Genomic DNA, 57,671 nt, shown 5'->3' on the forward strand with positions numbered 1-57,671 from the left:
TTCCAAAAGCAACTAAACCCAATAGAATGATCGCAATAATCTTCTTCATCCAGTACACCTCCAAATCAGTCAACTTCCTTTTTACCTTCTCGATTCACCGTTGCTAATGCTCGTCTTCTTCAGGTATCTTCCACATACAATGCACCCCCTCGGTCAAGTGTTTGAGCAATAATGCGTACATTAACTGCTTTAATTCTCAGATACTTAGTTCTCACATCGTCAAGAATCAGTTGAAAAGAATAAGTCACTCGATGATCCATGGATCTAGAAACTTTCCATCAACTTAAGATTACAAGTCTATTGTAGATCACGTTCAGCTGATTTCTAAAACTTATCAAGAGAAAGCATAGAGATGATAATCGATATTGACGGTCTGTAAATGGTTATAATTGCAGATTCTCAAGATCTAATCGTGTAATCATACGCCTGAAGTATTATATAGTTTTAATCAATATATTCATTTTAATCTTCTTAATTATTCAAGTGGAGTCGTCGCTAGATCAGGAAGAAATTGATCAAATTACTCATGCGAATGAAAAATTCGATGTTTGCAATCAAAAGAATGAAGTTTTTCTTGACTCTATTGCACATGTGTGGCTCAGAAGCCAAATAATATAAGGTTTATAGGGGAAGGAACAAGCTCATGATTACTCCCATCAAACCCGTTCCGAGAACAATCCAGATAACTGAAGGTTTAAACTTATAGAGGATGTAAAAAGCAGCAATGCCAAGAATGAGTGCAAAAATACTATTGATAGATTCAATCCCAATTCTGAAAGTCGCCGAAAGAATCAGCGCGATTATGCCCAAACGTAGTGCATTGAATACTTCGACTGTATCGATCCACTTAGACACAAATTTCAGGATTTTCAATATCAAGAAGATCCAGAACACACTTGGAAGAACTACTCCAACTGTAGAGAATATCGATCCTGGTATTCCGGCAATTTGATATCCAATGAAGGTAGCAGAATTGATTGCTATCGGCCCCGGGGTCATCTGAGAGATAGAAATAAGAGTGAGAAATTCATCAAGTTCAATCCATTTGTTTATGTTAACTATTTGATCCTGAATGAGGCTGAGAGCACCGTAACCACCCCCGAAGGCAAGAAGACCGATTTTGAAGAAGGCCCAGAACAGGTTTATTAGGATCATTGCGTCCTCCGCTTGTCTATGAAGTAGATCAGCATAGAGCAGACTAGCAGGACCCAGATCGAAGATAAATTGAGAAGGACAATTGCAATTGTCCCCGCGGTAATAACCGCCAGTATCATATATCTCTTGAGACTTCTCCTCAGCAACTGGAAAGAAAGATTGGCCAATATGACGGTAACTCCGACCCTTGCTCCTGCAAAGAAGCCCTTGAAAACAGGTAGATCAACGAAATCAGTGAAGAAGCTTGCGATAACCAGTATTATTATGAATGGAGTTAACGAAGCTCCAAGAACCGCGAAAAATGCACCCCAGAATCCGGACAGTCTGCTCCCCAGTATCATCGCGGTGTTGATTGCAATTACACCGGGTACTGTCTGGGCAGTAACAATAACATCAAGAAATTCATCGTTTTGCATAATCTTGTACTTATCAACAATGAATTCTTTGATGACGGGGATCATCGCGTATCCACCACCTATGGTGAACGTGCTAACTTTGACGAATATCCAGAAAAGCCTAAGTGGGCTCATATAGCGCATTGTCCATCATATCCAAATCGGAGAGACGAACTTCCTCCTCTCGGTTTTGATTATTCCTTCAGCGAAGTGCTTTGACCAGTATCAGTATTTCTCTCTATCCTTGACCATTCAGCTCCTATATTTTACAACTCGTTCCAGTTTTCTGCAGTCATATAACCAATTGTCTTTGTGGTAGAGCATACCCTACGTGATAAACTTGTTTTAAGGGGGTGAACCTATGGAAAACAGAATTAGATGGGGTGCAAAAGCCATTTCTTCCGATGGAAAAGATCTCGGAAAAGTCATCCGGGTTGTTATTCATCCCAAGAACAATGAAGTCACTCATGTCGTAATAGAGAAAGGTATCTTCAACAGAGTGGCAAAGCTCGTGCCGATAACGACTGTCTTTTTTGCGGCTCCCGATGAGGTTAGGTTGAAAATTGAATCGAAGGATGTTGAAACTCTGCAGGATTACGAGGAGACATTCTTTGTGACCGGAGAGGAGATTGATAACTTGGAAAGCGGGGTTACTCCGGTATACTGGCTCAGACCGGTAGGTGATTATGCAGAGCTTTATCCTCTTCCGCCTCTCAATACTTCGATAAACGTTCCCAAAGATACTAAGTCACTCGAACCAGGTTGTGATATAGTTAGTGCTGAGGAAAAGATGATTGGAAGGTTAAGAAGCTTCGTTCTGAATGACGAAGGGAAGATAACTCATTTAGTTTGCGAATATGGTAGTTTTGGCTCCAAGTCGAAAAAGCTCATACCGATAGACTGGGTTGAGGAGATTGACGAATGTAAAGTAAGGGTCTCCGCGTCCTCAGTGATGGTGGAGAAACTGCCGGAAATGGATTGATGAAAAAGTTGACGGTTTACTATTTGGTAGCTACTGCAATTCTTTTTATACTCAATTTCGCCGAGGGCACTTATACGCAGCCCATTTTTTTCTTTCTTCCGCTAGTAATCGTTTTCGACTACTTGATTATAATGGGAGTACCGGGGGGTGGTCGCTCCAAGAAGATCTCTGCCTTTCTAGAAGATGTTCACAGTGTACTAACTCTTACCGATACCTTTAACGAAAGTACGAAAGGCAAGATAATCGATTCCGAGAATCTGAAGAAGCTTAAAGAAGTTGTGCTTTCTCTCGAAGAGAAGCTAAGAAAACCATCAGAGCTACAGAGAAAGCTGTACATATTCTCTGCCTATGCCGCACCGCTTTTTCCTCTTGCAGTAATGCTTTCATCGGTACTGGTTCAGAGGAGGACAGAAGTTGCGGCCGGTATATTCTCCTACTGTGCTTCAGGGATAATTGTTGCTTTATCTAGAAAGGCCTTTTCAAGTCTTGAGAAGACAATACAGAAGCTCAATAATGAGATAAGGAAAGCTGTGGACGATATTACTTTGTAGAAACTATCTTTCGCTTACTGAAAGGAGGTTCGAAATGGCGTTTGTTGAAGTTAGAAACGTTAGTAAAACTTATAGGTCAGGTGAGATTTCGGTTGAGGCTTTGAAGGGTGTATCCTTCGATATCTACGAGGGGGAGATACTGTCGATTCTCGGACCATCTGGTTGTGGAAAGAGTACGCTTCTGAACTGCCTTTCAGGAATTGATACCCCGACTGAAGGGAAAGTCATGATTAGAGGTGTGGATCTTCATTCTTTGAAGGACGACGAAAAGACTCGATTCAGGGCAATGAATATGGGATTTGTTTTTCAGTTCTACAATCTTATACCAGTACTGAATGCGGTCGAGAACGTTGAGCTTGCCATGCTTACAATGGGAAGCAACCAAAAAAAGGCTCGAGAAGCCGCTATGGAGATTCTCGCAAAAGTGAATCTCAAGGAGCGAGAGTATTATCTGCCTTCTCGACTAAGCGGTGGTGAGCGACAGAGAGTTTCCATTGCAAGAGCACTTGTTCATAAACCTGCAATCGTGTGGGCCGACGAACCCACCGGAGCCCTCGACACGAAAACCAGCGGCGACCTTATGAATCTTATAACTGAGCTGAACCAAACTCTTAATCAGACTTTCGTTATTGTAACCCACGATGAAAGAGTCTCCGATTATTCCAACAGGATTCTCCATATGGACAGCGGTCACATTCTGAAGATTGAAGAGAATAGAGAATTGAAGGTGGAAGAGTGCTAATACAGATAGTGAGTCTTTTTACGGGGATTGCTGTAATTGCAACCATTGTCTCCATGATAATGAATCCAATAATCTTCAAAATAGGTTACAGGAACGTCTACAGAAGAAAGTCCGATACTTTCCTCGTAATAATGGGATCATTGATAGGAACGGCACTGATAATGGGCTCCATGGCCATGAACGATTCCTTTCAGAAGTTTTTGTTTAGTCAGATTGAGAGAACTCATGGTGAGATAGATGAATTGGTCTACATTCCTTCAGATAATCAGAACGTCGCAAAAGAGTTCATCCCAAACTTCAAGATAGAAGCTCTTGTCGATTCACTGTCCAGAAATGAACAGGTTGACGGTGTTCTTCCCATTCTCAGCAGGACTGTTTCAGTGGGTCTCCCGGGTAACGCAAGAAGTCAAACCGGTCAGAGTATGCAGGTCACCATCATAGGAGTCTTGTTCGATCATTTGTCAAAGTGGCCCGACGCTTCCGGTATCGATCTAGCCATTCCTCCCCCAACGGATGGTGTACCCGGCGTCATAATAAACCGAGAGCTCGCTGATTCATTAAGCGTGTCGGTTGGAGACGAGATCGAAATCCTTGCGGATCCTGGACAGAGGTTGCTCTTCTGGATTCCTCTTCCACAAGTGAAAATTATTGACATTGTTGAAGGTAACGGTGTTTTTAATTATCAGATAGAGAATCAACGGCCAAACGCATTCACTATGCTTATGGATGTTGAAGTTGCGAGAGAGGTTTTGAAAATCGGTGTGGATGATTATTTCAACGCTTTGCTTGTATCCAATCGCGGTGATTTCTTAAAGGGGGAGAGGCTTACTGATGATGTTTTGGTAGCGATAAGAGAGGTGGCCGGCGAAGAGTTTGCTGTTAGAGAGGTAAAGAGGGATTCTATCAGGATGGTTGATCAAGGCAATATCGGTCTTCTATTCCTTATGTTAAGCGTTTTCGCAATATTCGCAGGAGCGCTTCTTCTGACAAATATATATTTGATGCTAGCACAAGAGAGAAGAACCGAGCTTGGAACTCTCAGAGCGATAGGCTATTCGAGAAAAAGGGTCTCAAGAACCATTTTCTATGAAGGATTCTTCTACTCGATAATATCTTCAGCAATTGGTGTGCTCGCTGGTTTGGCTATCGCAAGGTTGACTCTGGGAAGTTTTGTGAGTCTTTCCGAAGATATCGTAACGCTTATTCCCATTGAAGGAGCGAACATCGCATTTGATTCCATGCAGAGCTCGTTTGCCTTTTTTGTGCGTACCGATTCGATTGCTTATGGGTTTCTCCTTGGATTGATCATTCCATTGGTAATAATTCTATATACGGGAAGGAAAATTTCACGAACAAATATAGTTACCGCCGTAAGGAATATTCCCGAAGAACTGGACGAGCGCAAAAGACTCTTATTGAATATCATAGCTTCAGTTGGAGTTCTCTTGTCAATAGTAGTTGCATATAGCGCCTACTCTATAGGTAATGCAAACGGCTTTTTTACGGGTGTCGTATTGACAGGTCTGCTAATACCGATTGCTATTCCAGCGAGAAACAAGAGGTTAATCGAGTCGCTCTTCTCCATTGCGGTCATAGCGTTTACAATGGTCAGTAACTCTTTTTCATTAATAGCTTCCAGCGGTTCTTCCATCTATCTAACGGTTGCAAAAGGGGCTGCGATTCTTTTCGCCGGTCTTTTCCTGATTGTCTATAATCTAAAGACTTTCGAGTTTCTCCTTAATAAGTTGTTCCAAAAGGCGAGAGCTGCCGCACCAGTATTCAAGATTTCGATAGCCTTTTCTTCCAGGAATCGCATGAGGACAGGTCTTACCATTGCCATGTTTGCGGTTGTGATTTTCGTGATTACGCTTATCTCTGTAATACCTTACTCGATGGAGCAAATGCTTATAAGAAGCAGGGACGCGGTTTTCACTGGTTTTGATGCTGGCGCCTTCTCGCTTACAGGAGAGAGAACCATCTCCTTCACTGAACTTCAGTCACAGCCTGAAGTGAGAGAGATCTCGACCGTAGCGAGTTTGAACGTAGCTGTGAGAGAAGAGGATAGCTTTGGACTTGAACAGATATATCTAGTTGACGACCTTTTCATAGACAATAGCAGATTGACCGATATTCTTTATGATGAGCACCTAGACATATCAAGCGGTGAAGAGCTTTGGGATTACTTGCGTAGTAATCCCGGTACTGTAATAGTGTCTAATAGCGTTTTGCCGGATGTTGCTCCTGGAGATACTCTGGAACTCAGAGGGATAGTCGATCAGGGAGATTCCGGTCAAGGTATTGGCGGGTTGTTGAGAAGAGGGGTTTCGTCAGAGTCGATTGACACCAGTCCTGTTTATTTGGAAGTAATCGCTACAATTCCGGAAAATACTATCTCCTTCCTCAATGGACTCCTAATCTATGCAGGAAATGTTCCTAGCGAGTTAGCAGGAAGTGCTGCAGAGAGATACTTACTTTTCAACCTTGCAGGCACTTCTCCGGATCAGAAGAAAGAGAACTTTGACATCCTGCAGAGTAAGATCGAATCTAGGAGCCTCTTCCTCCTTTATGTTGACGACATAATCAATTTAACATCCTCTATGCTGCAAGGAACAGTCAACATTCTCAGATCTTTCCTTTACTTCGGGATGCTAGTCGGGATCGTAGGAATCGCGATCATTATGTTCAAGGCTCTTCACGAAAGAAAGCGAATAATCGGAATGCTTAAGGCAATTGGATTTACGAAGAAGATGGTGTTCTCCTCCTTTCTCTTGGAAAGTTCATTTATCGCGATTGTTGGTATTGTTCTCGGAATTGTAACCGGCACTCTTACAAGTATAGAGATCTACGCTTCTCCATTGATGGAAGGCATGAAACTGTATATTCCGTGGGATCAGCTTGCTGCCATGACCCTGATATTCTATTTTGCTTCACTTGTGTCTACGATTATTCCCAGTTATTCGGCCTCAAGAATAGAACCTGCTGAAGCTCTGCGGTATTTTGAATAGGAGTGGTGAGGTGAGCAGGATATTGGTGGTGGATGACGACAGTTCGGTTAGAGTGCTTCTAAAATCAATACTTGTCAGGGATAGACACGATGTGATCGAAAGCCCCGATGGTGAGTCTGCGTTGTCTTCACTGTCAAGAGACAAGCCTGATATGATTTTGCTGGATCTTATGCTGCCCGACTACAATGGACTGGATATTCTGACTGAGCTCAAGTCTAGTGAAGAGCTGCGGTCTATTCCAGTAATCGTACTTACCGGTTCTTCAGACAGGCAGAGCAAACTTACTGCTCTCAGTTCGGGGGCCGTTGATTTCATCTCAAAACCCTTTCTTCCCGAAGAGGTTTTACTTAGAGTGAATACTCAGTTGAAGTTACACGAGTTGATAAAGTCTCTGAGAATAGCTGTAGACAATCTTGAGAGTGATGTTCTTGCGGCGGGAAAGATACAAAACGCGCTTGTACCGAAAAGCGATCCACAAGGACTTGCTGTCAGATGGATCTACGAACCTTCCTACAGAGTTGGCGGGGATATATTCGATGTGTTTAGGTTGAACGAAAACCGTTTCTTCGTTTATTTGGCGGATATGTCCGGACATGGAGTAAATGCTGCAATGCTATCGGTTATGGTGCACCGGTTCATTGAAGATTTCAGATCCGGTATTAACGACATAGATTTCGACCTGAGCAGCTTCATGAAAGAGCTCGACAAGAACTTCGTGTTTGAGAGGTTCAATCTATTCTTTACTATTATCGCCGTAGTTGTTGATCTAGAAGGCTTTGCTCTTCTGGCAAATGCGGGGCACCCCTCGCCGATGATTCTTAGAAAGGGCTCTGTTGAACTGCTTGATGATAGGAGAGAAAGCCTGATTGGTATGAACATGGTTCGCGGAGAAGTGTCGAGAGTGCCGTTATTAAAGGGAGATCGTCTTCTGTTGTATACAGACGGATTGATTGAGTTGCTGAACGAAAAAGGTGAGATGTATGGTGAGAGCAGACTAAGAGATCTCTTTGAGAGTTGTGCGAATATAGACATTGAGGAAACGTCTGAGCGTCTTAAGACCTCATTTGATAGCTTCAAAGGAAGTGTGTTGGCTGAAGATGATATTACGGCGCTGCTCATAGAGTTCTAGTAAGAACGTCATATGGTCCGGAAATCTATGAAAACTAGGAGCGAGAGTAAGATGTTTGAATTGAAGATGATGGAGAATAAGATCGGAGTAATTTCCCTCTTGGAAAGAGCGAGAATCACAGGAGAGACATCGGCGAGGTTCAGAAAATGGCAAGAGACAGTCGATCTCAAAAGCTGTTCGTCAGTGATCGTCGATGGGACCAACATCGAATTCATTGACTCTATGGGCATTGCCGCTTTGATAAGCATCTACAAGACAGTTGCTGCTGAAGATAGTGATCTCGTCTTGATAAATTTGTCTGATGAGATAAAGAAGCTGCTTAATACTCTGAGGCTCGATAGGCTCTTTGTTGTAAAGGATTGTAGCCTTGAAGAAGTCATCAAGAATTCGTGTTGAGAGATGGGTGAGAAGAAGTACAATTTCAAGGTTAGACCCGAAATGGGCAAAATCGATGCTTTCTCGGCTAAAGTCTCGGAGATAGTAAGAAGGTGCATGGACAATGAAACCGGTTTCAGAGCTGGCTTGATAGTAATTGAGGCTTGCTCTAATATCGTTAAGCACGGCCAGCTTACTGAAGAAGATCTCATATCAGTCAGTCTCGCTATCGGGGAAAATGAAGTAGTAATTACAATCGAAGACACTTCAAGAGAGTTCAATCCACTTGAGGTGGATGATCCAAATCTTGAGAACATCGAGCTTCTGCAGCAAGGTGGAATGGGTATCTACTTAATAAAGAGGTTTTCCAAGAAAGCTGAATACTCCTATGTTGACGGCAGAAACATTCTGAAGATCATAATCTAACTAGAACTTGCTTTTGCTTTCCATCGCTGTGCAGGTTCACAATCAAACTAAACCGTAGTACTTGTTGGTAGTGCATCATGCTCAACTCGATAATGAGTTTGACTTGGCCTTGATCTATGTGTTATAAATTACTGATCGCAAACCAGTAGGTGCTGAAATGAAGAATAGACTTCTTTAATCTACAAAACTGAATACTTCCTCAAAAAACATCGAAAGACTTCAATCCTATTTAGCCGTTCAATTCAAATAACTTTGAGCTTCTAGCCTTACTGGAGGTGATCAATTTGCTTCAAATACACAATCTTTCAGTTTCCTTTGGAAGCGTAGACGTTCTTAAGAAAGTCAGTCTCGATCTTGCTGCAGGAGAGATTTTGGCTGTCACCGGGGCAAACGGTGCCGGCAAGTCGACTCTCCTGAAATCCATCAAAGGTGAAATCACTCCCTCGGAAGGAAAAATAACTATTGAGCAAGGTATCGACCCGCTTCTTGTTAACCAGGAGATTGCAGACTTTTATGGGACAGTGAAGGAGTATCTACTGGGGGCGAAAAAAGAGCTCTTCGACATCTACGAGAAATTGGGCAGCTCTGTAAATGATCCTATGACCTATGCGGAACTCATAAATGAATTTCATAATGTTGGGGGATTCGAGTTCGAAGCAAAGATTTCTTCATCTCTAAATGAGTTTGGCATCAATGTTGACAATCTGGATTTCCCGTACATGAATTTCTCCCATGGGCAGAAGAGAATTCTCTCCCTTGTCAGGGGAGTTCTCTCCGGTTCGAATCTTTTCTTGCTGGACGAGCCGACAAACCATCTCGACATAGAAATGACCTTAAGACTTGAAGAGATCATAACCTCACTAAGCGAGAGGGGTGTTGGAGTTATTGTTGTAAGTCATGACAGGAGATTCATCGACAGAGTCGCTCACAAGACGATCTATCTGAAAAGAGGAGAGGCAATAGGAGTTCGAGGTGGCTATTCTGAGATGCTGGCGCATCTGAAAAGTGATTTCCTATCAAGGAAGAAGAAAAGTGAAGAGATAAGTAAGAAGATACGTCAACTGGAACTCGATGCGACCAGGAGGAAGAGCTGGTCAGATTCAAGAGAGGCTTCAAAGAGATTCGCAAGCGATAAAGGCCATGAAGGACATATGGCGGCCAAACTAGCCAGACGTGCGCTAGCTGTACAGAAAAGGACCGAAAGACTGATCGGTGAACTGGAGTGCGAAAAACCGTTTGTTGAGAAGCCTGTTACTGTCAGGATTCCTAAATATGGAGTTCCGAACAGAAAAATGGTCATGGTGGAGGGCCTCTCGTTCTCTTACGAAGAAAATGAAGTCATAAGGGAGGCCTCTGTTAACATGGATACTTCCGATAGAGTTGGTCTCATAGGGCCGAATGGTTCGGGGAAAACAACTCTGATGAAATGCCTGGTAGGGATTCTGGAACCATCGAGTGGCAGAATGTACAGAAACGAGAGTGTAAACTGGATGTACATTCCACAGAATGTCGCAGAACTCTTCGAAAGAGGAACTCCCTATGAAGAAATCGCCGACCTTGGACTGGAAGTGACCGCCGTCAGAAGTCACCTGGCCAATATCGGTCTCAAGGGAGAGAAGGCCTTCTCGGAGATTAAAAAGATGAGCTACGGAGAGTTGATGAGGCTTGCCTTACTGAAATCTCTTCTTTCAAAGGTTGAGTTCATCTTTATGGACGAGCCAACCAATCATTTGGATATTGAATCTCTAGAAGTACTTGACAGACTTCTCAACGACTTCGCAGGAGGGTTTTTCTTCATTAGTCACGACAGGCAGTTCATTGCAGAACACGGGGAAAAGATTCTCACCATTGAAGAAGGTATGCTTAAAAGCTTCGAGTATTCAGAGGAGATTGATATCGACTCCTTTGATTGTACAAAAGAGATTCTTGCGGACTCCTACGATGAGTCGAACTTCAGGAGAAGCACAAAAACCTTCCTTCATAATTCTGAGGAGGAAGATTGAGAGCTCGGCACCGATGGGGATATTCTAGCAGCTGGAGAACCCAGAGAATAACGAGAAATGCCTCATCCGCATTGGAAACTTTTTTATGAGCCTATTTGATATATAATATTCCTAACTCAATCCAGGAGAAGGAGCGAACCCACATGCTAGAAGTTATTCAGGCTTACAGAAGAGCTATTTTGGGCGGATTTTTGGATTCCGTGGGTGAATGCTATCTCGTCGAGCCTGGATTGCTCTGAATTTTTACTGTAAATCAAGAGGCCGTGACGGGTGTCACGGCCTCTTTCTTTTGGGAGAAATCGTTATGAATAATATGGTTGAGCGCATGAAAAGCAACATAAAGAAGAATTACCTATTCTCTTTTCTTATGAACATGAGACTGTCTAGCGGTCTCTGGATGATCTACATGGCCTCCAAGGGAATGAGCTTGACGCAGATCGGTTTCCTTGAAGGAATATTCCACGTGACCTCTTTGACGATGGAGGTCCCTACAGGGTCTGTAGCAGACTTGTTCGGAAGAAAGCTCAGCAGAACCATGGGGAGGTGTCTATCTCTTGTAAGCATTCTAGTATTGATCGGCTCTAGGAACTTCCTTCATTTCGCACTATTCATGGTACTCGCTGCACTTTCGTATAACCTGGAATCTGGTTCTGGAGAGGCTCTTGTTTATGACTCTCTCAAATATCTGAAAAAAGAAGACAATTTCATATCGGTTCTTGGGAGGCAGGAGGCTATATTTCAAGTGTCTTCAGTTACGGCGCTTCTAATCGGCGGGTTCCTGGGAACGTACAACTATCACTATGCATTTTGGGTTTCCGCTGGGATCATCACATTTTCGGCGGTCTATTCTCTTTCGTTTACAGAACCACCAATCCTCGAATCGGTGAGCCGTAACTCAAAGACCTTCCGGGGCTTCTTGAAGCAGATTGTTGATAGCTTCTCAATAATCGCTAGAGATAAAAAGGTTGCATTTCTTATCTTTTTTGTTCAGACTATATTGGCATTCAGCGCCTGCATATTCTTTTACATTCAAAACTACTGGAAAGGACTTGGCCGCACGGAGTTTCAGATTGGCATATACCTCGCAGCCGGGTCGTTTCTTGCCGGTTTAGTGGCCATGAAGGTTCAGAGGTTATCTCATCTGCTGAAGGAGAAGAAAGTCCTGATCATACTGCCTCTTGTTTCTGTCGCATCCATGTGGGGTGTGGCTCTTTGCTCGAACAAGTTACCTTTCTTCATGGTTGTAACTATGATTGAAGCCATGCTGTTCGTAGCAGGTAACGACTACATAAATAAGCTGATTCCATCCAGGAGCAGGGCAACGATAATATCCTTTGCAAGTATGATGTATAGCTTAGTAATGATAATTTTCTTCCCAATTTTCGGAAGAATCGCTGACACAATCTCGTTTGGAGTTGCTTTTGTCTCACTGGCTGTGATGGCAAGCTGTCTTTATGTGTTCAGTATGTATTTACTCAAGAAGATCGGATGAAAGAATTGATTCGCGCTCCTTAAGGCAATGTCGGTCAAAAACCGCCTCGGGTTACAGTATTAGGAGAGTGGAACGCTCAGTAAAGGTGACAGCTTACAAAATGATCTTTCGTTACCTCGGTCATTTGCGGCTTCACACTCGAACAAATCGCCATTCTCCTGAAACATCTGGGGTGAAAGAAGCATCCAGTTGGTGGGTTCAAGGGACTGGGAGCATCACCTTCAAGTATTATTCTTTCGAGCTTATGATCGGTTTCACCGGGAATCGCCGAAAGGAGGGACTGAGTATATGGGTGAAGCGGTGATCTGTAGAGTTCTTCAGATTCGGAGAGCTCAACGATTTCGCCAAGATACATGACGGCTATTCTGTCGCAGAAGTAATGAACAACGTTTAAATCATGGGAAATGAAGAGATAGGTCAGAGAAAGCCTCTCCTGAAGATCGTTCATAAGGTTAAGCATCTGTGCCTGGATAGAGACATCGAGCGAAGAAACCGGCTCATCGGCTATTACGACTTCTGGATTAAGAATTAACGCATTCATGATTCCTACGCGCTGCTTTTGACCTCCAGAAAGCTCGTGAGGGAATCTTCCCAACAGATCCTTGTCAAGTCCCACAAGGTTCATGCTCTCCAAAATCAGCTCTTTGATCTCTCTCTTTTGCATTCCCATCGCTCTCAAAGGTTCTCTCAGTATCCACTCGACTGTTCCTTTTGGATTCAAGGATCCTGAAGTGTCTTGAAAGATTAGCTGAACCTTCTTTCTGAATTCACGTTTTTGATCTCTCTTCAGCGAAGTAACGTCGTCGCCTTTGAAGAGGATCCTCCCCTCCGTCGGTTTTAGAAGCCCCACGATTGTATAGGCGGCTGTTGATTTTCCACAGCCGGACTCACCTACAAGTCCGAAAGATTCTCCTTCAGAAATACTTAAGGAAACTCCGTTCAGTGCCTTGATCATCCCCGGCTTCTTCAGCAATCGGGTTCTTCTCAGTATGTAATGTTTTTTAAGGTTATGAATCTCCAGAATACCTCTCTTCATCAAATCTCTCCAGCAAGGAAGCATCTCGCTTCGTGATCATTGTCCATCTTTTTGAAGCCGGGGAACTCTTTCTTACATTTTTCGACAGCGTAGTCACATCTTGGCTCAAATGGGCAACCGTAAATCATGTCTGCTATTGACGGCACCCGGCCTCGAATGTCGAAGAGCTCTTTGCCTTTTGAGTCTCTCTTAGGCATGGCTTTTATGAGGCCCATTGTGTAGGGGTGGGCCGGATCTGTGAAGAGCTTATCGACAGGTGCTTTCTCAACGATGTGCCCGGCATACATAACGTAAACCATCGAGCAGATCTCCCGAACTACTCCTAGATTATGCGAAATAAAAATCATTGAGGAGTTTCTCTCACGATTTATCTCTCTTAACAGCTCCAGTATCTGTGCCTGTATTGTTACGTCCAAAGAAGTAGTCGGCTCATCTGCGATTATCAGTTTTGGATTGCAGACTATGGCTATGGCTATAGCTATTCTCTGCCTCATACCGCCCGACAGTTCGTGAGGGTACTTGCCATATGTCCTTTCTGGATCAGGAAGACCGACACCTTTGATGATCTCAAGAACCCTTGAGAATCGCTCTTCCTTGTCAAGAGAAGTGTGCATCTTAAGGTTCTCCTCAATTTGCCACCCGACCTTCAGTAGAGGATTGAGCGATGAAAGTGTCTCCTGAAAGATCATCGAGATATCTTTGCCACGTATTCGCCTGATTTTCTCCTCATTTAGAGAGAGCAGATCGGTTCCTGAGAAGAAGAGACTTCCTGTCACGTGCGAATTGCCTGGAAGCAACCTCATTATCGAAAGAGCTGTCACTGTCTTTCCGCATCCAGATTCTCCAACGATCCCGATTATCTCCTTCTCCAGCACCTCCAGAGATATGCCCTTCACTGCGTAGAGCATCCCTTCTGTAGAATCGAAGGCGATTTTGAGATCTTTGATATCTAACAGAGGCTCTATTTCAGTTCGCATATGTTCTCACCTATTTTCTCTTCTCTCTCATGTCCCGAATCCCATCTCCGAGAAAATTGAAGCCCAGCACAAGTAGGGTAATAAAGATTCCGGGTGCTATCGCGTACCAGGGGCTGACGGTTATGAAGACCTGAGACTCACTCAGCATTCTTCCCCAGCTGGGATTGGGTGGCTGGATTCCAAGTCCAAGATAACTGAGCGCCGCTTCGGCCAGAACTGCATTTGAAAAACCCATAGATGCTGCCACAACAATTGGGGAAAGTACATTAGGCAAAATGTGTCTTAACATAATACGGAGGTTTGAAACTCCTCTTACCTTTGCACTTCTTACGTAATCCAGCTCTTTATACTGAACGAAGCCACTCCTTGTGATCCTGGCAAACGAAGGAATCGACATGATACCTATTGCGACGATCGTGTTTCTCAAACCTACCCCAAAGACTGAAACAAACATCAATGCAAGGAGAATGCTGGGGAAGGCCATCATTGCATCGATGAATCTCATAATTATCTCATCGACAATTCCTCCGAAGTAACCAGACACGGCACCGATCGTTACTCCAAAGAGAGTTCCGATAGAAACGGCAACCAATCCTACAAAAAAGGCAGTTTGAGAAGCTTTCATGATCCTGCTAAGCACATCTCTTCCGAAATTGTCTGTACCCAGAAGATGGCGGACTGACGGAGGTGAAAAACGCTCTTCCCTGTTGATTTCCGTTACTGAAAACGGAGTGTAAAACAAACTCACAATCATCATTGAGAACAAAAGAGATATCAATACAATTCCAATTCTGAGATTTATGCTTCTCTTGTCCATACTATCCTCATGCGCCCAATCTGATTCGAGGGTCGATTACGGTATAGACAATGTCGATCAGGAAGTTGATAATCACAATTATAAACGCAATGTACAGTACCATCCCCTGGACGAGAGGTAGGTCACGGGTTGAGATCGCATTGATCAACAGTCTTCCAAGACCTGGGAGCGTGAAAACCTGTTCGATCACTATCGAGCCTCCAAGAATGTTTGCCGCTATCATACCGAGGACTGTAACGATCGGAATTAGAGAGTTCTTCAGCACATGCTTGTACAACACTGAGTTTATGTTCAAACCCTTTGACAGGGCCAGCTGCACATAGTCGCTCTTCATCTGATCCATTACGGAATTTCTCGTATACCTGATAATCGAGGCAATTGACGGAAGGGCTATTGCGATGGCGGGGAGCAGTAAAGACTTGAAAGCTCCTACGGCATCCTCGCTCCACGGGACGTATCCTCCAGGCGAAACCCAACGGAGAACGATTCCAAATATGTACATCAAGATTATCCCGCTCCAGAAAGAAGGAATGGCCATTCCAATTTGTGAGATCATAGAAATCAAAATGTCGGGAAGTCTGTGACCATATTTTGCACTGACTATTCCAAGAGGAATTCCCACTAGAGTAATGAACATCATGGCCATAAGCGCCAGCGAAAGAGTTACCGGTATCCTGTCTAGAATCAGATCAGACACTGGGACTGAGTATCTCATAGAAGTGCCGAGGTCTCCCGTCAAAAGACCCTTAAACCACCTCGAAAGTCTCTCGCCGAGAGGATCGTTTAGTCCCAATTCGGCTGAAAGAGCTTCGAATTGCGATTCTTCAGCGTCTACGCCGAGTCTCGACAGTGCAGGATTCCCGGGGATCACCTCGAAAGCCACAAAAGCTATGAGCGAAACCAGAAGCACTGTCAGAATCATTGCAAAGAGTTTCTTCAGATATACATACACAGATGACGCTCCTCCCTAACGGTAATAAAGAGTTGACATATCCTGTACGTACAGTGGATAGACCTTGTACCCAAATAGATTAGGAGCAAGTGCCACAAAGAAGTTGGGATCCATTATGTAAACTGCCGCAGCGTCTTCTGTGAGGATTATCTGTGCCTGCTTAAATAGAGAGGCCTTCTCTTCAATGTCCGTTTTTTCAATGGCCATTTTGACCACTCGATCGTATTCGATGTTGAAGTAGTTGTAAAAGTTTCTCGGATAATCGGAAACGTATCGCCTCAAAATATCGTATGCGCTTAGTTTCCCAGTGAGACCAATTATTGTCATTTCGTACTCTCTTGACGTATAGACCTTGTCCAGCCATACGCTCCATTCTACCAGCTCTATTTCGGCTTCTATGCCAACTCTCTTAAGCTGTTCGACAATTATCTGGGCTGTATCTATGTGAAACTGATAGTTCGAAGGTACTGTGATCTTTGTGCTGAAACCGTCGGGATACCCTGCCTCAGAAAGAAGCTGTCTTGACCTTACCAAACTGGTTTCATAGTAATCCTCGAGACCCTCCTGATGATACATGCTCATTATCGGCGACATGTTTGAACCGAGCTTCGTCCCGTAACCGCCAGCCACGATTTCTATAATCTCGTCCTTGTCCACTGCATGGTTAATCGCCCTCCTGACTCTAATGTCGTCGAAGGGGCTGACCGCATGGTTCATTGCCATCAACTGGACCATGTTTTGCTCTGCAGTAATTAAGTTGAATCGATTACCCAGAACCATTGCCTGAATTGCATCGAGTCTTGGAAGTATCTGAACGTCCCCGGCCATGAAACTCATGATAGCAGCCTGGTTGTCGGGAATTATTCTGAATTCGACTTCGTCCACTATAGGCAGCTCGGGATTCCAGTATTCGTCGAATTTCTCTATTACAAGCCTCTGACCCGGCTGATACTTGACGAATTTGAACGGTCCAGTTCCTATCGGGTTGACTTCATGGTTGTCGTTATTTGCGGGAATTATCGCGATGATGAACTTCTCGAGAAAGTCGGTGTTCAAGGTACTGAGTTCCACCTTTATTGTCTCTTCATCTACCGCTTCGATCTTTGAGACGAATTTTTCGAAGTCTGATGAAAGGCCCCTTTCCTGATTGTTTCCTTTCAGCCTGTTGAGAGAGTACAGAACATCGTCAACTGTGACCTCAAATCCGTTATGGAACTTCACACCGCTTCTTAACGTAAAAGTATAGGTCAGGCCGTCCTCCGATATATGGTAACTCTCGGCCACAGCCGGAACAACACTTCCATTCGAGTCGGGTTTGAGGAGACCCTCAAATACGTTGAACATCATTTCGTAAGTGCCCGAAGCAGCCGCTCTATGTGGATCAAGAAAATCGGGATCCTGCATCACTGCGACCACGATTTTTTGAGACAGCAAACTGGTCAAAGAAATAATAGAAAGCATTATTATCAAGAGAATCTTTCTCATTTCATTCCTCCCTAAACAAATCTTTTCAGTAACCTCTCTGGTGCAGCCGTCGGATATGCTTCGATCATTGCGTCCTCAACATTTGTTATTTTAATCTTTATGGCTGCAGAGACCTAATGCTGCTTTCAAAGTGAGACATATGAAATAGATTTGCCAACCGTTGTATTTCAACTATAGTCTAACGCAGATGATTTCATTCTGCTCATCGAAGCGATGATCGATTTGGCTCATGACTGTGCAGAAAGACTCTCTCTTTGAGCCACCAGTTAAAATAAGAGCCTCTTGGAGATTCAATAGACTTAATTCAAAGCCGGTGAAAGCGACAGATGGTTCGGTAGGAATACTGTGGATATCAATTCCGGCAGGTGAACTCAGAACGACGAGCAATTCGATTGGTTAATCCAGAATCCATCTCAGTATTGCAGAAGTGAGTTATCATTGATTATGGGCTCCACAAACTCTCTCAACTGGAGGTGCCTTTTGTTCAGAAGACTGGCTACTGTAGTGTTATCTGTCACGTCTCTTTCTTTTCTTCTATTTGCCAATCCCATAGATGAAGTTATGAATAAGAGTATTGCGTTTGAAGGCTTTTGGGGAACCGTTCTTGTCTCAAGAGGAGATGCGATCTTGCACGCAGCAGGATACGGAATGGCAGACATTGAAAGGAATATCCCCAACACTCCTGAAAAGAAGTTCAGAATTGCATCGATTACCAAGCAGTTTACCGCAGCTGCAGTTCTTAGGCTACTGGAAGAGGGGACAATATCTCTTTCAGATTCTGTTGCAAAATTCATTCCCGAATTCCCTAACGGAGAGAGAATCCTTATTCATCAGATGCTTAATCATTCTTCTGGAATTCCAACAATGATTAACACGTTAGAACTTCTTGGAGAAGTCAAGAAATTTGAGGAGGATAGAACTCTTCAAGAAGCCGAAATCGCTTACATCTCCTCTCTGCCTCTGAGATTTGAACCTGGAAGCAGCTTTCTCTACAGCAACAGCGCGTATTTTCTTCTCAGCGTCATCATAGAAAGGGCAAGCGGGAAGCGCTATGATGATTATCTGAGAACGAACTTCTTCGAACCACTGGGAATGAATAATACCGGTTACGATTACAATGAATACGATAGCGGATGGGGTCTTCCTTACTACTGTGATTCCTATGTTATAGATCTCTCTAGCGTAAGACCTGCTGATTGGGTCGATAGAAGGCTTCCCGGTGGAGCGGGGGGGTTATACTCCACTGTGTATGATCTGTATCTGTGGGACAGAGCGCTTTCCTCCGGAGAAGTGCTTTCAGAAAGCTCCTTAAGACTAATGGAGAGTCCAACGAATGAACTCTTCGAGGCAGGCTATGGAGTCTTTATCGGTAACGAGCTTATAGATGGCGAGTACAGAAGGGTCGTTTATCACGACGGGGACACGAAGGGTACCTCGACTAGAATAAATCGGTATGTCGACGACGACATCTTTGTGGTGGTGCTGAGCAACATCGAGGGAAGGGATTTCACCGCGCTCTCGCACGAACTGGCGAAAGCAGTGATAGTGAACGGTATGGGAACGGATTGACTCGACGGGTTGAACGTTCTTGTGCCGGAAGGTGAAATCAAGAGAACCGCTCTCATTCATTTGAAGAGCGGTTCTCCGTTTTGCCGAAAGTGCAATTTGCCAATGGTCTGATCTTCAATTGGTTTTGTACAGAGCTTCTACAGTCTTTTTTATGTCGGAGTAATTGAGCATCAACTTTCCGTTCTGCGGCCGATCAGTGTCGAGGCTGGTCTCGTCGACCCAGTAACTGTCCAGTTCAACGATAACGCCCTTCGAATCGACGATGAAAACCCTCTCCTCGCCTGGGAAGCCGTAGAAATCGGCCAAGCTTCTTTCGTCTCTCAAATAGATATTTTCTAACAGCGCCGCTTCCGGCTCAGCTTGCTCCTTTCCTGTGAGTATCCATAGAACCTTCAGATCTGTGTACCTCCGGGCGAGATCGATGATTCCGTCCAATCTATACCTTTCGAAAGCGCTCAGAGAACTGCAGTCGCAATCGGTGTATACGGGTTCGACGACTGTCGCAGGCGAGACTTTGCTGAGAACGATCAGGCTGGGGGACCCCTCAAAAAAGGCCGCATTAACACTTGGATCCGTCTGGAGAACTCCGGGAATTGGAAGAGGTTGTCCCTTGAGAAATTTCGGTTTCTCCGTCGGAGTCTCCTTAGTCTCCTCAAAGGAAACCTTTTTCCCGTCTTCGGAAACCTCGCCGAGTCTGTATGCCCTGCCGTTCAAAGAGAAGACTTCCTTATGCAGGAAAATTTCATATGAGTCATGGATTAGAGCTATTTCGCCGTCGCCGTCCGTATCGACTCCGAAGTAAACCTGGTCGGTAGAGTAAAAACCTTTGGGGTCTTGCGTGAAGAGTTTGATCTTTCTCGGGCCGTCTTCGCCCCAGACTAACCCCTCCATGTGCTCGTACAAACAATATCGGATCTCCAGCTCGCCAGTCAACCCCGTCTTTCTGGCTAACAGTTTGACAGATCTTGATTCCCAATAACCATCGAGTTCGTAAAAGACTTTGACTCTGGTAATCCACTCGTAGGTCGTTGTGTCTTGGTGGGACTCCTTGAAGTCCGGTGCGATCGTTGGGTCGTCAAGCACATTGCCGTTGTTGTCCGCGTCGATCCACAGGAGGGGGATCTCTCCGGGTATTAGCGCGAATACTATCGGCTTGGCGCCGAGCTCGAGAAGGCCGTACTTCAACCCTTCTATAGATGGAGTTTCCAGAGTGTCAGGTTTTGATTCGCTGAGCGGGACGAGCGTCATTTCGTTTCCGGCCATCCATGGAATCTGTTTAGTCAAGTAGCCTGTAAGGCCGGCGGCAAAGGTCGTGACGAAACACAGGGAAAGGATTAGAACAAGCATTGTTCTTTTCATAAAATCACCTCCAGTTATCTGTGACATTTCGGATAAACTTTATGAGTCCGAACAGGCACATGATGACTCATAAGTGAAACAAGAGCCTTCATAAGGCCCGGTGTTTATGAAACAACCGACCGAACCTTCAACCTCTCCGATGCCGGAAAAATCACCGCTGAAACTGCAGGACTGAACGAGGAAAAAAACGACGTAACAATCTAGATAGAGATGTAATATTACGGCCAGTGGATTTCCGTTGCCATCGAAGTTCGCCGCTCTGCCAGTTAGCACGCAGTCGTATCCCTGATCGCCCCGGAAACAGCTTCCGTAGCATCTGATGATATAACAACCCGGAAGTTCGACGCGCGTCTCCATTTCTTTAACCTGATCGTTTGCGAAAGAGACTGAGAGAAGAAAACAGAGCAGAAGTAGAATTACCGTACGCCTCATAATACCACCTCCAATGATTGAATTGGATGGGCCGCATGAGCATGTGCACCATAGTTTACCAGAACACCATATGGTAAACCAAAGGCAATAAATAGTTTTTATACACATATTTCATGATATTGGAAAAACATTGCTAGCCAGGCGGTAAAGGCGATCAGGAAACCGAACTTTTCGCTTGAGACGGTCGGAAAGAGTTTATCGGCTGAGTTATTTTTGTGCGGAGTTCTGTATAGCGCCAGCCATTGATTATTGGAAGAGGGCCATTGGGAGTCAGAGGGAGGCTGGATTGTCGCGGTAAGGAAGATAACGGCAAGCTGCCTTCAAGGTTGTGACGAACTGCCTAAAGAGTCTATAGAAACATGCGTTACTGCAGTCATTGTTGGATTTTTATCGAGAGTGGCCCGGTACTAATGGAGAGAGTGAAAATGAACTTAAAAAGGTCTCGCTTGCGACTGCAAATAAGAGTATTTGTGTATCGCATCTATATGACCTTTTTCGATTTCTTAATTGAAGTAATGGAATGTATATTTGAATAGAGAAATTTCGCAGAAGGAGTGGGCACTTTTCATTTAAGCGAAGCTTTTTGTGTAGGATTTTCTTCTCCACTTCGATAATGAATTTTCGATTCGACTTTTGGGCTCGTGGTATCATAGTTCAGTTCCCTTCCCGGAGGTGTACGATGATCCCAGAAAAGGTGCTTGCAATACTGAAGGCCAACGACCTGAAGTTCTACGAATTTCCCGAAGGGACTACACCCACAGCCACGACGGCTGCGCAGATGTTGAAGGTGAAAGTCGGCCAAATTGCAAAGTCGATTCTCTTCACTTGCAAAAGTGGAAGAGCTTATCTTGTGGTCTGCCCCGGTGATCGGAAGGTCTCGCTTTCGAAGCTGAAGAAGATAGCCGGTGAGAAACCTCGTCTGGCCGATGGGACCCTAACGCTTAGAGTGACTGGTTTCTCCCCAGGCGGAGTTTGTCCCTTTGGACTTTCAGGAGTCAAAATCATTGTCGACCAGTCTCTTCAACAGTATGATACTGTTTTTCCTGCTGCGGGGACTTCCGGTTCCGCTGTCGAGACTAATTTCGAAGAACTTGTAAGGATAACTGGTGCCGAGGCAGCCGATGTCAGCAATCCTATGTCTCAATCGTAGAACACTACCAGCGGCAGCCCGCTGACCGGGTTTTGCATGATTTTTGATTTGAGGTCGTAAACCTGCCTAATGATTTCCGGAGTAACGACATCCCAGACCTTGCCTGAAGTAATCACTCTTCCATTATTGATGAATAAGAGCGTGTCTGAAATCTCTACCGCCTGATTTATATCGTGAAAGATCGCTATTGCACTTAGTCCCTTTGCGCGGACGAGATCAGTCGCGATTTTTCCAACTCTTCTTGCGTGCCCCGGATCTAGATGAGTTGTGAACTCGTCCATAAGAAGTATCTTTCCTTCCTGGGCAAGAGCCTTTGCGATTATTACACGCTGTTTCTCGCCTCCGCTGAGTGTACTGAAGGGACGATCCTTGAATCCGTATACTTCCGTAAGCCTCATCGATTCGTCAATTATCATGTAATCCTCATTTGTTAAGTTTCCCAGTCCCCTCAAATGTGGGTTTCTTCCAAACGAAACAATAGTCTCAACTTTCAGATCGAATGACGGTTCGAAGCTCTGTGGTATGTAAGATACTATTCTTGCCAGTTTTTTTGTTGAGAGACCGTGAAGATCTTCTCCCATGATTTTCACAAGTCCGTTCCAGTTCTTTCTAATTCCACAGATAACACCCATCAGAGTTGATTTTCCACTCCCGTTTGGTCCCAGTATTCCAAGCACTTCCCCGTGCCTGAGTTCCAGATCGATTCCACTCAGAACCTCTTCCTTTCCATAACTGAAATGCAGATCTCTTACCTGTATTGGATCAACCATCATTAGCCACTTCCCTGCTTCTTAGAAGATATATGAAGACGGGAGCGCCTACCAGGGCAGTCACTGCACCGATTGGGAGTTCCGTGGGTTGAAAGAGCGTTCTCGCAATGGTATCGCAGACCACCAGAAAAACCCCGCCGAACATCGCAGTTGCAGGTAGGTTCAGCTTGCTGTCAGTGCCAAAGGCCAGCCTAACCATGTGGGGTATAACAAGCCCCACAAAACCAATCAAACCGGCTGTTGCGACTGCAATTGCCGAAACGATTGATACGGTGAAGAATACGAGGAACTTTATGCGCTCCGGGTGAACTCCGACGGTTATGGCGTGTTCTTCTCCGGCTGCCATTATTATCATTCTTCGGCGAATTATCGTGAACAAAGCATACTGAAGAATAATAATCGGAAGTAGTCTGAAAAAATCATCCCAGGTAACACCCGAAAGAGAACCGAGAGACCAGAAGTGCAAGGTAATAACATTTCGCCAGGCAAATACGACAAGAAAAGTCACCGCCGCGTTGAAAAGAAAGGAGACTATTACTCCGGAAAGAACGAGTGTTGTTATAGGGATTCTCCCTCCTCTCCGGGAGATTGTATAGGTCAGGAATGAAGAAAACAAGGCAAAGACGAAAGCAAGGAGATCCATGTTCAGCGATATTCTGCCAACATCTCTCAAGAACAAAGACAACACAGCTCCAAAGGAGGCTCCTGCCGATATGCCGATAATATATGGGTCTGCAAGGGGATTCTTTAGGGTAAGTTGAAGTCCATTTCCACCTACCGCCAACCCTGAGCCGATCAGGAAAGCCACTAATAATCTCGGAAGTCTGAGATTCACATAGATACTGGAAGCTGGTTCCGAAGAGTCTCCAAGAAATATGCCGAAAATCTCATTCAACGAATAATTGACTGTTCCGAAACTCGAGAGCCACAGCATCCCAAGTACGGATGCTGTGGAGAAAAACGCGAAAAGTGCAGCGCGTTTCAATAGAAGAACTCTTTCAACGTCTTCACGAGGTCCACAAAATCAGGGTTTGCATATGCGGTTAGGCCGTCGTAAAGCGGGTAGACTCGGTTATTCTTCACTGCAGGAAGATCTGCAAAGGGTTTGTAAGAAGTTATCATTTTTACCGCCTCTTCCTGACCGCCTTCGTAATAATATGGCACAAGAATTATGTCCGGCTGGGAGTTAAGAACAAATTCAGGACTGACGGGAAACCATCCGTTATTTCCGCTGTAAGGTGCTCCGACGTTTGCTCCGCCGGCATATGCGATTGCCTGGTTAACGAAAGATCCCGTTCCACAAGTCCAGATATCGCTTACCTCACCGACTATCATTATATACACAACTTTGGGCTTCTCACTCTGTGGAACATTATAGGAGTCTTTTGCGATTTCAAGAACCTCATCTCTGAAGTTCATCGCCGTTATACGTCCTTTATCAGGTATGCCGAACAAATTGCCGACAACCATGAGGTTTCTGTAGATATCCTCGAAAGAGTTTGGATTCATTACGAAGGTAGAGATCCCGATCTTCTCGAGCTTGGCAACTTCCGGCTCTTGAAAGCCACCAGAGATCATTACCAGATCAGGACCAAGCGAGAGAATCTTCTCAAGGTTGAGAGGAACGAGATTGCCTATTTTCTCCACTTCATTCGATAAGGCATACGGGTCCCAGTCAGTCACTCCTACGATCCTGGATGATACACCCAGAACTTCGAGATATCTGGTGATCGCAGGCGAAGCTATGACAACCCTATCGGGGGGATTGTCAATCGCCACGAGTCTTCCAAGATCATCCACGATTTCAAATGCTAGTGACAGAACAAAGAACAGTACCATAAAGCCGACTGCAAAAAACCTCTTCAAAAAACTCACCTCTTCTGCAAGGAATTTCACCACCCCTCTGCCTCGGAAGGATGGTGATATCTGAGCCTCACACAGGTCTCCTGACTTGCGGATCAATCTACTGTCTGCGCCTTCCCGGTTGCCCAGTGGCATGTGCAGAGTTCGTACCGCTTACAGTGGCGGGACCGTACCGGATTCACACCGGTTTCCCTTGATGTGAAGCATTGTTTCTGAGAGCTATCTGGAGAAGTATCTGTCCAGATCCTCCAGCCTTATTACCATGGATATCGGTCTTCCATGGGGGCATACAAGAAGATTCTTCTTCTTCAACTCTTCAAAGAGAACTTCAGCCTGCCCTATGTCAAGTCTGTTTCCAGTCCTAATTGCCGCTTTGCACGCGATTGAGGCTAACAGATTATCGAAAACCCTCTCGGGAGTTTCAAGACCTTCCAACCTCATCTCATCTAGAATTTCCTCGAGAGTCTCTATTGCACCCTCCGTCTTAATGACTTGAGGAATGGATACCATTATGATTTTATCATTGCCGAAATTGAAAGTGAACCCAAGTTTCTTCAACGCTTCCTCTCTCGCGATAATCAGATCCATTTTGGACCTCTCGAGATTCAGCTCAAGCGGCATGAGAAGATTCTGAGGGGAGATCTTCTTGCTTTCTTTGAGAGCCTCGAAAATGATCCTCTCATGAGCGGCGTGCTGATCGATCAACAAGAGACCGTCCTCGAATTCCGCAATCAAATACCGTTCTCCGAAAACGCCGATGAAGCTAGCTTTTGCTCCCACACTCTTTTCTTTGGTTGCTGATTGTTCGCGCTCTTCAGCGGGAGTGAATGATCTGAAAAGGTGACGATCTAGTCTGGACTTCGCATAAGTGTCGCTCGCACTGTTATCGAAGACTCTCTGGTTCCTCCAGGAGTGTTTTATTCCGCGATCCCTTATTAAATGCTCCTGATCAATGTCTGAGATATCTCTCCGTTCAACCGATCTTCCGGCGGTGCTCTCTTCGCTATGAACCACATCGATTGTGAAATGACCGGCGCCTTTAACGGCAGACCGTACAGCTCTCTTCACTTGATCCAGAACGGATGAAGTAGACGCAAATTTCACTTCGAGCTTCTGTGGATGGATGTTAACATCGACTTCGTGAGGATCGATATCGATAAAGAGAACTGCAAAAGGAAAATTCCCCTTTTGAAGAGTCTCTCCGTAACCCCTCTCGAGAGCATAATTCAGTTCGAACTGCCTCACATATCTACCGTTCACGAAGATGTTTTCACCCATTCTATTCTTTCTTGTGCGATTTGGAAGTGTAACAAAACCCCGTATCTTTATTTCTGCTGAGCTTTCCGAAACTGGTATCAAGTCTTTTTCAGAAAGCCCTGGATAGATAAGTGCAGCTCTGGCCTCGACCGATTCAAGGCCCCTTGTATCGAATATCACTTGAGAATCCCGAGAATAAGTGAAATCGATCTTGTCGAATGCGAGTATGAACCTCTGAACCATCTCAGTTACCATTCGGCCTTCAATTGAAGCGGATTTCAAGAACTTCCTTCTGGCGGGCGTGTTATAGAGAAGATCGTAGACTTCGACCGCAGTTCCATTTGAACCGCTGAGAGGTTTCTCTCCTATGATATCGCCTCCGGCAATGTCGAGAGCCACCCCAAGTTCCTCTGTATCTGAGACGGTTGACAGCCGCATGCGCGACACCGAGGCTATCGTTGAAAGGGCCTCTCCCCGGAAGCCGAATGTGAGAAGAGTATCGAGATCATCTATGGAGACAATCTTGCTGGTAGTATGAGGCAGAATAGCAACGCTTGCTTCTTCTCTGGTCATCCCTCTTCCGTTGTCTCTTACCATTATGTATTCTTTTCCGCCCGATTTGATCTCGATTTCAATAGCCGTTGCACCGGCATCTATACTGTTTTCCACCAGTTCTTTCACTACGGAAAAGCATCCCGTTACGACTTCACCTGCGGCAATCTTCCTAACAACATCGGACGACAGTTCGCGTATTCTCATTAGTTTTGTTCACTCTCCTCGTACGGCGAGCTGGCGTCGTCTGTCGAATAAGATAATAGCCGCAGCGGCAGCGACATTCAGTGAATCTACCGTTCTCTCCATGGGAATCGAAATGAGAACGTCGCTTCTCTCTTTCACCAACCGCCTGACTCCTTTTCCCTCATTTCCGAAGATTATCGCCGATTTGTCAGAATATTCGTTTTCGTAATAAGGGATTCCGTCCATATCTGAAGCGTATATCCAGAATCCTCTTTCTTTGAGAGATTTCTCAAATTGCGCCATATTGACTATCTTGATTACCGGGATACTAAAGGCAAGTCCTGCAGAGACCTTTACGACTGCCGGAGTAATTTCTGCAGAGTTGCTTGAAGTGATTGCAATGGCATCGGCCCCGACCGCAACCGAAGTCCTGATAATCGCTCCAAGATTATGTGGGTCCTGGATCTGGTCTAAAAGCACAATGGTTGCTGTGTTCTGTTCTTCAAGATTATCGAGCATTTCTTCGGAATCCACGTATGAGAACTCCTTGAGATCAATCACCACTCCCTGGTGCTTCTTCTCTCGGCAGAGATTTGCGAGTTTTTCCGGGGGCATCTCTTCTATTTTAAACCCCTTAGCTTTCGCTTCGTTGGCAAGTTCAAGCAACTGAGAATCGACATTCCTCTGATTGGTAAAGAGTATTCGTTTGATTCTCAGTAGTGACGAGTCGATTCCAAGCAGTTCTTTCAGAACATTTCTGCCATGGAGATACATTAAATCACCCTTTCGAGCAGATCTTTTATCCTTTTGACTCTTCCCTCAAGGAATAGATGACCAATAAGGACCTCGAGAGCGGTAGCCATTCTATAATCCTCGTCGTCCCCATGTTTTTTCGAGCCTCTTGAATTGTAACCCCGTCTGACGATCTTCCTCTCCTCTTCATCGAGAAGTCCTTCGATTTCTTCGAGAGCCTTTTTCTGACCGGGAGCGCTTACATAGTCTTTCACAATATTGTGCTGATGACCTGCCCTCCGATGCGCCTGCGGGAGAGTCCTCAATCTGAAGTAAAGAGTGTACACTGCATCTCCCACAAAGGCAAGACTGTCAAGGGAAAGCTTGTCGGGAGCGGCTGAGACGTCAAAGAGGCTGCCTAAGGAGGCATCGTCAAACTCATTATTAAAGGTATTCATCGATCCTGTCTATGATGGCTTCCAATTTTGAAACATCCTTTCCACCTGCCTGGGCGAAGTCTGGCCTGCCTCCTCCTCCTCCTCCCAGGTCGTGGGCTATCTTCTTTGCGATTTCTCCTGCCTTGAACCTGTCAGTAAGTTTCTTCTCGACCTTCACGACGAAAGAAATAGAATCTTCCAGTTCATTGAAGATAATAACTATGCCGCCATTTTCCTTGCTGAGGAGGACATCTGCACCGTTTCTCAAAGCGCTGGACGGCGCGTTCTCTACTCTTCTGATAAGCAGATTGACGCCTTTGACCGTCATTCTCTTATCTTTCATTAGTGCATCGCCTGAAAGTAGCTTCTCTTTTAATCTGACAATCTCCTGGCCTCCCGACCTAAGTTCGTCGAGTATGCCCTGAAGCCGCTGAATTATTACATCCTCAGGAACTTCAAGTACTTCTCTGATCGTCTTCTGTCTGTTGAAAAGATTGCGAAAATATTCGAGCGAAGTGGTTCCGGTTATTGCCTCAATTCTCCTTGTTCCGGCCGCTACGGAGGTCTCCGAAAGAATCTTGAAGAGGCCGATTTCTCCGGTGTTGTTTACATGAGTTCCTCCGCACAGTTCTCTGCTGAATCCCTCTACAGTGATTACTCGAACCTTGTCGCCGTACTTTTCTTCAAAGAGGGCCATTACGTCTTCACCCTTTATTTCATCGAAGCTCTTCTCTGCTTTTTCGACTGGTTTTGCTTTGAGGATCTCTTCGTTAACCATGTTCTCCACTTTATTTATCTCATCGGTTGACAAAGACTGGAAGTGTGAGAAATCGAAGCGCAATCTGTCAGGTAGAACCAGTGAACCAGACTGATGAATGTGGCCTCCTATGATTTTTCTGAGAGCTGCGTGCAGCAAGTGAGTGGCGGTGTGATTTCTCATTATTGCTTTTCTTCGGTCTGTGTCTACAATTAGCCTGGCTTGATCCTTCACCCGCAGCGTTCCTTCTTCGACTGAAATTCTGTGGACTATCATCTCTTGATAAGGAATGAACACACTCTCAACTCTAGCCAGTGCTGTCTCGGTCTCGATAAGCCCGGTGTCCGTTACCTGCCCGCCTCTTTCGGGATAGAAGGGAGTCTTTTCAAGGATGACGTCTCCAGTCTCTCCTTCTTCAAGGGCTTCCACGGCATCGCCGTCCTTTAAAATCGCGACTATGGTCGATCTGTCTTCAAGTCTCGAGTAACCTGTGAATTTTGAATTGCCGGTCGTTGGAAAGATACTGGAGTAGACCTCGATGTTTCCCAGATATTTCCTGTCTCCCAACGCCTCTCTTGCCCTCTCCCTTTGCAACTTCATTTCTCTTTCATAACCTTCTTTGTCTAGTGTAACGCCGGTATCTGCAACGATCTCTTCGACAAGTTCCAGTGGAAATCCATAAGTGTCGTGAAGAATGAACAACTCGGAGCCAGACAGTTCCTTCTTATCTACTAGAATTGATTTAAGCCTCTTCTCGCCGTTCAGCAGCGTTGAAAGAAATCTCTCCTCCTCTTTCATTATGATTTCCTGCGTAAACGAAAGCCGGTCTTTTAGCTCTGGATATACGTTCCCCATCTGTTCAGCGACCGTCTCCACTATTCTGTAAAGAAATGGAGAATCGTAGCCAAGTAAAGAACTGTGCCTCACAGCCCTCCTTAGGACTCTCCTGAGCACGTAACCCCTTCCCTCATTGGAAGGTAAGACTCCGTCGGAAACCATGAATGCAATTGATCTCGCATGATCTGCGATAACTTTGATCGAGACATCGGAGATTTCCTTCTCCTTGTACTTGACTCCCAGAAGCTCTTCTATCTTCCTGATTATGGGTATGAACAGATCAGTATCGAAGTTTGAGTCGACATTCTGAAGAATCGAGGCAGCTCGTTCAAGCCCGAATCCGGTATCGATATTCTTTCTTTCTAGATAGGAGAGATTTCCTTCCTCATCCTGGTTAAACTCAGTAAATACAAGATTCCAGAATTCAAGGAATCTTCCGCAGTCACAAGCAGGACTGCAGTTTTCGGGATCAGGGCAGTTGTTTCCGTAACCCCTGTCTATGAAAATCTCTGAATCAGGTCCACAAGGACCCGAAGGGCCGGCTGGTCCCCACCAATTATCCGCCTTCCCAAGCCTAACAATCTTCTTCTCGGGGACTCCGACTTCATCTCTCCATATTGAGAACGCTTCATCGTCATCTAGGTAAATCGAAACCCATAGGAGCTCATCCGGTAGAGCCAAATGCTCCGTAACGAACTCCCAGCCCCACTTTATTGCTTCTCTCTTAAAATAATCTCCAAACGAGAAGTTTCCAAGCATTTCAAAAAAAGTCTGATGTCTGGGAGTTCTACCAACATTTTCAATATCGTTGGTTCTCACACACTTTTGACAAGTTGTGACTCTCTTGTATGTGGCTTCGACTTTTCCCCAGAAGATTGGTTTGAAAGGAACCATACCGGCAACAGTGAACATCAGTTGTGGATCGTTAGGGATAAGAGAAGCACTCTGTATTCTTTTGTGGCCCTTCGATTCAAAGAAGTTGAGATAACTCTCCCTTATCTCAGCTCCGGTCATGAATTTCATTGGTTAGCCCCCTTAAGTCAAAAGAGTAAGGAATATATAGAACATGGGTGTTACAAAAAGAACACCATCTATTCGATCTAGCATACCACCATGGCCGGGAAGTAGATTACCGGAATCTTTAACGCCGTGATACCTCTTGAAAGACGACTCCACAATGTCTCCAATAGTGCCAAATACGGATACAACAACCGCCAGAACCATGAAATGGGGTATCCCGAGATCGGGTCCGTTGTAGAGTCCTACGAGCTTACTCATAGAGACGAAAAGCAGCATGAAGAGAAGCGTGGTAACATATCCTCCGATTACACCTTCGAGACTTTTCTTAGGGCTATAACTTGGAGATATTCTGATCCGACCGAAGCGTTTACCTATGAAATAAGCTCCCGTGTCGAAGAGCCACACCGATGTGAGAGCCATCAAGGCCATTGAAGAACCAAATCCTAGATAGATGTGATAGAAAAATGCCAAATCGAAACCAACATAGATTAATGAGAACACAGAATTGGCAATAATCTCTTTGGCACTTCTAACATTGGATACTGTTACTATCACCACAGACGCAAGTGCAATTACCCCCACTGCGAAAATCAGTTCAGGTCTCGGAGCAAAAGTTTCAACATCGTTGAACCTGTCAAGCAGTATCCCGTATATTACGATTATTGCAGGAATAATACCTGACAGGGCAATTCTAACTGTCTGATGATTACTGTCCTTCAGGCTGAACTTCAAGTATTCGTAGTTCGAAAAGAGAACAACGGCAGATACCAGACCAATGAAGGAGTAGTAATTTGCGAAACAGAGAACCACGAAAGGTGCCACAACTGCAGCCGTAACTATTCTGATATTTGTCTCCGAGATCTTCTTCATCAGCTCAATGCACCAAACCTTCGCTTGCGTTTAGAGTACTCATCCAATATCCTCTCAAATTCCTCTTTCTCGAAATCAGGCCACAAGGTTCTTGTGAAGAAGAGCTCGCTGTAAACCGACTGCCAGGTTAAGAAGTTGCTTACTCTCTTTTCCCCAGAAGTCCTTATTATCAGGTCTGGTTCAGGCACATCGGGGAGATACAAGTTCTCTTCTATATCCTCTTCAGATACCCTATGCTTTCCGCTCTCAATAACTCTGTTGACTGAATCGACAATCTCTGCCCTTCCTCCATAATTCAAAGCAACTATAACATTCAGTTTCCTGCACAGTGAGGTTTTCTTCTCGATTTCTTTTGTGAACTCGTTGAGTTTCTGAGGGAGTTCATTCAATCTTCCAATGAAGCGCATCCTCACTCCCTCTTCCAGCATATTGTCGAGCTTGCTGCTTATGTAAATGAGCATCAGTTGGAAAAGGAAATCTATTTCTTGCCTGGGTCGTCTCCAGTTTTCCGTTGAGAATGCATAGAGAGTTACATAACTAATACCGAGATCGGCACACCAATGAGAGGCGGAGTCTGCAATTTCTGCCCCCTTCTTGTGCCCCTCAATTCTCTCGAGTCCTCTCCTCTGAGCCCAACGGCCGTTTCCATCCATTATGAAAGCAACGTGAACGGGAAGGGACATTAAAACTCCATGATCTCCTTGCTCTTCTTCTCGAAAGCCTTGTCCATTTCTTCTATGTACTTGTTCGTAAGTTCCTGAATATCCTCCTCAAATTTCTTCAGGTCATCTTCGGTCATTTCAGAAGCCTTCTCAAGATCTCTAGCTTCCTTTATCGCGTCCCTTCGAATGTTTCGAATCGCTATTTTACCCTTTTCCGAATTGTCTCTTGCGAGCTTCACCCATTTTTCTCTCTGTTCCGTTGTCGGTATAGGGAAATTTAGCTTAATGTTTGCTCCATCATTAATTGGTGTAAGGTCTAGTTTTGACGCAAAGATGGCCTTTTCAATCTGACTGAGAACGGTCTTATCCCAAGGCTTAATAATCAGTGATCTTTCTTCAGTCACGGTGATTGTCGCCATCTGATTGATCGGAGTAAGGACCCCGTAATAATCGACTTTTACAGACTCAAGAAGGGCAGGAGAAGGTCTACCCGTTCTCATCTGACCGTACTCTTCAACGATCTTTTCAACACTTTTTTTCATTCTGCTTTCGGCATCTTTTAGCAGGCTATTCATGATCTTCCTCCCTTTCTTCCATTCGTCAACGGAATTATATCATGTAAGACTTTTCGTATTATGAGCGACTGAACTCCAAAAAGGCTTGTTAGTTGAATTGGATAGTCTATTCTGGTAAAATCATACAGGTGCTCTAACCATGACAGGAGGTATGTAAATGTTTTCAATCCTTAGTTTCATAGCATATGCCCCGGCCGGAGATGTAGCGGCTCCTTCGGCGGATGCTGGGGCTTCAACTGGGGGCTTTTCGGGGATTATTATCTGGCTAGTCCTTATGGTTGCCTTCTTCTACTTCTTGATAATTATGCCTCAGAGAAAGAGGGATAAGCAGTTCAAGCAGATGATGGAGAAGCTTAAGGTTGGTGATAAAGTCGTCACAGCCGGCGGAATAATCGGGAAGATTACCATGATAAAACCGGATAGTCTCAGGATCAGGACCGGCACCGGTACGGAACTGGACGTCACAAGAAAGGCGATCGCCGTTGTAGTGAACAAGGGTGAGAATGAAAAGGAAGAAGTAGAACCCGACGTAAATGTTAAGCAGTAATAGTTTCAGTTATATTCGTAGATATTGGAAGGGGGTGTCTGTCCGAGTCTTTCGGGCAAAGTCCGTATGAGAGCAAACCGAAAACGTTTGATCGTCACCATGGTGGTGTTGATTGCAGCATTGCTCCCGCTGTTAATACCACATGGTAGTGCGCCAGCCGATAGCAGCTTCCTCGACAAATTAGCTGCAAACATCAAGTTAGGGCTTGATATAAAGGGTGGAGCTCTTCTTGAGTACCAGATGGTTACCGATGTGTCAGATTCAGAAATGAATGCCCTTGCAGACAGGGTTATTGAAGTCTTAAGGGCAAGGCTAGATGCTGCAGGATTCACAGAGGCAACCGTAGAAAAAGTGACCACAGGAATCTCATTTGGCGAGGATATTCCGCCGGTAAGAGTAAGAGTCCAAATTCCTGGAATTACTGACGTTTCGAGAGCGGAGAATCTTGTTGGGAAGACAGGTAAACTCTACTTTGCCGATGTTCTTGCTATCGAGACCTCGGTTTCTACGCCCTCGATCCCTGCAGGTATGTCCCTAGAGATTAGCAGGAGGAAACTTCAGGGAGCCGAACCTTACTGGGTTAAGGAGCTTCACTACGGGGAGTATGTTGGCGGAGTACAGAACAATACCTGGTACTTTATCAGTCCAATGATTAGCGTAGGTTCAAGTTATGCTGAACTAGACGGAAGTGTAGTCACCGATGCCAAGGCTCTCGTCAATAATCAACCGAGACCTGGCCAGGGACGTTTCATGGTTTCTTTGAAGTTCAGTTCAGACGGTGCTCGAACCTTCAGGGACATCACTTCTGTGAAGTCCACTTATGCCGATTCAGACATCAAGAAGAGACTCGCCATAGTACTGGATGACAGGGTGATTATAGCTCCGCTTGTTCAGTCTCAAATCTCTGATGGTAACGCAGTTATCGAAGGTTTGAATTCGATTGAAGAGGCTAGAGAAGTGTCGATTTTGGTCGGAAGTGGAAACCTTCCAGTCGATCTTGCATCCTTTAATAAGAGGGTTCTCTCTCCTACTCTCGGCAGAGATATCATCAATGCAAGTCTGTGGGCGGGGGTTGCAGGAATTTTCATTATTATGATCTACATGGTTATCTTCTATAAGAAGATGGGTCTCGTAGCCGATCTTGCGCTGTTGTACAATGCGATCCTCCTGTTTGGCATGATTTCGCTGACCGGTTCAATACTTACATTACCCGGTATAGCTGGTATCGTACTGACCATAGGAATGACGGTCGATGGAAATGTGCTGATCTTTGAGAGGATAAAGGAAGAGCTAAGACTGGGCAAGACGCCAGAGAACGCTATAGACTCGGCATTTTCGAAAGTTGTATGGACGATCTTTGACGCGAACCTCACCACAATTCTTGCCGGACTAGTTCTCTTCTACTTTGGAACGGGTACAGTGAAGGGATTCGCTATTACTTTGATAATCGGTGTTATAGGCGCCATGTTCACAAACATCGTTGTGTCGAGAACGGTCTTGACTGGAATGTCGGGAAGCTTGAAGCCTCATCACTATGTCGAAGTTGAAACGGAAGGGAGAGATGCAAGATGACCTTCAAAGCTGACTTTGTTGGAAAAAGAAAGTACTTCATTGCTCTTTCTCTTGTACTGATTCTTGTTTCACTTGTCTTCATCTTTACCAAGGGCTTCAATTTCGGAGTGGATTTCACTGGTGGAATTGAAATCAGCGTATCCGTTCCCGATATTGACATGACCGTAGCGGAGATCCGAGAGCTCCTCAGTGCAGAGGACCCAAGCTTTGCCGCAGCTAGAATCATTAAACAGAGGCCTTTGATTGAAGAAGGTTCTTCCGAACAAAGAAGCAGATTCTCGATAATCGTTAACACTAGCGAAAGCGACGAATCGGTGACATCAAAGATCCTGGCCGGTCTTGAGAGCGAGGGAGTAACGGAGAGTAATATTCTATCTGTTAGTACAATCTCCGGTTATGCAGCTCAGGAAATCAGAGGGTATGCCTGGATTGCAGTCATCGTGTCGATGGCTCTTCTGTTGTTGTATATAACAATTAGATTCAAGTTTTCATTCGGAGTTGGCGCGATTATTACTCTGATACATGATGTGATTATCGTAATGGGTTTCTACAGTATTTTCGGAATTGAATTCAATGCACCGGTAGTAGCATCTCTTCTTACGCTTGTTGGATACTCTTTGAATGACACTATCGTAGTCTACGATAGAATCAGAGAAAACACCAAGAAGATGAGAGGCAAGACAATAGAGACAGTAGTCAACACAAGCATCAACGATGTGATAGTCAGGTCTATCAATACCTCTTTGACGACGTTCCTTGCGGTTCTAACGCTCTTCATATTCTCCGGAGAGGTTTTGAGGCCATTTGCATTTGGAATGCTGGTTGGTGTGATAGTTGGAACATACTCCTCTCTTTACATCTCCAGTCCGGTGGTTATCGAATGGCTCAAGCGAGTCGAGAACAGAAAGCATGCTTGATCGTTGTCTACCTCTTGAAATGTGAAACCTGGTAGAGTATAATTTTTCTTGAGTGGGGACGTAGCGCAGTTGGGAGCGCGATACAATGGCATTGTATAGGCCGAGGGTTCGAATCCCTTCGTCTCCACCAGGCGGGGAACGTGAGTTCTCCGCTTTTTTGTTACGGTGATTTGTATGAAGAGATTTTTTCTGGCGGTTGTTATTTTATTGGTTGCTGTAACTCTTCCCACGGTTTTTTTCACCGATGACGGGAGAGCCATTGAAAGGATAGTTGAAATACTGGAAAGAGCGCAGGAAGAAGTGGTTCTTGTAAGTTATTCCCTTGACGAGCAGGAGGTGATTGACTGCCTCAACCGCCTATACATCAAAGGTCTCAATGTCTCGGTTGTGATTGACAATTCCACTGTTTCGAGAACCTTTGCGAAGTCTCCTCAGTTTAAGGTTATGACTGACACAACCGCGGCGCTCGTTCATTCGAAATTCATCGTTGTTGATAGTCAAATAGTGGTCTTCGGAACAGGAAACTTCACCGAGGGTAGCCTCAGAGAGGACTCAAATAGCTTCATCATGATTGAGTCGGAAAAACTTGCCTCCCTGTTTCTTGATTACTACAAGGCGATTCTGACTGGAGACTCAAGAGGAGTGACAAGCGTCGGAAATATGACCCTATTTCTCTGCCCTTCTGAAGAAGCGCGCAAGAGAGTAATCAAGGAGTTGATGAGTGCCAAAGAGGAGATCCGATTCGCCATGTTCGCTTTTACAGATCCCAAAATTCTCGCGGCTTTGAAGTTCTGTGCTTCAAAAGGGGTTAGGGTTTTTGGGATGGTTGACAGCTGGAACGAAGATTCTCCGCTCAAAGACTATCTCACAACCGGAATGGAGGTATCACGTGGTGTTTCCATAACTATTCACGATAAAACGTTCGTAATAGATCGAAACATCGTGATTACGGGATCGGCCAACGCATCACTTAGCGGATGGGGAAAAAACCGCGAGATAGTTGTTATAATCGAGTCTAGGGACGTTGCAAATCAATTCATAAGCCATTTCGAATACGTCAGGGAGGTCTCGAAATGATAGTCAGGACGGCGCTTGCTCAGATAAACACGACGGTTGGGGATCTTGATGGAAACAAAAGGAAGATAATCGAAGCGATCGACAGGGCGACAGCGCTTGATTCAGGAATTGTTCTATTCCCTGAGCTTACGATAACCGGTTATCCGCCTGAGGACCTCTTGCTGAATACAGGGTTTCTAAGAGAGAATTTCGCTGTGCTCAAAGAAATCGCGGGTCAAACTGCCAGAAGCAAAGCAATGATCGTTCTTGGATTTGTTGACTTCGTCAATGAGATCTATAACGCGGCAGCAATTCTCCAGAGAGGGGAAATCAAATCAGTCTATCAAAAGATGAGTTTGCCCAATTACTCTGTGTTTGACGAGAGAAGATACTTCTCTCCAGGAGCACACCCGCTTCTCGTTAGATTTGGCGAAGCAAAGATTGGGATCAATGTTTGCGAGGACCTCTGGGTGCCGTCTGGCCCAATAAATGATCAGACTATTGCGGGAGCGAATCTTATTCTCAATCTATCTGCTTCACCGTTCACCTCGCAGAAGCATAAAACCCGGTCTTCTCTTCTGCTGACGAGAGCGATGGAGTATTCCAGCACCATAGCCTACTGTAACCTGGTTGGTGCTCAGGATGATCTAGTATTCGATGGAAGGAGCTGCGTAGCAATGCCAGACGGAAGGCTGGTGGTCGGGAGGGCCTTTGAGGAAGATCTGCTTGTGCTGGACATAGACACAGATATTTCCACCAGATACAACCTCTTTGAAGGAAAAAGGAAGGTCTACTCCAAGAACGTGAGTATCGAAGAAGTGACAGTTGAACCATCATACAGAGAAACAGCTTCAGAGCTTGCTGTTCGAAGAGAATCAGAACTGAGTAAATGCGACGAGTTGATAGCCGCTTTGGAACTTGGTATAGGAGACTACTTGAAGAAGAACAACTTCGAGAGGATAGTTCTTGGGCTAAGTGGAGGAATGGACTCCTCCCTAGTAGCGGCTCTTGCAGTAAGGGCGATAGGTAAAAACAATGTCAAAGGCGTGTTCATGCCTTCACGAATAACCTCGAATGAGTCTAGAAGAGATGCAATGGAGCTTGCAGAGAATCTGGGAATTGAGATCCTTGAGGTACCGATCGAGAGCATAGTGGATTCTACTCTAAAGGCCTTAAAGACTACCTTCAAGGATGCAGCGGAAGATGTTACTGAAGAAAACCTGCAGGCAAGAATCAGGGGAAACATTCTCATGGCGCTTTCAAACAAGTTTGGATGGCTTGTACTTGTAACAGGCAACAAGAGTGAGATGGCAACGGGATACTCAACTCTCTACGGAGATATGGCGGGTGGACTTGCGGTTCTTAAGGATCTCTACAAGACTCAGGTCTATATGATCGCAGAACGCTTGAATGAACTTGAAGAGAAAGATGTCATTCCGAGCAATGTATTCTTGAAGGCACCGTCGGCAGAACTTAAGGAAGGTCAGAAGGATCAGGACACTCTCCCTCCATATGAGATTCTAGATGAAATCCTCAGGTTTCACATAGAAGAAGGTCTCTCAGCGGAGGAGATCGTACTCGAGGGGTTCGAAAGGTCGACAGTAGAGCATTCGCTGAAACTGTTGAGAAAGAACGAGTACAAGCGCAAGCAGTGCGCTCCTGGGATAAAGGTTTCCAAAAGAGCGTTTGGGAAAGACTGGAGAATGCCAATCACAAATCATTACTGAATGTTTTTGGCCTAGGAAATACAGTACTTGGCAAGATAAAAATCCAGAACCCAGGATTAACTGTTTAGCCTCTTATGTTAGAGTGCTCAAATCTGTAACTTCTTCCCGTAAAAACGATCAGATGGCAATGATGAACTAGTCCGTCAATTATTGCGCTTGTCAGTCAATCGTCATGATGTCGTTCACGAAGAGGTGCTTGAACGGCAAGACTCATAGTAGCTCGGTTTCGGAATCTAGAATGACTCAACCAATATGGCCGCTTATGCGGGGAAATGCAACTACCATTAATTGCTTAATCTTTGTTACAGCTTATTACTTAGTCCGTCTGCCTTCCTAGAAAGATGGTGCCTACCTCTCTGCCGGAATCGCGCACAATCTTCTTGGTGAACTCAACTGGGGGTTCTGAGTTGCTGTTGGCGGGGAATCTTATTCTCTCTCCTGATGATTCAGAAGATCTAGATGCAGCCATCTCAAGAAAGGCCCGAAGAGTCTTAGAATTCGTTTCGTTAGAACTTCTTCCTTGTTCTTCTTCGAGTTTTGTGTTGAAGTATTCTTCGGCAGCTTCATTCATGTAGATCAATCTATTCTCCATGTCTGTCGCGACAGCCAGGTCTCCCGTTCCGTTGAGGAGCAGTGAATGGAGATTGGCTCGTTTCTGAAGCTCGATGCTCTCGGTGACGTCAATTCCAATCACAAGCTCATATACATTCTCATCGACTCTCAACATACTTCTTTTCTCTTCTACAGTAAATACGGAACCGTCTTTTCTCTTGTGCAGGTGTCTTCCTTTCCATTTTCCAGACTTCATAATGGAGAATTGCATGGACTTTGCTTCTACCTCGTCTTGCACCAGATACGAAGTGAGACTGTCCCCTATCATTTCCTCAAGATCATAACCATGAATCTCCGCAGCAAATCTGTTCAGATAGACTATTCTTCCCTTCTCGTCAACGGCTATCGCAATCTCCTCAGCATTGTCCAGAAAACGCCATTGGAAGATTAGTTCTTCCCTATCCCTCTTCTGCTTCGAAACGTCCATGAATGTTAGTTGTACAACTCTCTCTGCACCGTATAACATTTCTGAAGTGTTGAAAATCACGTAGATTTTCCCCCCGGCCTTCGTCAGCATTACGATCTCTCTATCGATGTCAAAGTTCTCTCTACCAAGAATAGTCTGCAAGGCAAAGGGTTCATCGTATAAAAGATCCTGTATACTCATCTTCTCGATCTCTTCTTCTGAGTACCCGAGAAGGCTCTGCGCAACCTTATTACAGAAGATTACGTTTCCATCTCTCTTTCTAAGGATGAGCATTCCGCATCCCATACTATTGACGAGTCCCATATACTTTTCTCGCTCGAAATCCAGAGTCTTCTGAAGTCGGTGCTTTTCAAGCATTGAGTAGACGATTTCGGGAAGATAATGCAGATAACCCGGTCCCTTTAGCAAATACTCGCCAGGTACCAGGGAGAACTTCTCTATTGACTTCTCACTTCCGACAAGGCAAAGGTATGGAATTGTTCCTGCACGAAGATTATTGATGATGTCTTCACTGACATAATCAAAGATCATAGCATCTGAAAATCGACCAAACTCGTCAGACACCTCTTCGACGTATCTGACGTCAAAACGATCATCGAAAGCCTCAATTAACCTTCTTGCATCCTTCTGGCTTCTTCCCACCAGGATTATTCTTGGCTTTGAATAGAAATCAAACACAGACTTCACCCCTGAATAGAACGCACCGAACAGCGAGAGTACCTATACATCCACCCAAAAAAGCAAAGAATTGCCAAATCTGACCGTAAACGGAGCTAGACTCACAGTGTTCTTACCGGAGGTTACAGTCGTATTGCTTACAAATACCGTTCAAAGCCTTACAAGGAGAACTGGATGGTTATAGCTACGCAAAGAAAGTTACATTTTCATTCTAGCATAGATTGTAATAAGATCCAAAATTAGTACTTTTTCGCATGCTCAAAAAACAACCGGACTTTCGTCCGGTTATAAAGATGGAGCAGGCGATGAGATTTGAACTCACAACCTCCGCCTTACCAAGGCGGCGCTCGACCGATTGAAGCTACGCCTGCTCTGCTGAAACTATGATATCACAGCACTTTTCAAGTTTCAATATCAAGTTCCCTTGCTCCACCTTGTCTTTGGCTTTCTTGAAGCAGTTGCTTCATCAAGTCTTCCGACAACTGTCTTCTGAGGAGCAGCTTTAAGTATGCTGGGATCCTCCTTTGCCTCTTTCAGAATTTTCTCGAAAGTATCGGCAAAAGCATCTAGAGCCTCTTTGGTCTCAGTCTCTGTAGGTTCTATCATCAATGCTTCATCCACAATCAGCGGAAAGTAGACTGTAGGAGGGTGTATTCCGTAGTCTAGGAGTCTTTTGGCAACATCCAGGGTCTTCACTTCATATTCTGATACAAGCTTGCTGCCTTTCAGAACGAATTCATGCATGCATATATCGGGATAGGCAGTCGGAATGAGCTTGTTGAGTTTGACTCGAAGATAGTTGGCATTTAAGACGGCCATCTCGCTAGCTCTCTTGAGACCATTGCCGCCCATGGATAATATGTATGCGTAAGCCTTCAGTAAAACACCGAAATTACCGTAGAAACTCCTAACTTTTCCTATTGAATTCGGAAGATTGTAATCAAGTGAGAACTTCCGACCATCAAAATTAACCACAGGAACAGGTAGCAAGTCTGCAAGAAAGCTCTTCACTCCCACAGGGCCGCTTCCGGGGCCTCCCATTCCATGAGGTGTCGAAAAGGTTTTGTGCAAGTTTAAGTGAACGATATCAAAACCCATGTCGCCTGGCCTCGCGTGGCCCATTATCGCATTGAGATTGGCGCCGTCATAATAGAGCAAAGCGCCCTTCTTGTGCGCGGCCTCCTGAATCTCGCAGATCTCGTTTTCAAAAAGGCCCACTGTGTTCGGGTTGGTAAGCATTATTCCTGCTACGTCTTCATCAAGCATCTCAACAAGGCTATTAAGGGCAACCCTTCCATTGCTTCCTGAAGGTACTTCGACGACCTCAAAGCCTGCCATGACTGCCGAGGCGGGGTTAGTCCCATGTGCTGAGTCAGGTACAATAACCTTCTTTCTGTTGCTTTCACCCCTCAGTTCGAAGTATTTTTTCATCAGAAGCATTCCGACCAGCTCGCCATGTGCCCCTGCGGCCGGTTGAAGAGTGAAGTTGCTCATTCCGGTGATCTCGCACAGAGAGTTCTGTAAGTTGAACATCACTTCTAAAGCTCCCTGGACAGTCTCTTCAGATTGGTACGGGTGTATCTGACTGAAACCTTCAAGACCAGCGACTTTCTCGTTGAGCCTTGGATTGTACTTCATTGTACATGATCCAAGAGGATAGAAACCGGTATCAACTGAGTGGTTTTTCTCCGAGAGTCCGGTGTAATGCCTGATTACCTGAAGCTCGCTAAGCTGAGGAAGACCGGGATTCTTCTCTCTCAACCAGTCCTCACGTAGCAGATCTGAAGGGTCATAACCGTAGCTCTCTTCTTTCGGGAGATGAAAGGCCTTTCTTCCTTCAGTTGAAAGATCGAAAATCGTCATGATATCTCCTCCAGTCTGCCGGCAAAAAACTCAATCTCCTCGTTAAGATTAGCTTCTGTTGTACAGATAAGCCCATAACCCTTCATCTCTTCATTAAACCTTTCCAGTTCTAGCGGTCCTAATATCTTGTCTTCTAGTAGCTGTTCGTTAAACTCTTTCAAGTTACAGTCAAACTGTGCAACGAATTCGTTGAAAAAGGGGCCTGTGAAGACCAGCCGCACACGATCTGTTCTTCCAATTCTCTCTGCCAAATAATGAGCTTTGTCAAAAGATCTTTTCGCGATCTCTCTTATCCCATCAGAACCTATCATACTCATGTAGATTGAAGCGATCAGTGCGTTGAATGCATGGTTCGAGCAAATGTTGGATGTGGCCTTACTTCTTCTGATATGTTGTTCCCGGGTCTGGAGAACCATGACATACCCTGCGCGTCCATCACTGTCTTTTGTCTCTCCGATAATTCTTCCGGGCATCTTTCTTATATAGCTCTCTTTTGACGCGAAGAAGCCTAGACCCGGTCCGCCAAATGAAGGAGAATTGCCCAACGATTGACCTTCTCCCACAACAATATCGGCTCCAAGCTTTCCGGGAGCTTCAAGTATTCCGAGAGCGATTGGGTCAGCGCTTACTATAAGCATTGTCTTCTCGCCGATTTTGGTTCGAACCTCCGAAATGTTCTCGATTATTCCGAAGAAGTTTGGGTAGCCCAGCACAAAACCGGAAGTATCCTCGGTGAGTTTCTTTTCTAGATCGGCAAAATCCACCTGTCCTGTTTCGGAATCGAAAGCAACGGTTTCAACGCTTATGTCACTGCCAAAACAGTAGGTCTTGATCGTATCTATATACTCGGGATGAAGTGACCCCGAAACCAGAACCTTCTGACCCCCTCTTACCCTAACAGCCATCAGCGCGGCTTCTGCAGCTGCGCTTGCGCCATCGTACATAGATGAATTTGCTACATCCATTCCTGTTAGCTCGCAGATCATCGTCTGGAATTCAAACAGCATCTGAAGAGTCCCCTGTGAGACTTCTGCCTGGTAAGGTGTATATGCGGTGAGAAACTCGCCTCTCGATGCGATCGCCTGAACCACGCTTGGAACGAAGTGTTTGTACACACCGGCCCCTCTGAAGACGGACAGGTCCTCAAGCGTTATGTTTTTCTCACTAAGTTCTTTCAGATCTCTGAGTACACTGAATTCATCCTTGCTTTCGGGTATTGAGATATCGACATCAAACTTATCGGGGATATCCTTGAAAAGCTCCGAAACGCTCTTGACGCCAACTACCTCCAGCATTTCCTCGACATCCTTGTTGGTCTGGGGCAGATAAGAAAACTCAGGCATATTAGCCCTCCTCTTCACAGTGCTTCTTATACGCCTCCAAGTCCATCAGACTGTCAAGTTCCGATTCATCTGCAACTTCAATTCTCACTATCCAGCCTTCTCCTTCGGCATCATCGTTAATCTTCTCGGGTGAGGAATCAAGCTCCTCATTCACCTCAACGATTTTCCCACTTACGGGAGCGTAGATGTCACTTGCCGCTTTTACAGACTCTATCGTGCAGAAGACATCGCCCTTCTTAAGAGACTTGCCTACTTCGGGAAGGTCTACATACACAATGTCACCCAGATGGTCTTGAGCGTGATCTGAAATACCAACTGTTGCTACCTTTCCTTCAATCGATACCCATTCGTGAGTTGCCGCGAACTTCTTCATTACAAATCTCCTCCTTAACTTTTCGATTTTACAGAGCCTCTATAGAAAGGTGTTTTGACAACTACAGCAGGTGCCTTCTTCGATCGAATTTCGACCTGCACTTCTGAGCCGCTCTTCCAGTAATCCTTTTCCAGATATGCTAGAGCGAGAGATTTGCCCAGCGTTGGAGAAAATACTCCGCTCGTGATCCAACCGACCTTCTTCTCACCGTCAAAGACCTCAAATCCATGCCTCGCGATACTCCTGCCGGATAGTTCTAGTCCCTTGAGCTTGTATTTTGTCCCGTTTGCTAGTTGTTCTTCCAGAACAGCTTTGCCGATGAAGTCTTTGTCCATCTTTACCGTCCATTTGAGACCAGCCTCAAGAGGGGTTGTCTCATCGGTGAGTTCGTTGCCATAAAGCATGTAGGAAGCCTCAAACCTTAGTGTATCTCTTGCTCCAAGGCCGATAGGCTTCACACCTAAATCAGCTCCCGTCTCAAGTATCTTTCTCCAAAGAGGGATAGCACCCTGAGGGTCGATATACAGTTCAAACCCGTCTTCTCCCGTATAGCCTGTACGAGAAACCAACGCCTGGATGCCGTTCACTCTGCCGTACACGAAATGGTAGAAGGGAATGTCCGCCAATTTGACCTGCGATATTTCCCGTAATATCTCCTCTGCATGAGGTCCCTGAAAGGCGATCTGCGCAAAGTCGTCGGATGCGTCTTTAATTTGCACGTCGAAAGCACCCTTGTTTTTCTTGATCCACTCGAAATCTTTGTCTTTGTTTGAAGCGTTAACTACGAACATCACCTTTCCATTGCCTATTCTGTAGACCAATACGTCATCGACTATCCCACCATTTTCATTGCACATTGGAGAATAGACTATGGCTCCGTTCTTCAGCGAAGAGACAGAGTTTGTTATCAAATAGTCCGAAAATCGAATAGCGTCGGGTCCCACAATTTCGATTTCTCCCATGTGCGAGACATCAAAGAGGCCGGCTTTCTTCCTGACAAGATTGTGCTCGTTGATTATAGAATCAAACTGCAAAGGCATCTCCCATCCAGCAAAATCAACCAACTTTCCCTTTAGTCTCACATGTTCGCTGTAAAGCGGCGTTCTCTTTAGATCACTCATCCGTTTCTTCCCTCCCCCTCTCTTGCAAGTCTTCAAAGATCTGAACGGCTTCTTCGAAATCATCGTCGGCTATAATAATGTCCACCAAGCCGCCCGAACCAAAGTAAACACTGTCGGTGTATGCGAAATGAGAATCCACCAGTTCCGAGAAGATTCCTTCTTTTAGAAGGATTTCCTGATACATTTTTGCTTCAAACTCCGGAATTCCTGACTTGAGGACCTTCATTCGATCACCTCCTGTTTCACCTGAAATTATACACCAAGTAATTAGATAAGTTAACTTCTGGACGCATTTCTAGCTGGTGATTTTAGAATTGCAATGTGCTAGAATGTAGTCGGTTAGCTAAGTGCAGTCATCGTTAGGAGGGATAATGATGATAAAGAAGGTCGGGGTCCTCACCAGTGGAGGGGATTCGCCAGGGATGAATGCAGCTATAAGGGCAGCTGTAAGAACTGCCCAGACAGATGAAATAGCCGTTGTAGGAATTAGGAGAGGGTACTCTGGTCTGCTTGATGAAGAGTTCGTCGATATGGACTACTCCTCGGTCGGAGGAATAATGGAGAAAGGTGGAACGGTCCTCAGGAGTTCCCGATGCGAAGAGTTCAAGACCGAGGAAGGCAGAGCTAGGGCTGCCGAAGTCCTGAGAAATAATCACATTGAAGCTCTTATTGTCATCGGAGGAGAGGGGAGTCTTTCCGGTGCAAAACTGCTTATGGAAGAAAACGGAATTCCAGTTGTCGGCATTCCGGGAACAATAGATAACGACATTGCTATGACAGACATGTGTATCGGGGTGGATACGTGTTTGAATACCTGTGTCGAAACAATTCAGAAGCTCAAAGACACGGCTTCTTCGCATGAAAGAGCCTTTGTAGTAGAGGTCATGGGGAGAAATTCCGGTTATGTGGCACTTGCTTCGGGTATTGCGGTTGGAGCCGAAGCAATAATCGTTCCGGAGCTTCCCGTAGATTATGAATCAATAGCCGATAAGATTTTAAAAGAAAGGAAAAGAGGAAAGATCAACTGCATCATTGTAGTTGCCGAAGGTGCATCAAGTGCCTACACTGTTGCCAGACATGTAGAACACAGGATTGGGTACGAGACGAGAATAACCATCTTAGGTCATATTCAGAGAGGCGGTTCACCGACTGCTTTTGACAGGGTTCTCGCTTCGAGAATGGGATACGCTTCCATTAAGGTGCTCGAAAAGGAAGAAGGCGGCCTTATGATGGCATTGAAAAGCGGAAAAATCGCCGCTGTACCTCTCGAAGAAGTTCTTTCCAACAAAAGGACGTTGGATGTGGAACTGGTTGAAATGGCGAAAATACTCTCCTGACGGGGTGATCTGCTTTGAGAAAGACGAAGATTGTCTGCACTATCGGACCTGTTACTGAGACTCCGGAAATGCTGAGGGCTCTCATACAGAGAGGGATGGATGTTGCCAGGCTGAATACAACTCATGGCAATATTACTGAACACAAGGATAGAATCAGGAAATTGAAAGAGATTCGCCAATCAATGAGATCTCCGCTCACGATCTTGCTGGACCTTTCAGGTCCAAAGATCAGAACAGGTGTCTTCAGAAGTCCTTATGTGGAGCTCCCGAAGGGAGGCGAGTTTGTTCTTACAACTGAAGACATTGAAGGAGACGATACGATTGTAAGTGTTAACTACAATAAGCTCCCAGAGGAAGTGAAGGCCGGGAATCTTATTATGATGGATGATGGAAAGATCAAGCTTAAGGTTTTATCCGTCACAAAGTCCGAAGTTAGAACAAGAATCTTGAGTGGGGGAGTTGTAACTCACAGAAGAGGAATCAACCTTCCGGGAATAGACATAAGCATACCGGCAATTACAGAAAAAGACAGGCGGTTCATTGAACTGGGAATCGAGGAACAAGTTGACTACTTTGCGCTATCCTTTGTCAGGAGACCAGAAGACGTTCTTCACGCAAAGAAGGTAGTTGAGGAGTTTGGAGGATCTATTCCTATAGTCTCCAAGATAGAGACGGAACAGGCGCTGAAAAACATTGAGAAGATAGCAGAAGTTTCCGATGGTATGATGGTTGCAAGAGGCGATCTGGGTGTTGAGATACCCGTTGAGGAGGTGCCGGTCGCTCAGAAGAAGATCATTAGGGTCGGCAATCAGAAGCGGATTCCCGTGATAACGGCAACCCAGATGCTTGAATCTATGATAGAGAATCCAGCGCCAACGAGGGCCGAGGCAACGGATATTACCAATGCGATCATTGACGGTACTGATGCCATAATGCTTTCCGGTGAGACTTCGATTGGCAAATATCCTCTGGAAGCTGTGACAGTTATGGATCTAACGGCAAGATCAGCGGAAAGGTATCTTAAGCAGGATCCCGGTTTGCTGAGGTGGACAAGAGAAAAGGTTTCAACAGACGATCACACAGATGCTATCTGCAGAGCAGCGTGGGATATTAGCGAAGCGCTGAAGGTGAAGGTCATCGTAAGCTCCACTTTCTCTGGACACACTGCAAGAAATGTCTCGGGGTTCAGGCCAAGGGCTCATATACTTGCGGTTACTCCCAATGAAGCAACGTATTATAGGCTAAACCTCGTTTGGGGAGCTCATCCAGTATTAATGGGTCTTGGCAATTCTACAGACGATCTTGTTGAAGTTGCCGGGCCTCTTGCAAGACAGCTTAAGCTTGTGAAAAGCGGGGATACGATAATTCTTACCGCTGGCATTCCCTTTGGAACTAGTAACTCTACCAATATATTGAAACTGGAGATTGCGTAGCCGTGAGCTCGAGTGGCGAGAGTGGGCCGAAGATAATCAGAAAAACCTGGGGAAAAAGAGCATAAACGCCCTCGAACACCCTTAATCTTTCATGTTTACGATCATTTAACACTGGAAGCCCTTGAAGAAATCACAATGTTGTTTTATCATTTATTAGCAGACTGTTACTTTGAGTGCTAACTATACAATACGAAAGGAGGCTTTTTATGAAGGTAGTTCCCCTTGGTACAAGATTACTGATTAAGCCTTATGAGGAAGAGAAGAAGACATCAGGTGGTATCGTTCTTCCAGACGCTGCGAAGGAAAAGCAGATGACTGCGAAGGTAATTGCAGTTGGTGAGAAAGTCGAGGATATTGACCTTAAGGAAAACGACAAGGTCCTCTATTCCAAGTATTCCGGTACGGAGATCAAGATCGATGAAGAAGACTACATAATCATCGATCAGGATGATATCCTGGCAAAGATCGAAGATTGAAGGAGGAATCAGTATGGCTAAGATTCTGAAATACAGCGAAGAAGCACGAAGATCACTTGAAAAAGGCGTAGATGCTATAGCAGATGCAGTTAGGATAACGCTTGGTCCGAAAGGTAGAAACGTAGTTCTCGAGAAGAGCTGGGGTTCTCCAACGATAACCAATGATGGTGTATCGATTGCAAAGGAAATCGAACTGGAAGATAAATTCGAAAACCTTGGGGCGCAGCTCGTAAAAGAAGTAGCCTCCAAGACAAATGATATTGCCGGTGACGGAACCACAACAGCCACAGTTCTTGCTCATGCAATGATCAAGGAAGGTTTGAAGAACGTTACAGCCGGAGCCAACCCTATTCTCATGAAGAAGGGAATCCAGAAAGCAACCGAGACTGCCGTTTCTCACATAAGATCTCTCTCCAAGAAGATTTCTTCAAGAGAAGATATCGCTTCCGTTGCGGCTATCTCGGCCAATGACACTGAAATTGGCGAACTTATAGCCGAAGCAATGGACAAGGTTGGTCAGGATGGAGTAATAACGGTAGAAGATTCAAAGACTCTGGAAACATACGTTGAATTCGTCGAGGGTATGCAGTTTGACAGAGGCTACATCTCCCCGTACTTTGTTTCCGATCCTGAGAAGATGGAAGCAATCATCAAAGAGCCTCTGATTCTTATCACAGACAAGAAAGTATCGGCAGTGAAACCGCTTGTTCCGATCCTGGAAAAGGTCGCGCAGGCAGGAAAGCCGCTTGTCATAATTGCCGAGGATATTGAAGGCGAAGCCCTTTCCACTCTAGTTCTGAACAAACTGAGAGGAACACTGGATTCAGTAGCCGTTAAGGCCCCTGGATTCGGGGATAGAAGAAAGGCAATGCTCCAGGACATCGCCATTCTCACTGGAGGCACTGTAATAAGTGAAGAAGTTGGGCTTACTCTGGAAAACGCAACGATAAACGATCTCGGTAGCGCGGGTGTTGTGAAGGTTAAGAAGGACGATACCATAATCGTTGACGGAAAGGGAGATCCTGAAAAGATCAAGCAGAGAATCGGTCAGATCAAAGTTCAGATCGATCAGACAACTTCCGAATACGAAAAAGAAACTCTACAGGAAAGGCTTGCAAAGCTTTCCGGCGGCGTGGCAGTGATCAAGGTCGGCGCTGCAACCGAAACAGAACTCAAGGAGAAGAAGCACAGAATCGAGGACGCCCTTTCCGCTACTAGAGCAGCTGTGGAGGAAGGAATCGTAGCCGGAGGCGGAGTTGTTCTTGCAAGAGCCAAGAAATCCGTTCAAGAGCTTTTCGATAGCACAGAGAATCCTGATATCAAGATCGGTGTTAAGGTAGTTCTTAAGGCTCTCGACACTCCGATCAGGCAGATTGTAGAGAACGCCGGTTTAGACGGAGCAGTAGTTGTCGACAAGATACTCCATAACGATGATAACGCGTTTGGATACGATGCTCTTAATGATACTTACACAGACATGTTCAAGGTCGGTATCATTGATCCCGCAAAGGTTACAAGAAGTGCTCTTCAGAACGCAGCTTCTATTGCCGCAATCCTTCTAACGACCGAAGCGGCTCTGACCGAGAAGCCCGAAGAAAAGCCTCAGGCTCCGATGCCACAGATGCCCGAGTACTGATAAGAGAATCACTTTGAAGGGAGAGCTTGCTCTCCCTTTTTTGCTGTCGTTACTCTGAAAATGACTGAACTCATCTTGACTAGCTTAACTGGCATAGATCTTTTACGCAAGCAAACGCGGCGCATATACACCCGAGCCTACAGTGTTAACCCGCACGATCCTTCAGCAGGATGTGGTGTTTCACCATCAGAACTCACAACTTCGAACTTGCAGTGTCTTCTTCCATCTGCGACCTACATATAGAATTGAGTGGTTCTTCCTACCACTTTGCATGTACGCGGATTTGCCTGGACTCAAAACCCGAAGGCTTTTTAGGATGTGCTATAAGAAATCACGGGCTAATTTGTGGCAGAATAGACACATGAGAGACTTCATAGTTATACTCAAGTGGAGAACTATAGAAGGTTACAGAATGCTGACAAGGCAGGGTAAGAGAGCGATTATTGCAACTTTCCTTGCAGTAATCATTGTGATAGCTATAGGTGTTCCGATTACTTTCTATCTGAGAGGCTTTCTTGTTCCGAATTTCTCTAGAGTTGCAGGTTTATCCGACCAGCTCAAAGAGCTTACCGGAATCGACCTGAAGCTAATAGTCATCTCCTTTTTTTCCGCGATAATATTCTCTATACTTCTGGGTAGCGATCTTCCAATCGTAGTTTCGAATCTTTTCTTCTCCGATAGGGCTGAGATGCTGCTCAGCTTGCCGGTTAAGAAGTCTACGGTTGCGAATGTACAACTGCTTGAGGTTCTCGCTGCAGGAGGATTGCCCATACTTCTATTTGCGCCGATCTTCATGGCTGCACTGAGAGGGCTTGGCTATTCGGGAGGGAGATTCTGGATGGCCCTGGTCTTGTTGTTTGTATTTGTGCTTGACACTCTGGTGATAACCGCAATTATCTCTTTTGGAATAGTATTCCTTTCCAAGGGGCGGTTTCTCAAGACTCTCTCTGCCATGATGACTATGGTGACTATCTTCGTCTTCATTTTCACGTTGCGCTTCATGGACTTCTCTACTATAGATCTTGCAAGGCCGGATCAGGTTGCCGATCAGTTCGGAGGTCTCCAGAGAGTCATCACCTCTCCATATCTACCTTGGACACCCTTTGTAAGGGCAATAACCGGAGAGACCACGGATCTTCTTGTTTTCGTTACTACTTCGGCAGTTTTGTTTGTTTTGCTTGGCTTCCTAGAAGTCTTTGTTTATCCAACCGTTCTTCAGAAGCTTATGACAAGACCAATAGGAAATGCAGCTCTTCATTCAAAAGAGAGGTTTAGGAGACACAGCGTACTATTCGGTTTGATTATTAAGGATCTCCTTCTGCTGGTCAGGGAGCCTAAACTGACGTTTGCCTTTCTCTATCCCTCACTGTTTGTGCCTGTAGTAGTGTTTGTTAACCCTACGCTTCTGAGCAGCTTCGGGGTTCTGCAGCTCCTTGGTCTTATAGTCTTTCTTTTCAGTAACTACACAACTGTCTCTTCAACGGCTCTATTTGCCTTTGAACGTCAGATTGGGGATGGCGTATGGTTGTTTCCAATAAGAAGGATAAAATCTGTGCTTTCAAAGTCTATTGTTGTCAGCTCGCTATATTCTTTGATAATACTGGTTGTCGGTTTGTATGTGTCTTCAAATGCATCTCAGTATAGGGCTTTCATGATGAATTTCCTGATTCTAATGATTCCAACGATTTTCACGCTCTCATTGTTCGGGGGCTTTCTTGAGAAGAGCTTCGGGACCAAAGATACAAGAAATGTCTTCAAGGCGCTCAGCCTACCGGGTGCAATACTCTCGTTCTTACTTTCCACACTGTTGCCGGTTTTTTCTACCCTTCCACTTACCCTCTATCTTGCAGGAGATATCGGCCTCTTTCTTGGTTTCCTCAATGTTCCGGTTGCCTCTCCATTCACATGGTTGTTTGGGCTGGTATTCCCACTCGCTCTATGGGCAGTCATTACATGGGCATCGTTAAAGTCGCTGTGCTATAATTTTGTCTGAATGAGGATTTTGGAGGGATAGGCTTGAAGGTTCAGGACGTAAAACACTTGAGCAGGAAGATCATGGAATCCGGGGAGATCCCGCTTCTTTGGGGTCACTTTGGGGTAGGAAAGACCGATCTTGCTAGGGAGATTGCAGCTGAGACGGGCAGAGAGTTGATAATCCTAGTCATATCACAGATGGAGCCAGGTGACCTTATCGGGATGCCGTCGAGAGACGGCGAACGAACCTTGTTTTTGAGGCCCGATTGGTGGCCGACTGAAGGCAATGTGATACTCATGATAGATGAGATAAATAGGGCTCATAGATCAATCAGGAATGCAATTATGCAACTTCTAATAGATAGAAGAATACACAACCATTTTCTACCCGAAGGTTGTTGGATAATGGCCGCGGCAAATCCGCCGGATGAGGAATATGATCAGGTTGAACTTATTACGGATCCTGCCTTTATGTCGCGATTCTTCCACATAGAACTGACTCCCGATCCAGAAGAATGGCTTAAGTGGGCAGAACTCCAGAAGATGCCGGAGACTGTTACCAACTTCATAGGTGAGTATCCAGAGTTTCTTTCAAGAGACACGGTTGTCTCGATGCGGCTGGAATTGAGACCGAGCCCCCGTAGCTGGTACAAATTGGGCAGAGTATACGCAGGTCTTTCAAGCATGGAGATCGAAAAGTTCGGCTATGTAATCGCCGCTGGCATAGTAGGACCGGAAGCGGCCAGAACTTTCATGAGTAAGATTCAGGGCAGCGAGCTCCTTCCTTCTCCCCGAACTCTGCTTCTCGAACTGGATGAGAATATCCTTTCGAGACTCTCTAAAGGTGATATCTCGGGGACTAGCGCCTCGATTCTCCGTATCACAAAGCATCTTTCTGAGCTAGATGATTTACAGGTTCAGGAATACTTTCAGAATGTACCTGTAATCTCGGAAAACCTTCTAAGGATAGGCAGAGTTATCCCGAAAGACTCGTTCTTTTCGGTAATAAGACATATTGTTCACCAGGTCGAGGGGGAAAAGGGATTAAAACGGGCCTTCTACGAGAATCTTCTCGAAGAACTTGCCATGGACCATGATGTTCTGAAATTCCTTCAGAGGAGCGAAAAGGATGAGAAATGAGGAGTTGATGGAAAGGGCTGTTTTCGAATTAGGCAAGGACAGCCCCTTCTACAATTTCCTGCTTCTCTTCATCGACAGAATTCCCTCTCCTTCGGTCAGGACGATGAAATTGAGGGTGAGCTCCAGGGGGAGATTTCAACTTCTATACAATCCGGATACACTTCGAAACAAACCACTTACATTTTCGAAGGCGCTTTTGAAGCACGAGTGTCTTCACATAGTGAATGGACACATTCTGATACCCGTCAACAAATCCAGAGAGAAGATGCTCTGGGATCTATCCATGGATGCCGCCGTAAATCAGTTCATACGCGAGCTTGACGCTTTCAGTCTTCCTATGGATTCTCTTCTTCAGGAGGGCTGTGGAACCGATAATGAGAGATTCTTCGTTGGGCCTCCGATGCAGCATCCAGGAATGACGGCAGAGTTCTACCACGACTGGGGCCTTGACTTCATGAAGAAAAACAAGACCATTGATCTTGAGCTTCTGGACTCAAACATATCCAGGCCCGATTCACATGAGGATTTTGGAAGGTTTGAACTCCCGAAAGAGTTCGTTGAGGATCTTCTTAAACAGGTGATCTCAGAGACTATGGAAAAGGCTAAGGACGGGATGCCGGAGGGTCTTGAGGCGGTAATGAAACTGGTTCTTGACAACCCGATCCTTGACTGGAGAAACATGATTAGGCGGTTCTTCGGTTCATCGATGCAGGTTGGCAGATACCGAACTCCTATGAGACCTAACAGAAGATATGATGATCAGCCCGGCTGGAGAAACGATTACGCAGCGAAACTCGTTGTCGTAGTCGATACTAGCGGGAGCATAATAGAAGAGGAGTTCAACGCCTTCTTCAGTGAGATAGATGAGGTTACTAGAGTCACAGACTCACGGGTCTGGCTGGTGCAGGTGGACGAGACTGTGCAGAGTGTCATGAAGTATGGAAAAGGTATGTGGAGAGATCTTAAGTTAATGGGTAGAGGGGAGACCGATCTTCAGCCTGCCGTTGACTACGCTCAGGAAAAACTCAGACCGGAAGGACTACTGCTTTTCACGGATGGATTTACCGATCTTCCTACAATTTCGAGAAGGGCGTTGTTTGTTCTTCCAAAGAGCCACAATCCAGAGTTCGCCCAGGAGGCAAAATCTATCTATGGACGATCATCGGTGGTGTTCCTTAAGTGACATACTATGCCGGTCCAGAAAGCTATAGAAACAAGCTCAAGGCGGTTTACGAGACCGTCGAAAGCAATTTTCCATCTTACGCGAAGTTGGTTGTTGAGCGGTCTGATAGACTTGACAATGCTTTCGGTCATTTCATGACGCTTGTAGTTCAAACTTCGAAGGGGAATGCGCCGGTTCTTTCAATTTTTGTGGACAGTGAGGGCAGAGGCTTTGTGGGACTCTCCAATTCGTCGCCTTTCGAGACGGCCAGCGCCTTGTACAGATTCTCAAACGAAGAGGAAGAGCCTATCGTTGATGATTTCTCCGGTGTCTTCGAAGAGGGAGCTGAGCTGGTATTCCATAGGGCGATCTTTCAGAGTCCGTTGAAGCTGTACTTCCTAGCTTATTTTGGCAATGAAAGACTTCTTCGTAAAGAGATTTTGAAGGATTCTCTCCGAGGAAAGGACTACTTCAGGCTGCCTGAAATGATTGACGATGCCCTCTTTTCTATATGCAGAGAGAACTATAGAAGATGGATAGAGTTCGATGACGGGGAGGTCCTGATATTCCCCTTTCAGAATATCTTGAAGATTGCTTTTGGTCCTCCCAAAATAAACGAGAGTATCGACCATTCAATAATCTTGGAACTTTCAAGGTTATTCAGGATCGAAGTCACAAAGAAGTGCGGTGTTCTGAGAAACGCCAGCGTCACTCCTAACATGAAAATAGCGAGACCGGTTTCAACCGTCTTCGAAATCGATCTGGTTGAATCCAAGCCGGTATACGATAGGCTCGAGGAATTCTATAAGTTCTACTCGAAATTTATATCTGAGACGGTAGACAAGATGCTGGAATTTATTCACAGAGATTTTCCGCTTGACGAATAGGGTGGTGTATCTTGGCAAGACAGACTTTGAAGATGTTTTATCCGATATCTATAAAGAACATCCGGAGATTGAAGGCCGGGGATCTTATCGAATACTCCGGACAGGTCTTACTTGCAGACGAAAAAACAATCGATAAGTATAGAATGTATGAAAGGCTTGAAGGAACACCCTTTCTAAATCTTTCACGAGAGTTGATTCTCTTCTGTTTACCTGTTGAGGGGACACTCTACTCTGAGCCAATGAAGATCGAACCCGACGAGCTTGAATACCTCTTCATGTCTGGAATAACGGCAACCATTGGGCTGAATGTCGAAGAAGAAGAAATAACGGCAATCTACAGGCGGTTTTCCAGAGTAAACCTTTCTCTGTGCGACCGCACGGCCCTCTATCCGCTGGATGTGAGTGAATCCGTTCCGGAGGAAGTAGAGTGTGGTATGAGCATATCTCTGAAAGACGTGCTTCTGTATGTCGATGTCTCGAGTCAGGGAACGAAATTTGGCAGTGATGCCGATGCCGGACTTTAGAACGCATGTTTACTGGGGAATAGCGACTTATCCTGTCTTCATCTTTCTCTCACTGACTTCAATCGAGCTCTTGCATGTCTCTCCTCTTCAAGACAGCAGGCTGATAGGCTATGGATATCTCTTGTTTTTGTTGGGAAGCGATGTACCTGATATTGATTCAAAAAGCGCTTTAATAAAGAGAATCTTCGAAGTGCTTATCGCTGGTCTCTTTGCCTGCGTCTTTTACTCTTCGGTGATTTCGCCAGAGATTCAGCCTTTTATTCTATCCTGGCTCAATTCTATGTCTCTTGCTGTTGCAATTTCCTTTTCTCTCTCTATTGGACTGGGCGTGATCGTCTCAAAAGCGATAAATCTTCTCAGTCACAGAGGCTTCTTTCATTCACTATGGGGAGGATTCCTCTATGGCCTGATCATCGTGACAACGGTGCTTCTAAGATCGGAACTGCTTGGGGGCGAGATGAACTACACAGAAGTGTTGTTTCTCGGTGTTGCCGGTTCTGTCGGCTACTTTCTTCATCTGATTCTCGATGGAGCCCACGGCTTTGCAAGAGGCCGGAGAGTACCTGCCGCTCAAAATGAAAAGGATAGTATATGAACTTAATGCTGCGTCCGAAAAGGGACTTCTTCCAAAAAGCCAGTCAATGAAACAGACTCACAAGAGATATCACTCCAAAGTTCCTAACGGTTGTACTATTCACTTGTTTTTCGGGTCTTGTCCATAGTACGCGTCTTTCCCATGCTTTCGGAAATAGTGTTTGTCCATTATGTATCTTGGAAGAATGCTTGTTTCCGCGTTTATTAGAAGTGAAAGACATGCCGTCTTGGCTATCTCTTCAAGAATTATGCCGTTCTTGACTGCGTCCAGTACATCCTTTCCCCATGTGAAGGGCCCATGACCGGCGACGAGGACGCCTGGGGTTCCGAGGTAATCTCTCTCGGAAAAAGCTTCTTCGATTACCCTGCCTGTGTTCAACTCGTAATCAGTCTCTGTCTCTTCGGCGTTCAGATATCTAGTACAAGGTACTTCATTGTAGAAGTGATCGGCGTGAGTCGTCCCAAAGCAGGGAATGCTTTTTCCCGCCTGTGCCCACGAAGTTGCCCAGGTTGAGTGGGTATGGACCACGCCGCCGATTTGCCCGAAGCATCTGTAAAGAAGGACGTGAGTTGGAGTGTCGGAAGAAGGCCTCAGCTCTCCTTCGACCACTCTTCCTTCAAGATCTACAACAACCATACTGTCGGGGGAAAGATCGGAATAGTCTACCCCGCTCGGCTTAATAACTACGAGACGCTCCTTTCTGGAGATTCCGCTTGCGTTTCCCCACGTGAGTTTTACCAGTCCGGATTCAATGAGCGTAACATTCGCTCTGTAGACTTCCTCTTTTAGTTCACGTAGCATAGGCTTCCCCCTACCAAGAGATTAGCGTGCACTTTCAGTGATTTGAACCTGCAAATCACAGCTTTTTCAATTTGTAGTATACCTCGTTGTATCTAAGCTCCTTCTTTAACTCTGTGATATCAGTCTTATCGTCAATAACTACTATCTCAATTCCAAACATGTCACTAAGGTCTTCAAGCTGTTCTGCAGTAACGGTGTAGCTCATACTTGAATGGTGCGCCCCGCCGGCAAGTATCCACGCGGTCGCTGCTGTTGCCAGATCTGGCTTTGGGACCCATAACGCCCTTGCAACAGGGAGCTTCGGCATGTCCTCGTCCTGCTTCACTACCTCTAGTTCATTGACTATCATCCTGAACCTGTCTCCGAACTCGACTATGCAGGCCTGGACTGCAGGGCCTTCCTTTGCATTGAATACCAGTCTCGCTGGAGGTTCTTTCCCTCCAATTGAAAGTGGATGCACTTCAAGGGAAGGTGTGCCGTCCGCTATGGATTCACAAACTTCTAACATGTGAGATCCCAGTTCCTTTATGTTCCCCGGTTCGAAATGATAAATGTAGTCTTCGATGAAGGAGGTTCCAATATCGATGCCTTCGGCCATCACTTTCATAATTCTTACAAGGGCCGCGGACTTCCAGTCACCTTCACCCCCGAATCCGTAACCATCTCTCATAAGTCTCTGTACAGCAATTCCCGGAAGCTGTCTCATCCCGTGGAGGTCCTGAAAAGTGGTTGTGAATGCTTTGAATCCGCCCTTTTCCAGAAACCTCCGGAGTGCGATTTCGATTCTAGCGGCTTCCCTTATAGATGCCTGAAAGACTTCTTCAGAGACTGTTGACTTCTTGATGGGATATTCCTCCAGATACCTATTCACGAGTTCCTCAGCTTCGCTTCTCTTGACTTGTTTGAAGTAGCCCTCTATA

53 protein-coding genes, 2 tRNA genes and 1 riboswitch (1 of these 56 running past the window's edge) are annotated in these 57,671 nt (G+C 45.4%); of the genes, 27 read left to right on the plus strand and 28 right to left on the minus strand.

The annotated features are described in order from the left end of the window. Positions 1-621: 621 nt before the first annotated feature. Positions 622-1,155, minus strand: coding sequence for a chromate transporter (locus Q502_RS11390; protein ID WP_099830371.1), 534 nt, complete (start codon positions 1,153-1,155; stop codon positions 622-624). Beyond that, on the minus strand, positions 1,152-1,694 hold the full coding sequence (locus Q502_RS11395) for a chromate transporter (protein WP_243392380.1): 543 nt from the start codon (positions 1,692-1,694) through the stop codon (positions 1,152-1,154). The genes Q502_RS11390 and Q502_RS11395 overlap by 4 nt, the downstream gene beginning before the upstream one ends. A 217-nt stretch (positions 1,695-1,911) precedes the next feature. Between Q502_RS11395 and Q502_RS11400 the strand changes: the two genes are divergently transcribed. From Q502_RS11400 to Q502_RS11440, 9 genes are all read left to right on the plus strand, one after another. Beyond that, positions 1,912-2,532, plus strand: coding sequence for a PRC-barrel domain-containing protein (locus Q502_RS11400; protein WP_099830372.1), 621 nt, complete (start codon positions 1,912-1,914; stop codon positions 2,530-2,532). Further along, positions 2,532-3,083: a hypothetical protein gene (locus Q502_RS11405; protein ID WP_099830373.1), complete on the plus strand. Its 552-nt coding sequence runs from the start codon at positions 2,532-2,534 to the stop codon at positions 3,081-3,083. The genes Q502_RS11400 and Q502_RS11405 overlap by 1 nt, the downstream gene beginning before the upstream one ends. Positions 3,084-3,117: 34 nt before the next feature. Then, positions 3,118-3,825 (plus strand): ABC transporter ATP-binding protein, encoded by a 708-nt coding sequence (locus Q502_RS11410; protein WP_099830374.1) that lies wholly within the window; start codon positions 3,118-3,120, stop codon positions 3,823-3,825. Beyond that, entirely contained in the window at positions 3,819-6,830 is a 3,012-nt protein-coding gene (locus tag Q502_RS11415) for an FtsX-like permease family protein (protein WP_099830375.1), read from the plus strand. The genes Q502_RS11410 and Q502_RS11415 overlap by 7 nt, the downstream gene beginning before the upstream one ends. Before the next feature lie 10 nt (positions 6,831-6,840). Beyond that, complete coding sequence (locus Q502_RS11420) at positions 6,841-7,959, plus strand: PP2C family protein-serine/threonine phosphatase (RefSeq protein ID WP_099830376.1); 1,119 nt, start codon at positions 6,841-6,843, stop codon at positions 7,957-7,959. A gap of 51 nt (positions 7,960-8,010) precedes the next feature. Next, complete coding sequence (locus Q502_RS11425) at positions 8,011-8,355, plus strand: STAS domain-containing protein (protein ID WP_099830377.1); 345 nt, start codon at positions 8,011-8,013, stop codon at positions 8,353-8,355. A gap of 3 nt (positions 8,356-8,358) precedes the next feature. Next, entirely contained in the window at positions 8,359-8,760 is a 402-nt protein-coding gene (locus Q502_RS11430) for an ATP-binding protein (RefSeq protein WP_099830378.1), read from the plus strand. Positions 8,761-9,035: 275 nt separating this feature from the next. Continuing rightward, complete coding sequence (locus Q502_RS11435; RefSeq protein ID WP_243392381.1) at positions 9,036-10,763, plus strand: ABC-F family ATP-binding cassette domain-containing protein; 1,728 nt, start codon at positions 9,036-9,038, stop codon at positions 10,761-10,763. A 304-nt stretch (positions 10,764-11,067) separates the two neighbouring features. After that, entirely contained in the window at positions 11,068-12,255 is a 1,188-nt protein-coding gene (locus Q502_RS11440) for an MFS transporter (protein ID WP_099830380.1), read from the plus strand. Between the two features lie 76 nt (positions 12,256-12,331). Here the strand turns inward: Q502_RS11440 and Q502_RS11445 are convergent, their stop codons facing one another. From Q502_RS11445 to Q502_RS11465, 5 genes are read right to left on the minus strand one after another with little or no spacing between them, the layout of a single operon-like run. After that, positions 12,332-13,291: an ABC transporter ATP-binding protein gene (locus Q502_RS11445; RefSeq protein WP_099830381.1), complete on the minus strand. Its 960-nt coding sequence runs from the start codon at positions 13,289-13,291 to the stop codon at positions 12,332-12,334. Continuing rightward, positions 13,291-14,268 carry an ABC transporter ATP-binding protein gene (locus Q502_RS11450; RefSeq protein ID WP_099830382.1) on the minus strand — a complete coding sequence of 326 codons (978 nt, stop codon included), beginning with the start codon at positions 14,266-14,268 and terminating at the stop codon, positions 13,291-13,293. Before Q502_RS11450 ends, Q502_RS11445 begins: the two co-directional genes overlap by 1 nt. A 10-nt stretch (positions 14,269-14,278) precedes the next feature. Then, the gene (locus Q502_RS11455) at positions 14,279-15,085 is read right to left on the minus strand and encodes an ABC transporter permease (protein ID WP_099830383.1); all 807 of its coding nucleotides are present in this window, start codon (positions 15,083-15,085) and stop codon (positions 14,279-14,281) included. A gap of 7 nt (positions 15,086-15,092) precedes the next feature. Then, positions 15,093-16,037, minus strand: a complete 945-nt coding sequence (locus Q502_RS11460) for an ABC transporter permease (protein ID WP_099830384.1) — start codon at positions 16,035-16,037, stop codon at positions 15,093-15,095. Positions 16,038-16,052: 15 nt separating this feature from the next. Then, positions 16,053-17,522, minus strand: a complete 1,470-nt coding sequence (locus tag Q502_RS11465; protein WP_099830385.1) for an ABC transporter substrate-binding protein — start codon at positions 17,520-17,522, stop codon at positions 16,053-16,055. A gap of 480 nt (positions 17,523-18,002) precedes the next feature. On the opposite strand from Q502_RS11465, the gene Q502_RS11470 reads away from it, so the two are divergent. Continuing rightward, complete coding sequence (locus Q502_RS11470; RefSeq protein ID WP_099830386.1) at positions 18,003-19,091, plus strand: serine hydrolase; 1,089 nt, start codon at positions 18,003-18,005, stop codon at positions 19,089-19,091. Positions 19,092-19,205: 114 nt separating this feature from the next. Here the strand turns inward: Q502_RS11470 and Q502_RS11475 are convergent, their stop codons facing one another. Next, a complete protein-coding gene (locus Q502_RS11475; RefSeq protein ID WP_099830387.1) occupies positions 19,206-20,450 on the minus strand; it encodes a hypothetical protein in 1,245 nt (414 codons plus the stop codon). A 1,111-nt stretch (positions 20,451-21,561) separates the two neighbouring features. Between Q502_RS11475 and Q502_RS11485 the strand changes: the two genes are divergently transcribed. Then, on the plus strand, positions 21,562-22,032 hold the full coding sequence (locus tag Q502_RS11485) for a YbaK/EbsC family protein (RefSeq protein ID WP_099830389.1): 471 nt from the start codon (positions 21,562-21,564) through the stop codon (positions 22,030-22,032). On the opposite strand, the gene Q502_RS11490 is transcribed toward Q502_RS11485, so the two are convergent. The 10 genes from Q502_RS11490 to frr all read right to left on the minus strand — a co-directional run bounded on the left by Q502_RS11490 (position 22,023) and on the right by frr (position 32,553). After that, positions 22,023-22,805, minus strand: coding sequence for an ABC transporter ATP-binding protein (locus tag Q502_RS11490; protein ID WP_243392382.1), 783 nt, complete (start codon positions 22,803-22,805; stop codon positions 22,023-22,025). The two genes, Q502_RS11485 and Q502_RS11490, sit on opposite strands and share 10 nt — an antisense overlap. Then, positions 22,795-23,787 carry an iron ABC transporter permease gene (locus Q502_RS11495; protein ID WP_099830390.1) on the minus strand — a complete coding sequence of 331 codons (993 nt, stop codon included), beginning with the start codon at positions 23,785-23,787 and terminating at the stop codon, positions 22,795-22,797. Before Q502_RS11495 ends, Q502_RS11490 begins: the two co-directional genes overlap by 11 nt. Then, entirely contained in the window at positions 23,784-24,677 is an 894-nt protein-coding gene (locus Q502_RS11500; protein WP_243392386.1) for an ABC transporter substrate-binding protein, read from the minus strand. The genes Q502_RS11495 and Q502_RS11500 overlap by 4 nt, the downstream gene beginning before the upstream one ends. Positions 24,678-24,720: 43 nt before the next feature. Then, positions 24,721-24,882: riboswitch (cobalamin riboswitch) on the minus strand. Between the two features lie 2 nt (positions 24,883-24,884). Further along, the gene (gene mutL / locus Q502_RS11505; RefSeq protein WP_099830391.1) at positions 24,885-26,681 is read right to left on the minus strand and encodes a DNA mismatch repair endonuclease MutL; all 1,797 of its coding nucleotides are present in this window, start codon (positions 26,679-26,681) and stop codon (positions 24,885-24,887) included. Positions 26,682-26,690: 9 nt separating this feature from the next. After that, a complete protein-coding gene (gene rlmB / locus Q502_RS11510; RefSeq protein ID WP_099830392.1) occupies positions 26,691-27,434 on the minus strand; it encodes a 23S rRNA (guanosine(2251)-2'-O)-methyltransferase RlmB in 744 nt (247 codons plus the stop codon). Next, a complete protein-coding gene (locus Q502_RS11515) occupies positions 27,434-27,850 on the minus strand; it encodes a Mini-ribonuclease 3 (protein ID WP_099830393.1) in 417 nt (138 codons plus the stop codon). Before Q502_RS11515 ends, rlmB begins: the two co-directional genes overlap by 1 nt. Next, positions 27,837-30,446, minus strand: a complete 2,610-nt coding sequence (alaS, locus tag Q502_RS11520; protein WP_099830394.1) for an alanine--tRNA ligase — start codon at positions 30,444-30,446, stop codon at positions 27,837-27,839. Before alaS ends, Q502_RS11515 begins: the two co-directional genes overlap by 14 nt. A 12-nt stretch (positions 30,447-30,458) precedes the next feature. Beyond that, entirely contained in the window at positions 30,459-31,313 is an 855-nt protein-coding gene (locus tag Q502_RS11525; protein WP_099830395.1) for a phosphatidate cytidylyltransferase, read from the minus strand. Next, positions 31,313-31,996, minus strand: coding sequence for a polyprenyl diphosphate synthase (gene uppS / locus Q502_RS11530; RefSeq protein ID WP_099830396.1), 684 nt, complete (start codon positions 31,994-31,996; stop codon positions 31,313-31,315). Before uppS ends, Q502_RS11525 begins: the two co-directional genes overlap by 1 nt. Continuing rightward, complete coding sequence (frr, locus tag Q502_RS11535) at positions 31,996-32,553, minus strand: ribosome recycling factor (protein WP_180977903.1); 558 nt, start codon at positions 32,551-32,553, stop codon at positions 31,996-31,998. The genes uppS and frr overlap by 1 nt, the downstream gene beginning before the upstream one ends. Positions 32,554-32,707: 154 nt before the next feature. Between frr and yajC the strand changes: the two genes are divergently transcribed. The 6 genes from yajC to Q502_RS11565 all read left to right on the plus strand — a co-directional run bounded on the left by yajC (position 32,708) and on the right by Q502_RS11565 (position 38,369). Beyond that, entirely contained in the window at positions 32,708-33,097 is a 390-nt protein-coding gene (gene yajC / locus Q502_RS11540) for a preprotein translocase subunit YajC (RefSeq protein ID WP_099830398.1), read from the plus strand. Between the two features lie 120 nt (positions 33,098-33,217). Further along, entirely contained in the window at positions 33,218-34,669 is a 1,452-nt protein-coding gene (secD, locus tag Q502_RS11545; protein WP_258553714.1) for a protein translocase subunit SecD, read from the plus strand. Then, the gene (gene secF / locus Q502_RS11550) at positions 34,666-35,586 is read left to right on the plus strand and encodes a protein translocase subunit SecF (RefSeq protein ID WP_099830400.1); all 921 of its coding nucleotides are present in this window, start codon (positions 34,666-34,668) and stop codon (positions 35,584-35,586) included. The genes secD and secF overlap by 4 nt, the downstream gene beginning before the upstream one ends. A gap of 54 nt (positions 35,587-35,640) precedes the next feature. Further along, positions 35,641-35,716 (plus strand) — tRNA-Ala (locus Q502_RS11555). A gap of 44 nt (positions 35,717-35,760) precedes the next feature. Next, complete coding sequence (locus tag Q502_RS11560; protein WP_099830401.1) at positions 35,761-36,663, plus strand: phosphatidylserine/phosphatidylglycerophosphate/cardiolipin synthase family protein; 903 nt, start codon at positions 35,761-35,763, stop codon at positions 36,661-36,663. Next, positions 36,660-38,369: an NAD+ synthase gene (locus tag Q502_RS11565; protein WP_099830402.1), complete on the plus strand. Its 1,710-nt coding sequence runs from the start codon at positions 36,660-36,662 to the stop codon at positions 38,367-38,369. The genes Q502_RS11560 and Q502_RS11565 overlap by 4 nt, the downstream gene beginning before the upstream one ends. Positions 38,370-38,433: 64 nt before the next feature. Here Q502_RS11565 and Q502_RS14450 read toward each other — a convergent pair whose 3' ends face one another. From Q502_RS14450 to Q502_RS11605, 8 genes are all read right to left on the minus strand, one after another. Then, entirely contained in the window at positions 38,434-38,532 is a 99-nt protein-coding gene (locus Q502_RS14450) for an ATP-binding protein (RefSeq protein WP_308410403.1), read from the minus strand. Positions 38,533-38,685: 153 nt separating this feature from the next. After that, entirely contained in the window at positions 38,686-40,086 is a 1,401-nt protein-coding gene (locus Q502_RS11575; RefSeq protein WP_099830403.1) for a PAS domain S-box protein, read from the minus strand. A gap of 294 nt (positions 40,087-40,380) precedes the next feature. Continuing rightward, positions 40,381-40,457 (minus strand) — tRNA-Thr (locus Q502_RS11580). Positions 40,458-40,500: 43 nt separating this feature from the next. Continuing rightward, entirely contained in the window at positions 40,501-41,949 is a 1,449-nt protein-coding gene (gcvPB, locus tag Q502_RS11585) for an aminomethyl-transferring glycine dehydrogenase subunit GcvPB (RefSeq protein ID WP_099830404.1), read from the minus strand. Further along, positions 41,946-43,292: an aminomethyl-transferring glycine dehydrogenase subunit GcvPA gene (gene gcvPA, locus Q502_RS11590; protein ID WP_099830405.1), complete on the minus strand. Its 1,347-nt coding sequence runs from the start codon at positions 43,290-43,292 to the stop codon at positions 41,946-41,948. Before gcvPA ends, gcvPB begins: the two co-directional genes overlap by 4 nt. A 1-nt stretch (position 43,293) precedes the next feature. Next, positions 43,294-43,665: a glycine cleavage system protein GcvH gene (gcvH, locus tag Q502_RS11595; RefSeq protein ID WP_099830406.1), complete on the minus strand. Its 372-nt coding sequence runs from the start codon at positions 43,663-43,665 to the stop codon at positions 43,294-43,296. Positions 43,666-43,679: 14 nt separating this feature from the next. Continuing rightward, on the minus strand, positions 43,680-44,786 hold the full coding sequence (gene gcvT / locus Q502_RS11600) for a glycine cleavage system aminomethyltransferase GcvT (protein ID WP_099830407.1): 1,107 nt from the start codon (positions 44,784-44,786) through the stop codon (positions 43,680-43,682). Then, entirely contained in the window at positions 44,779-45,012 is a 234-nt protein-coding gene (locus Q502_RS11605) for a putative signal transducing protein (protein WP_099830408.1), read from the minus strand. Before Q502_RS11605 ends, gcvT begins: the two co-directional genes overlap by 8 nt. Before the next feature lie 151 nt (positions 45,013-45,163). On the opposite strand from Q502_RS11605, the gene pfkA reads away from it, so the two are divergent. The 10 genes from pfkA (at position 45,164) to Q502_RS11655 (ending at position 55,950) form a co-directional block, all read left to right on the plus strand. Continuing rightward, a complete protein-coding gene (gene pfkA, locus Q502_RS11610; protein ID WP_180977904.1) occupies positions 45,164-46,123 on the plus strand; it encodes a 6-phosphofructokinase in 960 nt (319 codons plus the stop codon). Positions 46,124-46,137: 14 nt separating this feature from the next. Beyond that, complete coding sequence (pyk, locus tag Q502_RS11615; protein ID WP_099830410.1) at positions 46,138-47,556, plus strand: pyruvate kinase; 1,419 nt, start codon at positions 46,138-46,140, stop codon at positions 47,554-47,556. Between the two features lie 206 nt (positions 47,557-47,762). Then, entirely contained in the window at positions 47,763-48,032 is a 270-nt protein-coding gene (gene groES, locus Q502_RS11620) for a co-chaperone GroES (RefSeq protein ID WP_099830411.1), read from the plus strand. A 13-nt stretch (positions 48,033-48,045) separates the two neighbouring features. Then, entirely contained in the window at positions 48,046-49,668 is a 1,623-nt protein-coding gene (gene groL, locus Q502_RS11625) for a chaperonin GroEL (RefSeq protein ID WP_099830412.1), read from the plus strand. 316 nt (positions 49,669-49,984) lie between these two features. Next, positions 49,985-51,661 carry a hypothetical protein gene (locus Q502_RS11630; protein WP_258553715.1) on the plus strand — a complete coding sequence of 559 codons (1,677 nt, stop codon included), beginning with the start codon at positions 49,985-49,987 and terminating at the stop codon, positions 51,659-51,661. 23 nt (positions 51,662-51,684) lie between these two features. Next, positions 51,685-52,782: an AAA family ATPase gene (locus Q502_RS11635; RefSeq protein ID WP_099830413.1), complete on the plus strand. Its 1,098-nt coding sequence runs from the start codon at positions 51,685-51,687 to the stop codon at positions 52,780-52,782. Next, the gene (locus Q502_RS11640) at positions 52,772-53,965 is read left to right on the plus strand and encodes a VWA-like domain-containing protein (RefSeq protein WP_099830414.1); all 1,194 of its coding nucleotides are present in this window, start codon (positions 52,772-52,774) and stop codon (positions 53,963-53,965) included. The genes Q502_RS11635 and Q502_RS11640 overlap by 11 nt, the downstream gene beginning before the upstream one ends. Then, on the plus strand, positions 53,962-54,831 hold the full coding sequence (locus tag Q502_RS11645) for a DUF4895 domain-containing protein (protein WP_099830415.1): 870 nt from the start codon (positions 53,962-53,964) through the stop codon (positions 54,829-54,831). Before Q502_RS11640 ends, Q502_RS11645 begins: the two co-directional genes overlap by 4 nt. An 11-nt stretch (positions 54,832-54,842) precedes the next feature. Then, complete coding sequence (locus tag Q502_RS11650) at positions 54,843-55,355, plus strand: hypothetical protein (RefSeq protein ID WP_099830416.1); 513 nt, start codon at positions 54,843-54,845, stop codon at positions 55,353-55,355. After that, on the plus strand, positions 55,342-55,950 hold the full coding sequence (locus Q502_RS11655) for a metal-dependent hydrolase (RefSeq protein WP_243392384.1): 609 nt from the start codon (positions 55,342-55,344) through the stop codon (positions 55,948-55,950). Before Q502_RS11650 ends, Q502_RS11655 begins: the two co-directional genes overlap by 14 nt. A 99-nt stretch (positions 55,951-56,049) precedes the next feature. On the opposite strand, the gene Q502_RS11660 is transcribed toward Q502_RS11655, so the two are convergent. After that, complete coding sequence (locus tag Q502_RS11660) at positions 56,050-56,751, minus strand: L-ribulose-5-phosphate 4-epimerase (RefSeq protein WP_099830418.1); 702 nt, start codon at positions 56,749-56,751, stop codon at positions 56,050-56,052. Between the two features lie 55 nt (positions 56,752-56,806). Continuing rightward, on the minus strand, positions 56,807-57,671 hold the 3' portion of the coding sequence (araA, locus tag Q502_RS11665; RefSeq protein ID WP_099830419.1) for an L-arabinose isomerase. It continues 668 nt past the right edge of the window; only the last 865 of its 1,533 coding nucleotides appear in the window; the start codon falls outside the window, past its right edge; it ends in the stop codon at positions 56,807-56,809.

The organism is Mesotoga sp. Brook.08.YT.4.2.5.2. (genome assembly GCF_003351125.1).
Classification (GTDB): Bacteria; Thermotogota; Thermotogae; order Petrotogales; family Kosmotogaceae; genus Mesotoga.

What these genes read in the sequence shown, in the direction of transcription:
- Q502_RS11390 (WP_099830371.1), bottom strand. Translation starts at nt 1,155, where the DNA reads ATGATCCTAATAAACCTGTTCTGGGCCTTCTTCAAAATCGGTCTTCTT.
- Q502_RS11395 (WP_243392380.1), bottom strand. Translation starts at nt 1,694, where the DNA reads ATGCGCTATATGAGCCCACTTAGGCTTTTCTGGATATTCGTCAAAGTT.
- Q502_RS11400 (WP_099830372.1), top strand. Translation starts at nt 1,912, where the DNA reads ATGGAAAACAGAATTAGATGGGGTGCAAAAGCCATTTCTTCCGATGGA.
- Q502_RS11405 (WP_099830373.1), top strand. Translation starts at nt 2,532, where the DNA reads ATGAAAAAGTTGACGGTTTACTATTTGGTAGCTACTGCAATTCTTTTT.
- Q502_RS11410 (WP_099830374.1), top strand. Translation starts at nt 3,118, where the DNA reads ATGGCGTTTGTTGAAGTTAGAAACGTTAGTAAAACTTATAGGTCAGGT.
- Q502_RS11425 (WP_099830377.1), top strand. Translation starts at nt 8,011, where the DNA reads ATGTTTGAATTGAAGATGATGGAGAATAAGATCGGAGTAATTTCCCTC.
- Q502_RS11430 (WP_099830378.1), top strand. Translation starts at nt 8,359, where the DNA reads ATGGGTGAGAAGAAGTACAATTTCAAGGTTAGACCCGAAATGGGCAAA.
- Q502_RS11440 (WP_099830380.1), top strand. Translation starts at nt 11,068, where the DNA reads ATGAATAATATGGTTGAGCGCATGAAAAGCAACATAAAGAAGAATTAC.
- Q502_RS11445 (WP_099830381.1), bottom strand. Translation starts at nt 13,291, where the DNA reads ATGAAGAGAGGTATTCTGGAGATTCATAACCTTAAAAAACATTACATA.
- Q502_RS11450 (WP_099830382.1), bottom strand. Translation starts at nt 14,268, where the DNA reads ATGCGAACTGAAATAGAGCCTCTGTTAGATATCAAAGATCTCAAAATC.
- Q502_RS11455 (WP_099830383.1), bottom strand. Translation starts at nt 15,085, where the DNA reads ATGGACAAGAGAAGCATAAATCTCAGAATTGGAATTGTATTGATATCT.
- Q502_RS11465 (WP_099830385.1), bottom strand. Translation starts at nt 17,522, where the DNA reads ATGAGAAAGATTCTCTTGATAATAATGCTTTCTATTATTTCTTTGACC.
- Q502_RS11475 (WP_099830387.1), bottom strand. Translation starts at nt 20,450, where the DNA reads ATGAAAAGAACAATGCTTGTTCTAATCCTTTCCCTGTGTTTCGTCACG.
- Q502_RS11485 (WP_099830389.1), top strand. Translation starts at nt 21,562, where the DNA reads ATGATCCCAGAAAAGGTGCTTGCAATACTGAAGGCCAACGACCTGAAG.
- Q502_RS11490 (WP_243392382.1), bottom strand. Translation starts at nt 22,805, where the DNA reads ATGATGGTTGATCCAATACAGGTAAGAGATCTGCATTTCAGTTATGGA.
- mutL (WP_099830391.1), bottom strand. Translation starts at nt 26,681, where the DNA reads ATGAGAATACGCGAACTGTCGTCCGATGTTGTTAGGAAGATTGCCGCA.
- rlmB (WP_099830392.1), bottom strand. Translation starts at nt 27,434, where the DNA reads ATGTATCTCCATGGCAGAAATGTTCTGAAAGAACTGCTTGGAATCGAC.
- Q502_RS11515 (WP_099830393.1), bottom strand. Translation starts at nt 27,850, where the DNA reads ATGAATACCTTTAATAATGAGTTTGACGATGCCTCCTTAGGCAGCCTC.
- alaS (WP_099830394.1), bottom strand. Translation starts at nt 30,446, where the DNA reads ATGAAATTCATGACCGGAGCTGAGATAAGGGAGAGTTATCTCAACTTC.
- Q502_RS11525 (WP_099830395.1), bottom strand. Translation starts at nt 31,313, where the DNA reads ATGAAGAAGATCTCGGAGACAAATATCAGAATAGTTACGGCTGCAGTT.
- uppS (WP_099830396.1), bottom strand. Translation starts at nt 31,996, where the DNA reads ATGTCCCTTCCCGTTCACGTTGCTTTCATAATGGATGGAAACGGCCGT.
- yajC (WP_099830398.1), top strand. Translation starts at nt 32,708, where the DNA reads ATGTTTTCAATCCTTAGTTTCATAGCATATGCCCCGGCCGGAGATGTA.
- secF (WP_099830400.1), top strand. Translation starts at nt 34,666, where the DNA reads ATGACCTTCAAAGCTGACTTTGTTGGAAAAAGAAAGTACTTCATTGCT.
- Q502_RS11560 (WP_099830401.1), top strand. Translation starts at nt 35,761, where the DNA reads ATGAAGAGATTTTTTCTGGCGGTTGTTATTTTATTGGTTGCTGTAACT.
- Q502_RS11565 (WP_099830402.1), top strand. Translation starts at nt 36,660, where the DNA reads ATGATAGTCAGGACGGCGCTTGCTCAGATAAACACGACGGTTGGGGAT.
- gcvPB (WP_099830404.1), bottom strand. Translation starts at nt 41,949, where the DNA reads ATGACGATTTTCGATCTTTCAACTGAAGGAAGAAAGGCCTTTCATCTC.
- gcvPA (WP_099830405.1), bottom strand. Translation starts at nt 43,292, where the DNA reads ATGCCTGAGTTTTCTTATCTGCCCCAGACCAACAAGGATGTCGAGGAA.
- gcvH (WP_099830406.1), bottom strand. Translation starts at nt 43,665, where the DNA reads ATGAAGAAGTTCGCGGCAACTCACGAATGGGTATCGATTGAAGGAAAG.
- gcvT (WP_099830407.1), bottom strand. Translation starts at nt 44,786, where the DNA reads ATGAGTGATCTAAAGAGAACGCCGCTTTACAGCGAACATGTGAGACTA.
- Q502_RS11605 (WP_099830408.1), bottom strand. Translation starts at nt 45,012, where the DNA reads ATGAAGGTCCTCAAGTCAGGAATTCCGGAGTTTGAAGCAAAAATGTAT.
- groES (WP_099830411.1), top strand. Translation starts at nt 47,763, where the DNA reads ATGAAGGTAGTTCCCCTTGGTACAAGATTACTGATTAAGCCTTATGAG.
- groL (WP_099830412.1), top strand. Translation starts at nt 48,046, where the DNA reads ATGGCTAAGATTCTGAAATACAGCGAAGAAGCACGAAGATCACTTGAA.
- Q502_RS11630 (WP_258553715.1), top strand. Translation starts at nt 49,985, where the DNA reads ATGTGCTATAAGAAATCACGGGCTAATTTGTGGCAGAATAGACACATG.
- Q502_RS11640 (WP_099830414.1), top strand. Translation starts at nt 52,772, where the DNA reads ATGAGAAATGAGGAGTTGATGGAAAGGGCTGTTTTCGAATTAGGCAAG.
- Q502_RS11655 (WP_243392384.1), top strand. Translation starts at nt 55,342, where the DNA reads ATGCCGGACTTTAGAACGCATGTTTACTGGGGAATAGCGACTTATCCT.
- Q502_RS11660 (WP_099830418.1), bottom strand. Translation starts at nt 56,751, where the DNA reads ATGCTACGTGAACTAAAAGAGGAAGTCTACAGAGCGAATGTTACGCTC.